The 57,671-nt window shown below is 72.8% G+C and carries 48 protein-coding genes and 2 riboswitches (2 of these 50 running past the window's edge); of the genes, 35 read left to right on the top strand and 13 right to left on the bottom strand.

The annotated features are described in order from the left end of the window. The 3 genes from ABD899_RS10985 to ABD899_RS10975 form a co-directional block, all read right to left on the bottom strand. A protein-coding gene (locus ABD899_RS10985; RefSeq protein WP_345205728.1) for an ATP/GTP-binding protein crosses the window boundary here: on the bottom strand, positions 1–48 show its beginning. It extends 591 nt beyond the left edge of the window; the window shows 48 of its 639 coding nt (coding positions 1–48); the start codon lies at positions 46–48; its stop codon lies off the left edge, out of view. A 311-nt stretch (positions 49–359) separates the two neighbouring features. Further along, positions 360–572 carry a type II toxin-antitoxin system antitoxin gene (locus tag ABD899_RS10980; protein WP_345205726.1) on the bottom strand — a complete coding sequence of 71 codons (213 nt, stop codon included), beginning with the start codon at positions 570–572 and terminating at the stop codon, positions 360–362. 7 nt (positions 573–579) lie between these two features. Then, on the bottom strand, positions 580–1,587 hold the full coding sequence (locus tag ABD899_RS10975; RefSeq protein WP_345205723.1) for an SPFH domain-containing protein: 1,008 nt from the start codon (positions 1,585–1,587) through the stop codon (positions 580–582). Positions 1,588–1,733: 146 nt separating this feature from the next. On the opposite strand from ABD899_RS10975, the gene ABD899_RS10970 reads away from it, so the two are divergent. The 4 genes from ABD899_RS10970 to ABD899_RS10955 are packed head-to-tail and all read left to right on the top strand — an operon-like array spanning position 1,734 to position 10,264. Continuing rightward, positions 1,734–3,398 (top strand): TIGR02677 family protein, encoded by a 1,665-nt coding sequence (locus ABD899_RS10970; protein ID WP_345205721.1) that lies wholly within the window; start codon positions 1,734–1,736, stop codon positions 3,396–3,398. After that, positions 3,395–4,663, top strand: coding sequence for a TIGR02678 family protein (locus ABD899_RS10965; protein ID WP_345205719.1), 1,269 nt, complete (start codon positions 3,395–3,397; stop codon positions 4,661–4,663). Before ABD899_RS10970 ends, ABD899_RS10965 begins: the two co-directional genes overlap by 4 nt. Before the next feature lie 34 nt (positions 4,664–4,697). Then, positions 4,698–8,903, top strand: a complete 4,206-nt coding sequence (locus ABD899_RS10960; protein ID WP_345205716.1) for a TIGR02680 family protein — start codon at positions 4,698–4,700, stop codon at positions 8,901–8,903. Positions 8,904–8,905: 2 nt separating this feature from the next. Further along, positions 8,906–10,264, top strand: a complete 1,359-nt coding sequence (locus ABD899_RS10955) for a TIGR02679 domain-containing protein (protein ID WP_345205713.1) — start codon at positions 8,906–8,908, stop codon at positions 10,262–10,264. 177 nt (positions 10,265–10,441) lie between these two features. Here ABD899_RS10955 and ABD899_RS10950 read toward each other — a convergent pair whose 3' ends face one another. Next, positions 10,442–13,492 carry a S8 family serine peptidase gene (locus tag ABD899_RS10950; RefSeq protein WP_345205711.1) on the bottom strand — a complete coding sequence of 1,017 codons (3,051 nt, stop codon included), beginning with the start codon at positions 13,490–13,492 and terminating at the stop codon, positions 10,442–10,444. Between the two features lie 207 nt (positions 13,493–13,699). On the opposite strand from ABD899_RS10950, the gene ABD899_RS10945 reads away from it, so the two are divergent. Genes ABD899_RS10945 through ABD899_RS10935 form a run of 3 tightly spaced genes read left to right on the top strand, consistent with a single transcriptional unit; the run spans position 13,700 to position 16,113 of the window. Continuing rightward, positions 13,700–14,800 carry an NAD(P)H-binding protein gene (locus ABD899_RS10945; protein ID WP_345205709.1) on the top strand — a complete coding sequence of 367 codons (1,101 nt, stop codon included), beginning with the start codon at positions 13,700–13,702 and terminating at the stop codon, positions 14,798–14,800. 9 nt (positions 14,801–14,809) lie between these two features. Next, positions 14,810–15,079, top strand: coding sequence for a GlsB/YeaQ/YmgE family stress response membrane protein (locus ABD899_RS10940; RefSeq protein ID WP_345205707.1), 270 nt, complete (start codon positions 14,810–14,812; stop codon positions 15,077–15,079). Continuing rightward, the gene (locus tag ABD899_RS10935) at positions 15,037–16,113 is read left to right on the top strand and encodes a hypothetical protein (protein WP_345205705.1); all 1,077 of its coding nucleotides are present in this window, start codon (positions 15,037–15,039) and stop codon (positions 16,111–16,113) included. The genes ABD899_RS10940 and ABD899_RS10935 overlap by 43 nt, the downstream gene beginning before the upstream one ends. 193 nt (positions 16,114–16,306) lie before the next feature. Here ABD899_RS10935 and ABD899_RS10930 read toward each other — a convergent pair whose 3' ends face one another. Further along, a complete protein-coding gene (locus tag ABD899_RS10930) occupies positions 16,307–18,139 on the bottom strand; it encodes a SulP family inorganic anion transporter (RefSeq protein ID WP_345205703.1) in 1,833 nt (610 codons plus the stop codon). 177 nt (positions 18,140–18,316) lie between these two features. On the opposite strand from ABD899_RS10930, the gene ABD899_RS10925 reads away from it, so the two are divergent. The 7 genes from ABD899_RS10925 to rocD all read left to right on the top strand — a co-directional run bounded on the left by ABD899_RS10925 (position 18,317) and on the right by rocD (position 24,609). Further along, complete coding sequence (locus ABD899_RS10925; RefSeq protein WP_345205701.1) at positions 18,317–19,174, top strand: SDR family oxidoreductase; 858 nt, start codon at positions 18,317–18,319, stop codon at positions 19,172–19,174. 190 nt (positions 19,175–19,364) lie between these two features. Further along, the gene (locus ABD899_RS10920) at positions 19,365–19,928 is read left to right on the top strand and encodes a DUF6318 family protein (RefSeq protein WP_345205699.1); all 564 of its coding nucleotides are present in this window, start codon (positions 19,365–19,367) and stop codon (positions 19,926–19,928) included. A 440-nt stretch (positions 19,929–20,368) separates the two neighbouring features. Further along, positions 20,369–20,821, top strand: a complete 453-nt coding sequence (locus tag ABD899_RS10915; protein ID WP_345205697.1) for a hypothetical protein — start codon at positions 20,369–20,371, stop codon at positions 20,819–20,821. Positions 20,822–21,013: 192 nt separating this feature from the next. Beyond that, positions 21,014–21,727 carry a SprT-like domain-containing protein gene (locus ABD899_RS10910; protein WP_345205694.1) on the top strand — a complete coding sequence of 238 codons (714 nt, stop codon included), beginning with the start codon at positions 21,014–21,016 and terminating at the stop codon, positions 21,725–21,727. A 118-nt stretch (positions 21,728–21,845) separates the two neighbouring features. After that, entirely contained in the window at positions 21,846–22,778 is a 933-nt protein-coding gene (locus ABD899_RS10905; protein ID WP_345205692.1) for a patatin-like phospholipase family protein, read from the top strand. A gap of 98 nt (positions 22,779–22,876) precedes the next feature. After that, on the top strand, positions 22,877–23,269 hold the full coding sequence (locus ABD899_RS10900; RefSeq protein WP_345205688.1) for a hypothetical protein: 393 nt from the start codon (positions 22,877–22,879) through the stop codon (positions 23,267–23,269). 95 nt (positions 23,270–23,364) lie between these two features. After that, positions 23,365–24,609, top strand: coding sequence for an ornithine--oxo-acid transaminase (gene rocD / locus ABD899_RS10895; protein ID WP_345205687.1), 1,245 nt, complete (start codon positions 23,365–23,367; stop codon positions 24,607–24,609). An 85-nt stretch (positions 24,610–24,694) separates the two neighbouring features. On the opposite strand, the gene ABD899_RS10890 is transcribed toward rocD, so the two are convergent. Then, positions 24,695–25,723: an alpha/beta fold hydrolase gene (locus ABD899_RS10890; protein ID WP_345205685.1), complete on the bottom strand. Its 1,029-nt coding sequence runs from the start codon at positions 25,721–25,723 to the stop codon at positions 24,695–24,697. Positions 25,724–25,791: 68 nt separating this feature from the next. Here ABD899_RS10890 and ABD899_RS10885 point away from each other — a divergent pair, with 68 nt between their 5' ends. Together ABD899_RS10885 and ABD899_RS10880 are read left to right on the top strand one after the other, a co-directional pair. Beyond that, positions 25,792–26,154 carry a hypothetical protein gene (locus ABD899_RS10885; protein WP_345205683.1) on the top strand — a complete coding sequence of 121 codons (363 nt, stop codon included), beginning with the start codon at positions 25,792–25,794 and terminating at the stop codon, positions 26,152–26,154. Further along, complete coding sequence (locus ABD899_RS10880; protein ID WP_345205682.1) at positions 26,147–26,650, top strand: hypothetical protein; 504 nt, start codon at positions 26,147–26,149, stop codon at positions 26,648–26,650. The genes ABD899_RS10885 and ABD899_RS10880 overlap by 8 nt, the downstream gene beginning before the upstream one ends. A 96-nt stretch (positions 26,651–26,746) precedes the next feature. Here the strand turns inward: ABD899_RS10880 and ABD899_RS10875 are convergent, their stop codons facing one another. Continuing rightward, entirely contained in the window at positions 26,747–27,211 is a 465-nt protein-coding gene (locus tag ABD899_RS10875) for a nitroreductase family deazaflavin-dependent oxidoreductase (RefSeq protein WP_345205680.1), read from the bottom strand. Positions 27,212–27,223: 12 nt separating this feature from the next. Further along, positions 27,224–28,270, bottom strand: coding sequence for an L-glyceraldehyde 3-phosphate reductase (gene mgrA / locus ABD899_RS10870; protein WP_345205678.1), 1,047 nt, complete (start codon positions 28,268–28,270; stop codon positions 27,224–27,226). Positions 28,271–28,459: 189 nt separating this feature from the next. Next, positions 28,460–28,573: riboswitch (SAM riboswitch) on the top strand. A gap of 81 nt (positions 28,574–28,654) precedes the next feature. Between mgrA and ABD899_RS10865 the strand changes: the two genes are divergently transcribed. The 6 genes from ABD899_RS10865 to ABD899_RS10840 all read left to right on the top strand — a co-directional run bounded on the left by ABD899_RS10865 (position 28,655) and on the right by ABD899_RS10840 (position 37,246). Continuing rightward, positions 28,655–30,043: a bifunctional o-acetylhomoserine/o-acetylserine sulfhydrylase gene (locus ABD899_RS10865; RefSeq protein ID WP_345205675.1), complete on the top strand. Its 1,389-nt coding sequence runs from the start codon at positions 28,655–28,657 to the stop codon at positions 30,041–30,043. 172 nt (positions 30,044–30,215) lie between these two features. Then, positions 30,216–30,503: a hypothetical protein gene (locus ABD899_RS10860; protein ID WP_345205672.1), complete on the top strand. Its 288-nt coding sequence runs from the start codon at positions 30,216–30,218 to the stop codon at positions 30,501–30,503. Continuing rightward, the gene (locus ABD899_RS10855) at positions 30,500–31,717 is read left to right on the top strand and encodes a hypothetical protein (protein WP_345205671.1); all 1,218 of its coding nucleotides are present in this window, start codon (positions 30,500–30,502) and stop codon (positions 31,715–31,717) included. Before ABD899_RS10860 ends, ABD899_RS10855 begins: the two co-directional genes overlap by 4 nt. 94 nt (positions 31,718–31,811) lie before the next feature. Then, complete coding sequence (gene hrpA / locus ABD899_RS10850) at positions 31,812–35,654, top strand: ATP-dependent RNA helicase HrpA (RefSeq protein WP_345205669.1); 3,843 nt, start codon at positions 31,812–31,814, stop codon at positions 35,652–35,654. Positions 35,655–35,851: 197 nt separating this feature from the next. Next, on the top strand, positions 35,852–36,772 hold the full coding sequence (locus ABD899_RS10845; RefSeq protein WP_345205667.1) for a proteasome assembly chaperone family protein: 921 nt from the start codon (positions 35,852–35,854) through the stop codon (positions 36,770–36,772). A gap of 120 nt (positions 36,773–36,892) precedes the next feature. Continuing rightward, positions 36,893–37,246, top strand: a complete 354-nt coding sequence (locus ABD899_RS10840) for a hypothetical protein (protein WP_345205665.1) — start codon at positions 36,893–36,895, stop codon at positions 37,244–37,246. Positions 37,247–37,382: 136 nt separating this feature from the next. Here the strand turns inward: ABD899_RS10840 and ABD899_RS10835 are convergent, their stop codons facing one another. Beyond that, positions 37,383–39,083: a DNA polymerase gene (locus ABD899_RS10835; RefSeq protein ID WP_345205664.1), complete on the bottom strand. Its 1,701-nt coding sequence runs from the start codon at positions 39,081–39,083 to the stop codon at positions 37,383–37,385. Positions 39,084–39,198: 115 nt separating this feature from the next. Between ABD899_RS10835 and ABD899_RS10830 the strand changes: the two genes are divergently transcribed. The 6 genes from ABD899_RS10830 (at position 39,199) to ABD899_RS10805 (ending at position 45,774) form a co-directional block, all read left to right on the top strand. Continuing rightward, a complete protein-coding gene (locus ABD899_RS10830; RefSeq protein ID WP_345205662.1) occupies positions 39,199–40,023 on the top strand; it encodes an EcsC family protein in 825 nt (274 codons plus the stop codon). Positions 40,024–40,184: 161 nt separating this feature from the next. Then, on the top strand, positions 40,185–40,682 hold the full coding sequence (locus ABD899_RS10825; RefSeq protein ID WP_345205660.1) for a YkvA family protein: 498 nt from the start codon (positions 40,185–40,187) through the stop codon (positions 40,680–40,682). A gap of 124 nt (positions 40,683–40,806) precedes the next feature. Next, positions 40,807–42,000, top strand: a complete 1,194-nt coding sequence (locus ABD899_RS10820) for a DUF4192 domain-containing protein (protein WP_345205659.1) — start codon at positions 40,807–40,809, stop codon at positions 41,998–42,000. Between the two features lie 66 nt (positions 42,001–42,066). Next, a riboswitch (SAM riboswitch) is annotated at positions 42,067–42,178 on the top strand. A 16-nt stretch (positions 42,179–42,194) separates the two neighbouring features. Continuing rightward, on the top strand, positions 42,195–43,325 hold the full coding sequence (metX, locus tag ABD899_RS10815) for a homoserine O-acetyltransferase MetX (RefSeq protein ID WP_345205657.1): 1,131 nt from the start codon (positions 42,195–42,197) through the stop codon (positions 43,323–43,325). Positions 43,326–43,385: 60 nt separating this feature from the next. Beyond that, the gene (locus ABD899_RS10810) at positions 43,386–43,781 is read left to right on the top strand and encodes a universal stress protein (protein WP_345205655.1); all 396 of its coding nucleotides are present in this window, start codon (positions 43,386–43,388) and stop codon (positions 43,779–43,781) included. 202 nt (positions 43,782–43,983) lie between these two features. Further along, a complete protein-coding gene (locus tag ABD899_RS10805) occupies positions 43,984–45,774 on the top strand; it encodes an RNA polymerase sigma factor (protein ID WP_345205652.1) in 1,791 nt (596 codons plus the stop codon). A gap of 649 nt (positions 45,775–46,423) precedes the next feature. Here the strand turns inward: ABD899_RS10805 and ABD899_RS10800 are convergent. After that, on the bottom strand, positions 46,424–47,623 hold the full coding sequence (locus tag ABD899_RS10800) for a hypothetical protein (RefSeq protein ID WP_345205650.1): 1,200 nt from the start codon (positions 47,621–47,623) through the stop codon (positions 46,424–46,426). A gap of 331 nt (positions 47,624–47,954) precedes the next feature. Between ABD899_RS10800 and ABD899_RS10795 the strand changes: the two genes are divergently transcribed. The 4 genes from ABD899_RS10795 (at position 47,955) to ABD899_RS10780 (ending at position 51,595) form a co-directional block, all read left to right on the top strand. Beyond that, entirely contained in the window at positions 47,955–48,479 is a 525-nt protein-coding gene (locus ABD899_RS10795; protein WP_345205648.1) for a SigE family RNA polymerase sigma factor, read from the top strand. Further along, the gene (locus ABD899_RS10790) at positions 48,476–49,768 is read left to right on the top strand and encodes a hypothetical protein (protein ID WP_345205646.1); all 1,293 of its coding nucleotides are present in this window, start codon (positions 48,476–48,478) and stop codon (positions 49,766–49,768) included. The genes ABD899_RS10795 and ABD899_RS10790 overlap by 4 nt, the downstream gene beginning before the upstream one ends. Before the next feature lie 382 nt (positions 49,769–50,150). Continuing rightward, the gene (locus ABD899_RS10785) at positions 50,151–50,708 is read left to right on the top strand and encodes a SigE family RNA polymerase sigma factor (protein ID WP_345205643.1); all 558 of its coding nucleotides are present in this window, start codon (positions 50,151–50,153) and stop codon (positions 50,706–50,708) included. Further along, positions 50,705–51,595: a hypothetical protein gene (locus ABD899_RS10780; protein WP_345205641.1), complete on the top strand. Its 891-nt coding sequence runs from the start codon at positions 50,705–50,707 to the stop codon at positions 51,593–51,595. Before ABD899_RS10785 ends, ABD899_RS10780 begins: the two co-directional genes overlap by 4 nt. Before the next feature lie 346 nt (positions 51,596–51,941). Here the strand turns inward: ABD899_RS10780 and ABD899_RS10775 are convergent, their stop codons facing one another. After that, complete coding sequence (locus ABD899_RS10775; protein ID WP_345205639.1) at positions 51,942–53,105, bottom strand: hypothetical protein; 1,164 nt, start codon at positions 53,103–53,105, stop codon at positions 51,942–51,944. Positions 53,106–53,251: 146 nt separating this feature from the next. Between ABD899_RS10775 and ABD899_RS18930 the strand changes: the two genes are divergently transcribed. Then, on the top strand, positions 53,252–53,527 hold the full coding sequence (locus ABD899_RS18930) for a helix-turn-helix domain-containing protein (protein WP_425474959.1): 276 nt from the start codon (positions 53,252–53,254) through the stop codon (positions 53,525–53,527). Between the two features lie 790 nt (positions 53,528–54,317). On the opposite strand, the gene ABD899_RS10770 is transcribed toward ABD899_RS18930, so the two are convergent. After that, on the bottom strand, positions 54,318–54,569 hold the full coding sequence (locus tag ABD899_RS10770; RefSeq protein WP_345205636.1) for a hypothetical protein: 252 nt from the start codon (positions 54,567–54,569) through the stop codon (positions 54,318–54,320). 669 nt (positions 54,570–55,238) lie between these two features. Here ABD899_RS10770 and ABD899_RS10765 point away from each other — a divergent pair. After that, positions 55,239–55,661: a hypothetical protein gene (locus ABD899_RS10765; protein WP_345205634.1), complete on the top strand. Its 423-nt coding sequence runs from the start codon at positions 55,239–55,241 to the stop codon at positions 55,659–55,661. 183 nt (positions 55,662–55,844) lie between these two features. Next, positions 55,845–56,237, top strand: coding sequence for a VOC family protein (locus tag ABD899_RS10760; protein ID WP_345205631.1), 393 nt, complete (start codon positions 55,845–55,847; stop codon positions 56,235–56,237). 63 nt (positions 56,238–56,300) lie between these two features. On the opposite strand, the gene ABD899_RS10755 is transcribed toward ABD899_RS10760, so the two are convergent. Beyond that, positions 56,301–57,671, bottom strand: the 3' portion of a protein-coding gene (locus ABD899_RS10755; RefSeq protein ID WP_345205628.1) for a M20/M25/M40 family metallo-hydrolase. It continues 270 nt past the right edge of the window; only the last 1,371 of its 1,641 coding nucleotides appear in the window; its start codon lies off the right edge, out of view; the stop codon is at positions 56,301–56,303.

Raw genomic sequence — 57,671 nt, 5'->3', positions numbered from 1 at the left:
CACGACCCGCTTCTGCTCGTGCTCCGCCGTGCACGTGCACCTGGCCATGGCACTCCTCATGTCCGCTGGGGGTGGCCGCACCACGAAGCGTCCCACACCGCGGCACCTTGGCAGGCTGCTCCGGGAGGGATGCCGGGGGCGCACCTGGGGGCGCGTTCGGCACGCCCCGGGGGGTGGAGAAGAGAGAGGGGATGCCGGGGGCGCACCTGGGCGCGCGTTCGACACGCCCCGGGGGGTGGAGAAGACAGAGGGGATGCCGGGGGCGCGCGTGGCCGCGCACTCGGCCCCCTGCCCGGCAGCCGTGCTCGTCGGACATCCCCGTCCAGCCCCCTGCTCAGGACTCGATGAGCCCGGCCCGGTCACGCATCGCCCGCCGGCTTCGGCGGCCGGCCCCGCCGCGGCGGCGGGCCGGCCCCACGAGGTGCGCGACCGGCATCCGCGAGCGCCCGCCTCAGCACGAGCTCGACCTGGGCGTTGACCGAGCGCAGGTCGTCGGCGGCCCACCGGACCAGGGCGTCGTGCACCGCGGGGTCGAGCCGCAGCAGGACGGCCTTGCGCTCTCGCTCGGGCATGGCGGGCTCAGGTGTAGAGCGAGCCCGTGTTGACGACCGGCGTCACCCGCGAGTCGCTCGTGAGCACGACGAGGAGGTTGCTCACCATCGCCGCCTTGCGCTCCTCGTCGAGCGTGACGACGTCCTCGCTCTCGAGCCGGGTCAGCGCGTTCTGCACCATCGACACCGCGCCCTCGACGATCTTCTCGCGGGCGGCGATGATGGCCGACGCCTGCTGGCGCTGGAGCATCGCCTGGGCGATCTCGGGGGCGTAGGCGAGCGAGGAGATCCGGGTCTCGACGACCTCGAGGCCGGCGATCGCGATGCGCGCGGCGACCTCCTCGGCGAGCTCGTCGGCCACGGCGCCGGTCGACCCGCGCAGGGTCTCCTCGCCGAGCGCGGCGTTGTCGTAAGGGTGCGACCCCGCGACGTGCCGCAGCGCCGACTCGGACTGCACGGCGACGAAGGTGTCGTACTCCTCGACGGCGAACACCGACTTCGCGGTGTCGGCGACCTGCCAGACGACGATCGCGGCGATGTTGACGGGGTTGCCGTCCGCGTCGTTGACCTTGAGCTCGCTCGTCTCGAAGTTGCGGACCTTGACCGACACCTTCTTCTTCGTCGTGAACGGGACGGTCATGAGCAGCCCGGCCTTGCGGATCGTGCCGACGTAGCGGCCGAAGAACTGGATGACCTTGGTGTCGCCCGGGCTGATGACGGTGAGGCTCGAGAACAGCACGGCCGCCGCGGTGACGAGGACGGCGCCGCCGACGCCGGGGGCGACGGGCGAGCCGCTGCCCTCCTCGATGGCGACGCCCATCCGGGCGAGGAGCCAGGCGCCGACGCCGGCGAGCACCAGGGCGACGACGACGGCGAGGAGGCCGTCGACGTACCAGGCCTTGCGCTCGCGGACGTCGACGCGGGCTCCCTCGCGACCCACCGGGCGGCCGGCGGGGGTGCCGCCGACCGACTCCCCGTCCGTGTCGGTGCCGTGGGTGCGGTGGGGCTCGTCGGGGGTCGTGGGGGTGGTGGTCATGGCGGCTCCCTCCGCGAGATGAAATCTGATATCACATTGATATCACACCTCGGATGCCGTGGCGCGGCGGAGTGTGCCGCCTCACCGCTGCGTCGGGGTCGGGACGCCGGCGGCGGGTGTCCGAGCCAGCGCCTACCCTGTTCGCCATGACGGACGGCACGGGCGAGGGCACGGTGGTCGCGGGGGCCGGACCCGTCGACCGCGTGCGCCTCGAGGCGCTGCGCTACGCCGTCAACGACGAGGCGGTGCAGTACATCGGCATCATGCGCCTGTTCACCTCCGGTCTCACCGGCCTGCTGTCCGACCAGTCCGCGGCCGAGGTCAGGGCGCGCCTCGCCGAGACCGGTCTCGACGTGGACGAGGACACCGTGGAGGCGCGGCTGTCCTACCTCGTCGAGCACGGCAACCTGGCGCGCAGCCCCCGCGAGACGGAGGCGCGCAGCCTCGCCGACTACCTGCGCAACCGGGCTCGCTACCAGCTGAGCCAGCGGGGCGAGCTCGTGCACCGCCACGTCGAGGAGCTGCTCGGCCACTCCGATGCGGCTCGTGAGGTGAGCAGCGAGATGCTCGGCGGCATCCTCACCGGCCTGTCCCGGCTCGCCCGCTACGACACCGCGGGGATCGCCGACGCCGACCCTGATGAGCTGGCGCGCGAGATCGGGACCCTCTTCGCGCAGTTCGACCGCCTCGTGCACAGCACCCGCGAGTTCTACGCCTACCTCACCCAGGCCCTGACGCGCTACGACCTCGACCGTGGCGAGTACCAGGCCTTCAAGACCGCGCTCATCGACTACCTGCAGCGCTTCGTCGACGAGGTGCAGCGACACATGCCGCAGATCGCCGACCGGCTCGGCGAGGTCCACCCGCACGTCGTGGCCCTGTGCGAGCGCGCGAACGCCGGCCAGCGCCTGCTCGACCTCGACGGCCGGGTCGCCCGGCGTGCGCCGGGGCTCCAGCCGGAGGACTGGGTGAGCCTGCGCACCTGGTTCTCGGGTGAGCCCGGCCGGGCGAGCGACGCCGACGTCGTGCGCCAGCTCGCGACCGAGGCGATGCGCTCGCTCCTCACCAACCTCCGGCGGATCGCAACGAGTGCCGACCGGGAGCACGGCCGCTATGCGGACCTCGTGCGGCTCGCAGGCTGGTTCGACGCGTCGCCCGACGACGAGGCCCACGCCCTGTGGGCGGCGGCGTTCGGCCTGTACTCGTGTCGACACCTCGGGTTCCTCGCCGACGACCCCGAGCGCCCCGTGCCGCCGACGACCTCGTGGTGGACCGCCCCGTCCGCCGAGGTGCCGATGATGCTGCGTCGCACCGGCACCCGGCACGTCGTCGGGCGCACCTCGCGCACGGTCGACTACTCCGCCGCGAAGGCTGCCCGGCTGGCCGAGCGCGAGGCGGCCGAGCGACGCCGGCGCACCGCCCTCGACGAGCTCGACCGGCACCGTGGCCCGCTCGACCACGTCCGGCTCTCCGACGCTGCCCGCGACGAGCTGCTCGAGGTGTACGCCGGGTCCCTCGGCAGAGCTGCGGTCGAGGGTCCGGGCGGGACGCCCATCCCGCTCACCGGGTGCGTGCTCCTCGTGGAGCACACCCCCGGGGCGAACACGGTGCTCCTCGCGCCGTCCGGCCGGATGACCTTCGTCGACCGCAGGCTGTCTGTCGTGGCGGAGGCCGAGGCGGCGACGGCGAGAACGACAACGACAGCTCCGGCGACGGCTACGGCGACGGCCACGGCCACGGCCACGGCCACGGCCACGGCGACGGCACGGCATCCTGTCGCGCGAGGACCCGCCTCCTGGGAGGCGTCGTGAGCCGGGTGCCGGTCGAGCGGCCCCCGCTGGCCGAGGACCCCCACGACGTCGCCGAGCGGGTCGAGGCCGCGCGACACCTGCTTCGCCACCCGCTCGTGCCGGCGGACGAGCGACACGCCCGCATCCTGCGGCTGGTGCGCCGCCACCAGGGTGAGCTGACCCGAATGTTCGCCGACGGCGCCGGCTACCGCCTGCACGTCGACCCGAGTGGGGCGCGGCTGTTCAAGACCGGACTGGGCCGCGACGCGACCCGGCCGCTGCTCCGCCGGTCGGGCACGCCCTTCACGCCCCGCGCGTATGCCCTGTTCAGCCTGGTCCTGGCGGCCCTGACCCGTTCGCGCACCCAGCTGCTCGTCGACGAGCTCGTCGCCCAGGTGCGCTCGGCGGCGGTCGACGCAGGGGTCGACGTCGACCTCGACGGCATCGTCGACCGGAGGGCCCTGCACGCGGCCCTCCTCGCGCTCGTGGACCTCGGGGTGCTGCGCGAGCGCGACGGCGACCTCGAGCACTGGGTCGACAAGCGCACCCAGTCGCTCCTCGACGTGCGACGCGACCTGCTCGCGATCCTCGTCGCCACACCGTTGTCGTCCGCCCGCTCGCCCGACGAGCTGCTCGACCGGGCGAGCCTGCCGTCAGCCGTCGGCGGCGCGCGGGTCTCGGTGCGCCGTCGGCTGCTCGAGTCGCCGGTGCTCACGGTCACCGACCTCCCGGACGAGCACGCCGAGTGGTGGCGCCGCAACCGCAACCGCGAGAGCGAGTGGTTCCGCGACCGCTTCGGCCTCGTGCTCGAGCTGCGGGCCGAGGGTGCGATCGCCGTCGACCCCGCCGACGCGCTCACCGACGAGGAGTTCCCCGGTCGTGGCGGCACCCGGCACCTCGCGCTGCTCTGCCTCGAGGCCCTTGCCGACGACGCGCGCGACGGCTCCGCGCACGGTCAGGCGTGGCGCGGCATCCCCCTCGACCGCGCGGAGGAGCGGTGCCGGGCGGTGCTCGAGAAGTGGCGCGACGTGCTGCGCCGTGACCAGCGCGAGTCGCCGGCGCAGGCCGTCGACGAGGCCATCGCCGTCCTCGAGTCGATGGGCGTGGCACGGCGTGAGCGCGGTGCCGGCGGTGGGCGCGACCAGCACGGGCCTGACCAGCAGGCGGGGGTGGGCATCCTGTGGGTCCATGCGGCGTCCTCGCGCTACGCTCCGGCGCCGGCCATCGCAGAGCGGGCCGACAGCGGCGAGCTGTCGCTCTTCGCCACGGGTGGGGAGGACGACTGATGGGGGAGGACGAAATGATGGGCGAGGGCCGCTGATGAGCGAGGGGTCGCGGTTCCACCTGGCCCGGTGCGGGGTCCTCAACGTCTGGCAGTACGACCGGCAGGTGTTCGACCTGGCGGACGGCCGGCTGCTCCTGCGGGGGGCGAACGGCGCCGGCAAGTCCAAGACGATGGAGATGCTCCTGCCCTTCGCCATCGACGGCGACAAGGCCCGGCTCACCGCGTCGGGGCGGCACCACACGAGCCTGCTCTGGCTGCTGCTCGACGGCTACGACGGTCAGGCCCGCACGGGCTACGTGTGGGTGGAGTTCTCGCGCACCACCGACGACGGCGATCCCGAGACGGTCACCTGCGGGGTGGGGATGCGGGCCACCCAGTCGGCGCGCACCGCCACGGCGTGGTACTTCACGTCGAACCGCCGGGTGGGCCACGACCTGCACCTGGAGGACGACGCCGGCCCGCTGAGCCGTCAGCAGCTCGAGGCCGAGGTCACGCGAGACGGCACCGGCCAGGTCTTCGACCAGGCCGTGCGCTACCGCGAGCACGTCGGCCAGCTGCTCTTCGGCCTGCCCGGGGACCAGTACGACGACCTGCTCCGGCTCATCTACTGGCTGCGCCAGCCGCAGGTCGGCGAGGACATCGACCCGCAGCGACTCGCTGAGCAGCTCGTCAACGCCCTGCCGCAGGTCGACGATGCCGCCCTGCGCACCGCCGGCGACACCTTCGACGAGCTCGAGGCCTTCGGTGAGCAGATCGAGCGTCGCTCGCGGGCGGCCGAGGCGATCGGGCGGTTCGTCGAGACGTATGCCGGGTACAGCCGGTCGGTCGTGCGCGAACGCGGCACCGCCCTCGTCGAGGCCGACGGGCAGCTGCGCCGTCGCGTTGCGCAGGTGCGAAGCCTCGAGGGTGAGCTCGCCGAGGCGACCATGGAGCGGGACCGTGCCGAGGAGGACCGGCGCCGGTCCCGGAACCTCCAGGAGGAGGCCCAGGCCCGGATCGGGGCGCTGGAGAGCGGTCCCGAGGCCCGGGCCCGCGCGCGACTCGTCGAGATGGCGAAGACCGTGGAGGCCCTCGGTGGCGCCGCCCGGCGCGCCGAGCGCCACCACACGGAGGCGCTCTCGCGGGCGCGGCGGAGCGCCGACGGAGCCGACGCCGAGGCAGACGCCCTCGCCGACGCCATGGCGACCTTCGCGGACGGGGTGGGGGCGGCTGCCCGGGCGCTCGACGACGTGATGGCCCCGGCCGAGGCCGGGGTCCCCGGTCAGGGTGCGGCACTGCTGGGCGTGGCTGCCTTGGCTCGCGCCCGCGACGGGCTCCGCTGGCCCGACGAGGACGCCGCGCTCGACCTCGACCCGGGCCTGTCCGCCGGTCGTGAGTGGTTGGGCGCGGCCTCCACGGCGGTGACGCGGCGCCAGGCAGCCGTCACCGTCGTCAGGGGAGCGCTGGATGCGGCGGCGCTGGCGCGGCGCGAGGCCGACGACGCCACGGCGCGCGAGACCGAGGCGCAGGAACGGGCCGACGCGGGACGTGACCTGCTCGAGGCCGCCCGAGGGTCGACCGGAGCGGCGGAGCAGGCATTCGTCACCGCGCTCGATGCCTGGCTGGTGGCCGCACCCGCCGTGACGGCGTTCGACGTTCCCGACCTCGATCCCGCCGGGCTGCGCGCCCTCGAGGGACTGGCCCGGGCATCGGTCGCGGACGAGGTCGAGCAGCAGACGGCGGCGGCCGGCCGGGCCGAGACCGACGGCGAGGTGGCCGTCGCCCGCCGGGAGGCGCTGCTCGCCGAGCGCGCACGGGTTGAGTCGGAGGTCGACCCACTGCCCCCGGCGCCGCCCTGGCGGCGCGACGCACGGCAGCACCGGGCGGGGGCGCCCTTCTGGCGGCTCGTCGACGTCGCCGACGACCTCTCGCCGGACGAGCGGGCCGGCCTCGAGGCCGCCCTCGAGGGAGCCGGCCTCCTCGACGCGTGGGTCGACCCCGAGGGTCGCGTCGACGGGCACCGGCTGGATGTCGGCCTCGACGCGGCCCTCGAGGAGGGCGACCGCAGTGGCGCTGCCTCGCATACCGGAGGTGGCGCCACGCTCGCCCTGCACCTCCGGGTGGACTCGTCCGCCGACGACCCGGGCGTGCCGCCGACGGTCGTGCAGGCGGTGCTCGACCGGGTCGCGGTCGTCGTCGACGGCGTCGCCCCGGACGGCCCCGGCCTGGCGGTCGGCACCGACGGGTCCTGGCGGGCCGGGCCGCTGCGCGGTCGGACGACCAAGGAGACCGCCCAGTACCTCGGGGCGGGGGCCCGGGTCGCGGAGCGCCGGCGGCGGCTCGCCCTGCTCGACGCGCAGGTCGCCGAGGCGCAGGCCCAGCTCGAGGACGCGAGCCGTCGCGCGGTGGAGGCCCGCGACCGGCTCCGGCGGATCACCGCCTGGCTGGGGTCCCGTCCCCCGCACGACGCGGTGCTGTCAGCGTGGGCCACGCTCGAGGAGCGCGAGACCGCGCTCGAACGTCTCGAGGCCGAGCTGCGAGAGCTCGCAGCACGGGCCCGCGAACGGCGCGCCACGGCATCCGCTCGGCACGCCGAGCTCGTCACGGCCGGCGACACCCACGGCCTGCCCGTGACGGCCGACGCGCTGCGAGCCCGCGAGGAGGCGCTGCGCGCCCTCGTCGCACGCCTCACCGAGCACCTGCGCAGCATCCCCGAGCTCGAGCGAGCGCTGGCCCGGTGGACGGTGCAGGCAGGCCTCGCGCGCGACGAGCAGGCCGCAACGGCGGCGGCCGCCACCGAGCTGGAGGCGGCGGAGGGCGCGTGGCGGGCCCGACAGCAGGAGCACCAGACGCTCGTCGAGGCCGAGGGTGCCTCGGTGGCCGAGCTCGAGGCGCGGCTCTCGGCGCTCCGGCACGGGGTCGAGGAGCACCGGGGGCGAGTCGAGGAGCTGTCGAGGCTCCATGACGCGCTGCTCGCTCGCGTCGGCGGGCTCGAGGCGACGGTGGCGGGGGCCCGCGAGCGGGTCGACCTTGCTCATCCACAGGTCGAGGAGGCGCGTATGCGCCTCGCCGCGCTCGACGACCTCGCCGGCTTCGTGCTCGCCGCCTTCGGCGGCACCACGATCGAGCATGGCCCCTCGGTCGAGGAACCGACCTCCGGCAGCGGTGGCCGTGACCCGGCATCAGATGAAACGACGGATGCCGGCACCGGCGGCTCACCGGCCCCGGGCGGCCAGCGCCACCTCGGCACGATGCCGGTCGCCGCGGTGCGCCGGCTCGTGGCCGCACTCCCCGGCGTCACCACCCCCGAACGGTCACGCAACGCCGTGCTCCAGTCGGTGGCCGCGCTGCTGGCCGGGGACGCAGCCGTCCACGAGCCGCGCCTGAATGAGGACGGTGGCGTGCTCGTCGCGATCGGGCGTGACGAGACGGGCGACCTGCCCGTCGTCGAGCTGCACCAGCGGCTCGCTGCGGGGGTGGCGAGCGACCGCGAGCTGCTCACGGCCCGCGAGCGCAAGCTCTTCGAGGACCACGTGCTCGGGCAGCTCGGCGACGCCCTGCGCAGCGTGCGGCGCAAGGCCGACGAGCTGGTGCACGCGATGAACGAGCAGCTGCGTGACGTGACGACCTCGCAGGGCATCCGGGTGCGTCTGCGCTGGCGGCTGCGCGACGACATCGCGCCCGAGGCACGCCGGGCCGTCGAGCTGCTCCGCCAGCCGCCCGGCGCGCTCCTCCCCGGCGAGCGCACCGAGCTGCGCGAGAGCCTGCACCGGCTCATCGAGGTGTCGCGCGCCGAGGCTCCGGAGGAGTCGTATGCCGTGCACCTGGCCCGGGCGCTGGACTACCGCCGCTGGAACGCCTTCACGGTGCAGTACCACCGGCCGGAGGCGGGGGAGTGGCGAGACCTGCACCGGCGGACCGCGCTGTCGCAGGGTGAGCAGAAGGTGCTCTGCTACCTGCCCCTGTTCGCCGCCGCCGCGGCCCACTTCACGTCGGTGGCCGGGGCGGCTCCGTACGCACCTCGGTTCGTTCTCCTCGACGACGCCTTCCCCAAGATCGACGTGCGCACCCACCCGCTCCTCTTCGGGTTGCTCGTCGACCTCGACCTCGACTTCGTCATCACGAGCGAGCGACTGTGGGGCACCCACGCGACGGTGCCGAGGTTGGCGATCTACGAGGCGTTGCGCAGCCCCGGTGACCGGGGCATCGCCCAGTACGAGCACCGCTGGGACGGCCAGCAGCTCGTGGCGGTCGGCGCCTGACCGTGGGCGACGCAACCGGGGCCCTGCCGCAGTGGTGGTGCGTCCCCGCCCTGCACCGGACCTGGGCGAGGGTCGCGGAACGCCTCGAGCGCAACGGGCTCCGCGCGGAGGGTCGCGTGGTGGTCGACGGCCTCGACCGTGTGGAGCGGAGCGCGGTCACTGACCTCCTCGGTCGTTCCGTGACCGGTCCACGGGCCGTCATCGACCTGAGGGAGCTCGACGCGCGCCTGCGCAGCCGGGCGTCGCTCGGTCTCGTCGAGGCGGCCGAGGCCGTGACCGGCCGCGAGCTCCAGGACCGTCCAGCGCGCTCGGCCCGGGACCAGGCCCGGCGCCTTGCCCCGGTGGAGGCGGCCTCGGGGTGGCTGGCGGAGCACCCCGGGATCGCCTGGCCGTGGGTGGACGAGTGGCTCGAGGGCCTCCGCCGCGACCGGCTCCTCGGACGCGACCACGACCCGGAGACGTTGGTCACCACCGCCTTGGCGGTGCTGTACGCCCGGCGCGAGGCCTTGGCCGCGAGCGTCGCCCGAGGCGCCGGGATGGGGCCGGCGCCGGCATCCGCAGTGGCGCCGGAGCGTCCTGTGTCGCGCACCGACCTGGCCGCGCGCCTGTGCCATGACGCCCACGGGCTCGACGACGACCGTCGGCTCTCGTCCGTGGTGCTGCGGGCCGTGGCTCTCGCCCTCGGTGCCCCACCGCCCGTCGATGCCCGCACCCGTCGCGACCTGTGGGCGGCCGTCGGGGTGCTGACCGACTCGGTGTCGGCGACGTGCCTCGTGTGGGGACTCCGCTTGGACGAGCCCGGCGCGTCCGGGGTGCCCGAGCCATCATCCGGGATCCTCGGCCCGGCATCCGGGGTGCTCGGCCCCGCATCCGGGGTGCTGCGCCGGGCGCCCGTGCACCTCACCTGGTGGCACCTGCGTGCCGGTCTGCGGGTCGAGCCGGCGAGCCGGGTGCTGGTGTGCGAGAACCCTCGGGTACTCGAGGCCGTGGCCCAGGCGGAGCTGCCCGGGCTCGGCGTCGTGTGCACCAGCGGACGACCGAACCTCACGACCCAGGAGGTGCTCGTCGGGCTCGCATCGACCGGTGCCCCCCTGCTCTACCACGGTGACTTCGACTGGCCGGGCATCGCCATGGCCAACGACGCCGTGGCCCGCTTCGGTGCGCGGCCCTTCCGGATGTCCAGCGCCGACTACGAGCGCGCGCCGGCGTCGCTGCCGCTCAAGGGTGCCCACGTCGATCCCGCCTGGGACCGCGAGCTGGGCGCCGCCATGCGCCGCCGCGGGCTCGCCGTCCACGAGGAAGGGGTGCTCGACGACCTGCTGGCCTCGTTGGGCGCGGCCGACGGGTCGGTCAGTCGGTGACGGGCACCGGCCGCGCTCGGGTGCGTCGCGCCGTCGAGGTCCTCACGGATGCCGCACGCCACAGCGGGAGCGGCGTCCCTCACGACAGGGTGGCCTCGTGCGCGTCCGCCTCCCGCTCTCCGCCACGGCGAAGGGCCCGCACGACACTCCGTGAGGGCCCTTCGGCGTTCTCGCGGGCTACGGGACGTCGACCCGAACGATCGTCGGGTTCGGCATCCCGGCCGCGCCGCCGTAGGCGACCGACCCGAGGTACCTCGTCCCGGCATCCAGCCCGGAGAACGACAGCGAGACGGTGCCGCTCTGGCCCGTCGTCGCGGTGGCCGGAGCACTCACCGTCATGTTTCCGGCATCCGCCGTGCCGAGGAGCCAGGTGTGGAGCTTGAACGGCGAGCTGCCGACCACGCCCCAGCCCTGGACGACGACGGTGTAGGTGGCCGCCGCGGGGTTGAGGAGGTTGACCTCCTCGGCCGAGGTGCCCGTCCCGCTGGACCCGACGAGCGTGGTTCCGTTGAACACGCAGAGGTCGAGGTCGGCGCCAGCAGTGACGTCCGCGTCGAAGAGCGAGAACCGAGCGTAGGAGGTGCCGGATGCAACGGTGACCGGGATCTGCTGCGCGTTCGGCGAGGACAGCGAGCATGCGCTGTCGGTCGGGTCGTCCGACACGGTGCGGGCCGTGACCGCGGCCGGGACGAGGCCCCGCGGCGTCGCGCTGAAGGCGCCGTCGTAGCCGAACGTCACCGGGTAGCTCGTGCCGCTCACCTCGGCTGGAGCCGCGAGGGCGACCGGGCGGGCGAGGACGGGGATCCGCACGACGTGTCCGTCGCCACCGTCCTCCTCGGTCCACGTCAGCTGGCCACCGGTGTACGCGTTGAGGGCCGCGGTCGTCCGGGTCAGGGCGACCGTGAAGGACCCGCTCGCACCCGGAGCCAGCGTCAGCGAGGTCGGGCTGACCTCAGCCGCGAAGCCGGACAGGCCCGTCAACGACGCCGTGTACGTCGCCGTGTCGTCCCCGACGTTGGTCACGGTGCGCTCCACGGTCTGCGTGCCGGCGAGGGCGCCGATCGCGATCGAGGGGCTGTTGTAGTCGCTCGGGTCGGTCGGGGTCACCCCGGCGCAGCCGCCACCGGGCTGCGCTCCGCACAGGAAGGCCAGCCAGTCGTCCCAGTCGGCGTCGAAGACGAGGCCGGGATCGGCCGCGCTGTTCGGCCGGACGTGCCCTGCGCCCTGGCGGAAGATGAGGACCGGGTTGGTGTTCGGCGCGGGTGTCCCGCCGTCGAGCACGTCGGACCCCGTCGTCATGAGGGCCGACTTGATCGCCATGGGGGACCACGTCGGGTGGAGGTCCTTCATGAGGGCCCCCAGACCGGCCACGTGCGGGCTCGACATCGACGTCCCGCTGTAGAGGTCGAACAGCCGACCGGCGTTGCCGGGAGGCGCCACGCCCGCGAGGACGTCCTGCCCGGGGGCGATGAGGTCCGGCTTGAGCACGTCACCGGCCCCGGCCAGCAGCGGCCCGCGGGAGGAGAACGTCGCCGTGAACGGCGCCGGTGCGTCGTACACGATCTTCGATGCGTTGATGGTCGCCGTGGCTCCCGCGGTCGCGGCGTAGGCCTTGACGGCGGCGCGGTCGGTGTCCCGCAGGTGCACCGTGGGCACGACGTGCAGGTCGGCGTTGATCGAGTTCGCGCTCGGGTTGACGAGGACCATCCCGACGCCGCCGGCCTCCTGCACCGCGAAGCTCTTGTTCGTACGGTCGGTGACCCCCCGGTCGCAGACGACGATCTTCCCGGCGACCTTCGCGGGGTCGAGAGGGGTGCTCCCGTCGCGCGAGGAGTAGCACAGGCGGAGCTCGTCAGCATTGGCGCCGGCCTTCCCGGCGGCCACTGCGTCGATGAGCGGAGCCGGGCCGACGGGCGTGGCGGTGGAGGCACCGTCGTAGGTGGTTCCGTTGCCCAGGCCGACCGAGCCCTGGCCGTCACGGTTGTGCGTCCCCGCGGCGACCGTCGTCAGCCAGGGGCCGGGGTGCGCGACCGTCGAGGCCGTCGGCCCGTTGTTGCCGGCCGAGGCCGCGACGAAGATGCCTGCGTCGGCCGCGAACAGGAAGGCCACCTCGACCGGGTCGCGGAAGTTGGTCCGCGAGCCGCTGACCGAGAAGTTGATGACGTCGACACCGTCGGCGACGGCCTGGTCGATCGCGGCGACGCTGTCCGAGTTGAAGCACGAGCCGCCCGCGTCGGTCTCCCAGCAGACCTTGTAGGCCGCGACCCGGGCGCGAGGCGCGATGCCGGTCACCGTGCCGAACACGGATGCCGGGCCGGTCGCCGCGACGCCGTGGTTGCCTGCGGCGGTCGTCGCGGTGTGCGTGCCGTGGCCGCCGTAGTCGCGGGGGGAGTTGAACTCGTAGGGCAGCTGTGCGTCGATCCCCGCGTTGCCGCCCCAGCCCGCGTTGTAGAAGCGGGCTCCGATGAGCTTCTGGTTGCAGTTGCTCGCGACGAACTGCTCGCCCGGCACGCAGCGGCCGTTCCAGCCCGGGATCTGCTGGTACACGCGCTTGCCCGCCGCGTCGCGGTCGGAGACGCTCGGGTGCTCGGGCCAGATGCCGCCGTCGATGACGCCGACGATGACGCCCTCACCGGGCCCGTCGGCGGACTTCGACGAGGTCTTCTCGCCGCCGAGCTGGTCCCAGAGCCCTCCGTCCGCCCTGAGCCCGAGGAAGTCGGGCGTCGACGACGTGTCGAGGGTGCGCTTCTCGTCGGCCGTCACGGCGAGCACGCCGTCGACGGTGGACATCGTGGCTGCCGCCTTCGCGGAGAGCTCGGCGGCGAAGCCGCTGAAGGAGTACGTGTAGCCGTACAGCTTCTTGCCACCACCGGCGGCGCGCAGCACGGCATCCTGACGCTTCGTGAGGTAGTCCGCGTAGGCGACCACGTCGGCGGACCGGGGGTCGATCTTCTCGCCCTTGGCCGGCCTGGTGGCCTTGAGCCCCTTGACGCCGCCGCGGTACGCGACCACCGGGGCGTCGGCCAGCTGGACGATGTACGTGCCTGCCTTCGCCGCCTTCGGTGTCTTCCCCGTCGGGTTCTCCGGTGCCGTCACCTCGGCCGCCTTCGGGCTGGGATCGGGCGTCAGGCCTGGGTCGGCGATCGCTCCCGGGCTGAACGCGGCAACCGTCGCGATGGTGACCATGGCCAGGCCGAGCTGGGCTCGCCGGCGGCGGGGACTGTTCATCAGGTCTCCTCAGGGGTAGGAGCCGCGGTGCCATGCCGCAGTGTGCGCACCGTAGCGCCGCCACGGTGGGCGCGCCACCGAAACGGGGTTCCCTGACCCCGGTGCGGCCGCTCGCGCGCGCCCCGAACCTCACCCCCCGCGGAGCGGGGCTGTCGAAGGTTGGGTCAAGGTTGCGAATGTCGCCGCCGGTCAGCCTAGGTTGGTCCCGTGACAGACCAGGACGCCCCGCCGTCGACCACCGCCCGTACGGTCCTCGTCACCGGTGCCACCGGCTACATCGGCAGCCGGCTCATCCCGCGCCTGCTGCGCGACGGGCACACCGTGCGGGCCGCGGTGACCGACCTCGACAAGGTCCGGGGACGCTGGTGGGCCGACCGCGTCGAGCTCGTGCGGATGGACGTCCTCGACGCGGCCACGGTCGAGGAGGCGGTCGATGGCGTCGACGCCGTCTACTACCTCATCCACGGCATGGGCGGCGCCGACTTCGCCCTGAAGGACCGCGCGTCGGCCGAGAACATGGCGTGGGCCGTGGCTGCCGCGGGCGTCGGGACCGTCGTCTACCTGAGCGGCCTCGTCCCCGACGTGCCGGAGGAGCAGCTGTCCGAGCACATCACCTCTCGCCTCGAGGTCGAGCGCATCCTCAGCGGTGCGAGCTCGGGCACGCGCACGCTCACCCTGCGGGCGGCGATCGTGTCGGGCTCGGGCTCGACGAGCTTCGAGATCGTCCGGCAGATCAGCGAGCGGATGCCGGTGCAGGCGGTCCCCGGGTGGATGGACAGCCGGGTGCAGCCCATCGCGGTCGTCGACGTCGTCGAGGCGCTCGCCGGCGCGCTCCACGCGGAGTCGGAGTCGCGCTCGTACGACGTGGGCGGTCCGGAGCGGATGCCCTACACCACCCTCCTCGACCGCTACGCCGAGGCCGCCGGCCTGAGCCGGCCCCAGGTGAGCGTTCCCGGGCTGCCGACCGACCTCGTCGGGGTGCTCGCCGGCGCGATCACCGACGTTCCGGCCTCGACCGTCGAGGCGCTCGTCGAGAGCCTGCACCACGACATGGTCTGCCACGACGTCGACTGGACGTACGACCTGCTCCCGGAGGACTACTCCCTCGTCGGCGTCGACGAGTCGTTCCGCCGCGCGCTCGCCCTCCCCGACGAGAGCGTGCCGGTCGAGGAGCGCGACCCGCTCGGGCCGATGCCGGGCGACCCGGTGTGGGCCGGCGGGCAGGGTGGCGGGCTGGCCTCGGCGGTGGCCGGGGCGCGCGCCGTGGTCACCGGGCTGACGGGAAGGCTGCGCACCTCGCCCCGCTAGGCTCGCGCCATGCTCTTCATCGCAATCATCCTGTTCGGCATGCTCGTCGGGGCAGCGGCCCAGCTGATCCTCGGCCGAGGCGGGTCGGGCATCAACTGGCCCCTGGCCTTCGGCACCGGCATCGCCGGGTCCTTCGTCGGGGGCCTGCTCGCCAGCCTCCTCGCGGGCGACGGCCTCGAGCTGCGGGCGAGCGGCATCATCGGGTCCATCGTCGGCGCCATCATCGTCACCCTCGCGTGGGACTGGCTGCAGGGCCGCAGCGGCGACAAGACCGCCTGAGCGGCCCACGGGCGCTCGTCGCCACGGCCCTCGTCGCGACGACGGGTGCCGTGCTCGCTGCCTGCTCCGGCGGGGCGACGCCCGGCCTGGAGCCCGCGGGCCCCCGTCCCAGCGGCACCTCGGTGCTCGTCACGTCGGGCGTCCGCTACGCCGCCGCCCCGCCCGGGTGGTCCGACCCGACCTTCGACCTCTACCTCCCCGCGGATGCCGGGCAGCCGCCGGTCGCGGTCATCGTCCCCGACGCCGCGACGGGTGCGACGGCGGGTGGTCGCGGGGCGGACGACGTCGCCCTCGCCCGCGACCTCGCCGCCCGCGGGGTCGCGACCGCGGTCGTGCACTGGGGGGTCGAGAGCGCGGAGCTGCGCGCGGTCGTCGGACGGCCTGCGGAGGACGTCGTCGAGCAGACGGCCAGGACGACCGCCGAGGTCTCGTGCGCCGTGGCGGTCGCGGCGGCCCGGACCGGGCCGCGCGTCGGCACGCCCGCCCGGCCGCTGGTCGTCGTCGGGCACGGCACCGGCGCGAACGCCGCTGCGACGGCCGTGCTCCTGGGGGCACCGCCCTTCCCCTCGTGCTTCGAGCCCGGCGCCACCCCGCGCCCGATCGCGGCGGTGCTCTGGGACGGTGACTGGCTCGGCGCGGTGGCGGAGGACGCGCTCGGCGACGGGGCGGCATCCTTCCTCACCGCCTACAGCCCGTGGCCCTCGGTCGACGCCCTCCCGCGACGGGTGCACGTCGAGCTCGGGGTCAACGCGAACCGGCTCGTCGGGCAGGCAGTCGAGGTGGGGCCGACGAGCAGCTACCTCACGACCCGGGACCCCGGTGGCACGCTCACCGACGACCTCGCGCGTGCGGGGGCCTTCGACGACGGGGCCCTCGACCCGGTCGACGTGACCCGGGCCTTCGCCGTCGGGCTGCGCGACGCCGGGCTGCTCGGCCGCGAGCAGGAGGTGCACGGCGAGGCCGACCCGGAGACGATGGGCCCGAGGGTGCGCGCGCTCGTCGCGCAGAGCGTCGTCGAGCTGACCCGTCCGTGACGGGGCACCGGGGGGCTGTCGTAGCCCGGTCACCGTCCGTCGCCTGGCGGCTCGTCGCGCCCGTGCGCGCCCTCATGCGCGCTGGGGCGCTCGTGCCGGCCCGTCGCGCGCTCGGCCGAGCCGGGGCTCGTGCGCTGGGGCGCTCGTGCGCGCTCGAGGCTCGTGCCTGCTCGTGCCGGCTCACCCCGCTGGGTCAGCGCGGGTCGCCGTCGACGCGCCGGGAGGCGATGTGCTCGCCGTCCCCCTCCTCGGGCTCCTCGAGGTCCGGCTCGTCCGGCAGCCCGGTGTCCGTGGTCGCGGCGGCGCCGGCCGTCGGCAGGGGAAGCGTGGCGTCGACCTGCGCCGAACGTGCGGCGCGCGCGGCCTTGACCCCCGCCGCGATCGAGTGCCACACGTGCTCCGGGCCGAGCGCGTCGAGGAAGCCGGACCTCGTGAGCACGTCGCGCACGTTCCCGAACACCCGCACGAGATAGAGGTCGATGCCGTCCGCCCGCAGCCGGGTGAGCAGCTGGTCGAGGCGCTCGGCCGTCGTCGTGTCCATCTGGTTCGTCGCCTCGAGGTCGAGGACGACCGAGTGCAGCGGGTTGCGCCCGCGCGCCGTCGCCTCGATCCGGGTGACGACCGAGCTGGCGTTGGCCCAGAACAGCGGTCCGTCCGGGCGGAGCACGGCGACCCCGTGGTACGTGCGGCGGGACGGGTCGTTGCCGACCGACCCCCACGCCGCCTTCTCGCCCGCGACCCGGCCCATCTCGTCGATCTGGACCTGCATCGAGCGGTAGACGAGGCCGAGCAGCGACTGGGCGACGGCGAGGAGCAGCCCGTTGAGGGGGCCGAGGACGAGCACGCCGAGGAAGGCCACGACGGCGGCGAGGAAGTCGTTGCGTCGCACCGTCGCGTACCGCCGGAACTCCGACACGCTGACCAGGCCCCAGACCGCGTGGATGACGATGGCGGACAGCACCGCTCGGGGGAGGTTCGCGAGCAGGCCGGCCGCGAACGCGACGAAGAGGAGCACGATGACCGCCGCCGCGACACCGCTGATCTGCGTGTACGCACCGGCCCGGGCGTTGGCGGCGGTCTTCGACAGCGACCCGCCGACCCCCATGCCCCCGAAGATCCCGGAGGCGAGGTTGGCGGCCCCGTGCCCGACGAACTCCTGGTTGTCGCTGTCTGGGGCCACGCCCCCCGGGGGTGCGAACGTGCGCACGGCGGCGAGGCCCTCGGCGATGCCGACGGCCGCGATCGCGAGCCCGCCGGTGACGATGCCGCTCCACAGCCCGACGTCGACGAGTGGGATCGAGGGAAGGGGCAGGCCGGTCGGCACCGACCCGACGACGTGCACACCCCGGGCTGCCAGGTCCGTCGCGGTGGACAGGACGATGCCGGCGACGAGAACGAGGAGCGACCACGGCACCTTCGGCGCCAGGCGCGAGCCGCCGAACAGGACGACGAGGGCCCCGACGCCGATGCCGAGCGTGAGCGCGTGGAAGTCGTTGAGGCCCTGCACGGTCTCGGCGATGCGCTCGAAGATGCCGCCCACCGGTGCACTGATCCCCGCGAGGGCCGGGATCTCACCGACGACGATGAGCACGACGAGCCCCGCGACGAACCCGGTGACGATCGGCTCGCTGAGGAACTGCGCGACCCAGCCGAGGCGCAGGAGGCCCACCGCGACGAGCACGACCCCTGCGGTGACGGCGAGGACCGCGGTGAGCTGCACCGCGAGCTGGGGGTCCCCGCCCGAGAGGGCCCGCACGATCGACCCCGAGAGCACGGAGACGGTCGACACCGGCCCGACGAAGAGCAGCCGGGACGACCCGAAGAGGGCGTACGCGAGGAGCGCCGGCGGGAGGGTGTAGAGCCCGACCTGCACCGGCACGCCGGCGACGACGGCGTACCCGAGGGACTGGGGGACGGCGAGGGCTGCGACGAGCAGCCCGGCGAGTGTGTCGGCGGGCAGGTGCCGCCCGGTGTAGTGGCGCAGCAGCCGGAGCCCGATGGGAAGGCCCGGCCTGGCGAGGTGCACGGGGCCAGTCTGCCCCCGACCCGCCCCGAGCGGCAGGTGTGCGTTCCGGGCCGGTGGACGGCGCGAGGTGAGGGGGGCGGATGCCGAGTGCCACGGCATCCTGTCGGTGGTCGGAAGGGCGGGTGTGACGTCGATCCGGTTCCACTGTGGGAGAGGCGGTCTGTCACTAGGGTGGGCGTGGAGCCACGGCTCCTTCCGTGGCTCGACACCGTCGAGAGCCGAGGGACCATGCACCGCACGTACGTCGTCACGGGGAGCGCGTCAGGGATCGGGAGGGCGACGGTCGAGCTGCTGCGGCGCCAGGGCGCCAAGGTCATCGGGGTCGACCTGCGGTCCGCCGACGTCGCTGCCGACCTGTCGACGCCGCAGGGGCGGGCCGACGCGGTCGACGGCATCCTCATCGAGGCCGGCCGCCGGCTCGACGCTGTCATCGCGAACGCCGGGCTGTCGGTGCCCTCGGCGCGGACCGTGGCCGTGAACTACTTCGGTGCGGTCGAGCTGCTCGAGGCGCTGCGACCGGCGCTCGCGGCGGGACGGCATCCCCGTGCGGTCGTGACGTCGTCGATGGCCACGCTGATGCCGGTGCACGACGACCTCGTCGAGGCCTGCCTCGCGGGCGACGAGGACGCGGCGCTCGGCATCGCCCGCGGGCTCGAGGCGGGGGAGGCCCAGGGGGCGATCTACCCGTCGAGCAAGCGCGCCCTGTCGCGGTGGGTGCGGCGCCAGGCCCCGACCCAGCGATGGGCGGGGTGCGGCATCCCGCTCAACGCGGTGGCCCCCGGCATCGTCGACACCCCCATGGTGGCCGACCTGTTCGCGACGCCGGAGTCGGCTGCCGCCGTCGACGAGATGGTCCCGATGCCGCTGGGTGGGCACATGGCGGCCGAGGACGCGGCGCGGCTGCTCGTGTGGATGGCGTCCGAGGAGAACACCCACGTGTGCGGGCAGACGATCTATGTCGACGGCGGGTCGGATGCCGTGCTGCGTGGCGATGACGTGTGGTCGTGGCACGACCCCGTGTCGACGGCCGGGTGATGGTGGGGCTGGTGGGCTGGTGGCGTCCGCTGCCGGCGGTGCCGACGGTGCCGGCTCGGTGAGCAGGCCTGTGGACAACTCGACTGGCGGATTGCCTCGTAGCAGTTAGCGTTTCCGTGCGAGCCGACGAGGGGCGGCCGGGAAGGGATGCATGGGACGACGAACAATGCCGCGTGACGAGGCGCCGGGAGTGCGGTTCGCCGTGGCGTCCGCGCTGGTGGGTGCCCTGGCCCTGGCCGGGTGCCAGTCACCCGAGGAGCCGCCGTCGGCTGCGAGCCCGACGCTGTCCGCGACGAGCGCGTCCCCCAGCCCGACCGCGACGCCCTCGCCGTCGGCGAGCGAGGCGGACGGCGTCCCGGCGGCAGCGAGGGAGAAGACCGAAGAAGGAGCCGAAGCGTTCGTCCGCCACTTCATGGTCGAAGCTTCGAAGGCATGGACGGTGCCGGACCCTGCATTAATCGAGCGCCACGCCACGGACAAGTGTGGGGCGTGCGCGGACCTCGCGTCTGTTGCCCGGGACCTGGAGGCGGACGGTCATCGGTACGACACGGATCCAATTTCTCTTGAGGAACTGACTCTTCTGCGCGAAAGCAGCGACGGGTACGCCTTCGACGCTCAACTTCTGGAGAATGAAGTAGATGTCGTCACGCTCTCAGGCACTGTCGTGGAGTCCTTCCCCGAGCGGGCCATCACTCGTGCCATTGCAGTCAAGTGGGAGGAAGGGCGATGGCGCCTGGACGGTATTGGCGAGTAGGCGTGCTCGCGATTGCGCTCGTCTTCGTGTTTCCCTTTTTCGGTTGGGGAGCCGAGGGGCCCCGGGGCCCTTGGGGTGAAACGGGCAAGGGCGATGGCGTTCGCATCAATGTCTTGGCTGACGACCTGGCCGCACTGAAGCAAGAGTGGCAGCTGAGCCAGCTTTCCGACCAGGGCCCATGGTCTGAGTACGGTGCGACATCCGTGTGTGGCCAGAGACTGCCGGGCTCTCCGAGCGACGACGTCCTCTGTGGACGGTCCTTCATCGCCTGTTCCGAGGACAACCCACAAATCGGACCCGGCCCGGCGATGGATGTACACAAGCGAATGGTCGATCGCCAAGGGAGCCCGGTGTCTGGTGCCGACGGTCAGTGGGTGACGATCGGCACTACGTGTCTGCCAAGCATGGTGCCTGGCGTCGGACCACAACTCACCCTTGCCATGATCCGTGAAGCCTTCCACGACACCGACTTCACGCTCCCAGTCGTCAACATCCAGCCCGAGGGCGACGTCACCCTCGTCAACCTCCCGACGTACTTCGAGGTGCGCTTCCCCGAGGCGGGGTTCGGCCCCGACGAGGTCGACACCCCGGATCCGGCCCGACTGCTCGGCTACCGCATCGAGGTCCGGCCCCGTCTCAAGTCCGTCACGTACCACCTCGGCGAGAGGACGGTCGGACCGACGACCTCGCTCGGTGGCCCACATCCGACGGGGGACGTCACCGCCACCTACACCCGACCGGGAACCCACGAGGTGCGCGCGGACATCGTGTACACCGGGCAGTTCCGGGTCGGCGGCAGCGACTGGTTCGACATCCCCGGTGAGGTCGACCTCGAAGGCACCCCGGTCACCCTCACGGTCCGCGAGGCGAAGGCCCGCCTCTACACGAACTGAGGACGCGCTCGCCCCGACCAGGTGCGCCGATCCGAGCTGACGGGCGCCCGTCCTGACGGCCCGAGCCGTCCACAGCCGGCCCGCTCCGGCCCCGGCATCCACAGGCTCGCGCCACGTGGTGCTGCTGCCGCGATCCTGTCGGTGCAGGCCTCTAGGGTCGTGCAACGAGCAGCCGTCCTGGAGGAGGAGTCGATGGAGGTCACCCGAGCACTCGCCGTCGGGCGCGGGCTCCTGCGCGAGCACGGCCTCGACGACTGGACCATCGTGGCCGACCGCGCCAAGACCCGAGCCGGTGTGTGCCGGTTCGGTCGTCGGCAGATCGGTCTCTCCGCGCCGATCACCCTGCTCCACAGCGAGGCCGAGGTCCTCGACACGATCCTCCACGAGATCGCCCATGCGCTCGTCGGCCCCGTCCACGGCCACGACGCGGTCTGGCGGGCCAAGGCACTCGAGATCGGGTGCAGCGGGGAGCGGTGCGTCCCGGCCGGCTCGCCGCGGGTCCCGGGCCACTGGGTCGGGCGGTGCCCCGCCGGGCACGAGCGCTTCCGCCATCGGGCACCGACCCGGCTGATGTCGTGCGGGGTGTGCTCGCGCCGTTTCGACGCCCGCCACCTGTTCAGCTGGACGTACAAGGGTCGTCCAGCTGCGCTTCCCCCGACCTACGCCGCGCAGCTCGCGGCTCTCGCCGCGACGCGCCGCCCGGGGGAGGGCGGCCGGCCGACCCCCCGGGTCGGCGACCTCGTCGAGGTGACGACCGGTCCGTGGCAGGCCCGGGCCGGGGAGGTCGAGCTCGTCGGCACGGTCCGGTGCCAGGTCCGGATCGGCGACGACCTCGTGAGCCTGCCGCTCGACTCGGTCCGGGTGGTTCCCGCCGCGGCGGCGAGGCAGGCGCGAACGGCCTTTTGAATGGCGCCGCCCCCGATGCTCCCGCCGCGTGGCCCTCCGACCGTCGTGCCGACGCGGGTGAGGACGCTCACGCCGAGGGTGGCTCGGGGCACGGCACGGTGACGGGGAGAATGGGGGGATGAGCGAACACGTCATGCACGTCGAGCCGTCGAGCCGGGACTTCGAGCGTCCCGTCGCGAGCGGGGATGGCTTCAAGGAGTGGCGCCAGCCGACGCAGGACCTCGAGCGCGCGTTCGTCCTCGCCGGTGGGGGAGCGACCGGCATCGCCTGGGAGGCCGGGGTCATCATGGGCCTGCGCGACGGCGGGGTGGACGTCCGCGACGCCGACACGATGATCGGCACCTCCGCCGGGTCGATGGTCGCGGCGCACCTGCGGGTCGGCACCGACGAGGCCGACGCGTTCGCGCGGATCCGCGAGGGGGCCCAGATCGCCGACTTCGGCCGCCTCGGCCCGTCCGACGCGACCCGGTACCTGCGCGCCCAGCTGCACCTCGACAAGCGTCAGGGCCGTGCCCTCGTCGGCCAGGCCGCCCTCACCGCACGGACGACGACCGAGGAGGAGTGGCTCGAGGCGATCGGGCTCGGCCTCGTCGGCAAGGCCTGGCCCGAGAAGCGCCTGTTCGTCACGGCGGTCGACGCCCAGACGGGCACCTCGGTCGTCTTCGACAACACGAGCGGTGTCCCGCTCGAGCGCGCCGTCGCCGCGAGCTGCGCGGTCCCCGGGGTGTTCCCTGCCGTCGAGGTCGGCGGACGGCGCTACGTCGACGGCGGCCTGCGGAGCATCGCCAACGCCGACCTCGCGGCCGGCCACCGGCGCGTGCTCGCCCTGTCCCCGTACCCCGTCGGGTCGCACGTGCGCGACCTGCCCCCGGTCCAGCTGCGCTCGCTGCGCCCACGGGCGAAGACCCACCTCGTCGTCCCGGACGCGAAGGACCTGTGGGCGATGGGCGCCAACCCCCTCGACATGAGCCGCGGCGCGGACACGTTCGAGACCGCCCGGGCCCACGGCAGGCGCATCGCCGACCGCGTCGGCGAGGTCTGGACCGGCTGACCGCAGGGTTCGCGTGGGTGGGGTGTATCACCTGCCGCGTCAGCGCCTCTACACAGTCGGGACCACCGCTGGGTGGCCCCGTCGATCCGGAGGAACCCATGGCCACGCTCGACGTCCTGCCGCTCATCAAGCTTCCGTCGTCCTGGCCGCTTCCGGTCGTCGCGACGCTGTGCATGGCCGCCCTCGCCGGGCTCGACCTGCTCGGGGCCATCGCCGCCAAGGAGTGGGCGGAGCGCAACAACACGGTCGCCCTGGTGCTCGGGGCGCTGTCCTTCGTCGTGCTGTTCTGGGTCTACGCGTCCGCGCTCCAGTACGCCGAGCTCGCCGTCGTCACGATGGGCTGGATCGTCCTGCTCCAGGTGGGCATCGTCCTCGTCGACCGGATCCACTTCGACAACGCACTGCCTGCCGACAAGATCGCGGCCGTCGTCGTCATCCTCGCCGCCCAGGGGTACCTCCTGCTCGCCCCGAGCGGTGGCACGCCAGCCTGATCCGGCCCCACCAACCGCCCGAGGGGACGCTCCCTCGACAGGGGTGGCACGGCATCCAACCCTCATCGCTAGGCTCACCAGCGAGGAGGCGACACATGACGTCCAGCCACAACCACGGCAGCACCGCCCAGACCGCCGCGCACATCGCCCAGGTCGAGCGGTACGCCGCGCACAACTACCACCCCCTCCCGGTCGTGCTCTCGCACGGCGAGGGTGCCTGGGTGACCGACGTCGAGGGGCGCCGCTACCTCGACTGTCTCTCGGGCTACTCGGCCCTGAACTTCGGGCACGGCCACCCGCGGTTGCTCGCCCGGGCCCAGGAGCAGCTGGCTCGCCTCACGCTGACCAGCCGGGCCTTCCACAACGACCAGCTCGGCCCGTTCGCCGAGGCGCTCGCGGCCCTCACCGGCAAGGACATGATCCTGCCGATGAACACCGGCGCCGAGGCCGTCGAGACGGCGCTGAAGGTGAGCCGCCGGTGGGGCTACCGGGTCAAGGGCGTGCCGGAGAACGAGGCGAACATCGTCGTCATGGAGGGCAACTTCCACGGTCGCACGACGACGATCGTCAGCTTCTCCGACGACAAGGTCGCCCGCGACGACTACGGCCCGTACACCCCCGGTTTCCGCACGGTCACCTACGGCGACTCCCAGGCCCTGCGCGAGGCCGTCGACGACTTCACCGTCGCCGTGCTGCTCGAGCCGGTGCAGGGCGAGGGCGGCGTCGTCATCCCCCCCGAGGGCTACCTGCGCGACGTGCGCGCCATCTGTGACGAGGCCGGCGCCCTCATGGTCGCCGACGAGATCCAGTCCGGGCTCGCCCGCACAGGTCGCACCTTCGCCTGCGAGCACGAGGAGGTCGTGCCGGACGTCTACGTGCTCGGCAAGGCGCTCGGCGGTGGCCTGTACCCGGTGTCCGCGATCGCCACGAACCACGAGATCCTCGAGGTGATCACCCCGGGTTCGCACGGGTCGACGTTCGGCGGCAACCCGCTGGCCGCGGCCATCGGGCACGAGGTCGTCACGATGCTTGCCGAGGGCGAGTTCCAGCGCCGCTCCACGCACCTGGGACACCTGCTCACCGAATGCCTCCAGCCGCTCCTCGGCCACGGCGACGGCACGGGCCTGTCCGAGGTCCGGGTGCGCGGGCTGTGGGCCGGTCTCGACATCGAGCCGGGGGGGCCCAGCGGCCGCGTGGTCTCGGAGCGGCTCATGGCGCATGGCGTGCTCGCCAAGGACACGCACGGATCGACGATCCGCATCGCCCCACCGCTCGTCGTCACCGAGGACGAGGTCCGGCTGCTCGTCGACGCCGTCGCCGAGGCCCTGGCCGGCCCCTGACGGCGGGTCCGGTCGAGGTGGGTGACCTGTCGCGCGAGCGCAGGCGGTAGGTCACAGCGCAGGCAGTTGGTCGCGGCGCAGACGGCTATGCCTGCGTGGGCGCCGATGTGCTGCGTGCCGAGGGTGCGGATCCCGAGCCGCTGGGCGACGTGCCAACAGGCTCCGCGACACCGGATGCCGTGTCAACAGGCGCCGTGCCACCGGATGGCGTCCCACCGGATGCCGGGTCGTGGGCCCGCGCCGCGTTGCGGGCGATCTCGTCGACGATCTCGGCACGCCGCGGGCCGGGCAGGTCGTGCGCCATGTCCGGGAACATGACGAGGCGTGCCCCCGGGACCGCGCGGGCGGTGGCGATGCCGCCGCTCGGCAGCACGAGCTGGTCGAGCAGGCCGTGGATGACGAGCGTCGGCACCCGGACCTGCCGCAGCCCGGCCGTCCGGTCCGGGCTGGCCTGGATGGCGAGCAGCTGGCGGAGCGTCCCGAGCGGGTTGACGTTGCGGGCGATCGCGCGCCGCGCGAGGACGCCGATCTCGTCGGCGTCGAAGTGCGGCCCGGCGATGAGCCGCCAGCTCTCGACGGCCAGCCGCTCGGCCTCGACCGGGTCGGTCGGCCGCGGCGTCGTGAGCGACATCGCCATCGTCGGGAGCAGCCGCGGCCCCACGGTGCCGTGCCGGCGGTTGCCGGTGTTCGACATGACCGAGCACAGGCTGAGCACTCGCTCGGGGTGGTCGATCGTCAGCTGCTGGGCGATCATCCCGCCCATCGACACCCCGACGACGTGCACGGCGGGGATGCCGAGGTGGTCGAGCAGGGCTGCGGCGTCGTCGGCCATGTCCGAGAGCAGGTAGTCGGACTGGGCGTACCGACGGTGGGCGAAGGCCTTGAACAGCGCCGCCCGCGTCGGTGCCGGCCCCTCCGTCTTCGTCGACAGGCCGATGTCGCGGTTGTCCATCCGGATCACCCGGAAGCCGCGGTCGGCGAGGCCGTCGACGACGTCCTGCGGCCAGGCGACGAGCTGGGCGCCCAGCCCCATGACGAGCAGCATCGGCTCGCCGTCGTCGGGCCCGTCCACCTCGTACTCGATGCTGACGTCGCCGAGCTGTGCACTGGTCATGCGCGCAGTCTCGCACCCCGGCAAGGGCACTCGTCGACGGCCCGCCCGACCGGGCTAGGGTTGACGTCGTGATCGCGCCACTGACGTACGTCGTCGTGGGCCTCGCGACCGTGCTGTTCGTCGCGGCGGTCTACTACGCCGTCCGCGACAAGCTCATCGACGACAAGGTGCTCGCCATCGCAGCCCTTCTCGAGCTCGGCCTGCTCGTCCAGCTCGTCGTCGGGCTCATCGGGCTCGGGGAGATCGAGAACTCCACGGAGCGGGCGACGTTCGCCGCCTACCTCGTCTCGCTGCCGGTCATCCCCGTCGGCACCGCGCTGCTCACGATCAAGGAGAAGTCGCGCTGGGCGATGGGCTCGCTCGCCGTCGGCGCGTTCGCCGTCGCCGTCATGGCCGCCCGCCTCCAGCAGATCTGGAACACCTATGCCTGACTCCACCCGTCGGGCCCTCGGTGGCCCCGGTGTCGTGCTCGTCGTCGTCTACGGAGTGCTCGCGCTCGCCGCGACGGGACGGTCCGTCCTGCAGATCACGACCGGGTTCGACACCGCGCCGCTCGCCTACACGCTGTCGGCGCTCGCGGCCGCCGTCTACCTCCTCGCGACGTGGTGCCTGGCCCGCGGCGGACGCTGGGTCCGCGTGGGCATCGTCGCGTGCGCCGTCGAGCTCGTCGGCGTCCTCGTCGTCGGCGCGGTGTCCTACCTCGTGCCCGACGCGTTCCCCGACAAGACCGTGTGGTCGCACTTCGGGCAGGGGTACGGCTTCGTCCCGCTCGTGCTCCCCGTGCTCGGCCTGTGGTGGTTCCGCCGGGTCGAGCGCTCGGCGGCCGAGCTCGAGGTGGATGCCGTGCCGCCGGCCACCGCGGGAAACGGCCTCGGCGCCGGGCCGGGGGACCCGGCGAACCCGCCGGCGGGAACCCCCGCCGGCTGACCGGCATCCGCGCTGCTCCCCGCGCGACGAGTGCGGCCGTGGCTGCCGGAGCCGCCACGTCCGCCCTCACGGCGAGGTGGTCGTCGTGGCCGGAGGTCAGCTCTCGATGGGAGCCGGGTCGACCGGCTCGAGGAGCAGCACCGGGATGAGCCGGTCCGTCCTGGTCTGGTACTGCGCGTAGGGCGGGTACGCCGCGACGCACCGCTCCCACCAGGCCGCCCGCTCGTCGCCGGTCAGCTCGCGGGCGACCGCCGACCACGACCGCGTCCCGTCCTGCACGGTGACCTGCGGGTTCGCCCGCAGGTTCGCGTACCACTGGGGGTGCTGCGGTGCGCCACCCTTGCTCGCCACCGCCGCGTAGACGCCGTCGTGCTCGACGCGCATCAACGGCACCTTGCGCACCGCGCCGGTGCGTGCACCGCGCATCGTCAGCATGACGACCGGGCGGTTCATGATGTGCACCGAGCGGGTGTCACCGGTCGCCTCGATGGTCTCCACCTGGCGGCGGACCCACTCGGTCGGGCTCGGGAGGTACTCCGTGGTCTCGCGGTCGTCGCTCATGGCGAGGTCAACTCACTTGTCGCTCGAGGTCTTCCACAGGTTGATGCCGGCGTCGACCGCGTGCTTGTCGATCTTCGCGAGCTCCTCGGCGGTGAACTCGAGGTGGCCCACCGCGTCGAGGCTGTTGTCGAGCTGCTCGACCGACGAGGCGCCGATGAGCACCGACGTCACCCTGGGGTCGCGCAGCGCCCAGGCGAGGGCCATCTGCGCGAGCGACTGGCCGCGGGCCCGCGCCATCCGGTCGAGCGCCCGCACGTGCCTCAGCGCCTCGTCGGTGAGCAGCTCAGGGTCGAGCGACTTCCCCTGCGCGGCACGCGACCCCTCGGGGATCCCCTTGAGGTACTTGTTCGTCAGCATGCCCTGGGCGAGGGGGGAGAACGCGATGCACCCGACGCCCTCGACCCCGAGCACGTCGAGCAGGTCCTCCTCGACCCAGCGGTTGAGCATCGAGTACGACGGCTGGTGGATGAGCAGGGGGGTGCCCATCGCGCGCAGGATCTCGACGGCCTCGCGCGTGCGCTCGCCGGAGTACGACGAGATGCCGACGTAGAGCGCCTTGCCGGCGCGCACGAGCGAGTCGAGCGCACCCATCGTCTCCTCGAGCGGGGTCGTCTCGTCGAACCGGTGGCTGTAGAAGATGTCGACGTAGTCCAGGCCCATCCGCTGGAGGGACTGGTCGCACGAGGCGACGACGTACTTGCGCGACCCGCCACCCTGACCGTAGGGCCCCGGCCACATGTCGTACCCCGCCTTGGAGCTGATGACGAGCTCGTCGCGGTAGGGGCGGAAGTCCCGAGCGAAGATCGTGCCGAAGTTGCGCTCGGCCGAGCCGTAGGGCGGGCCGTAGTTGTTCGCGAGGTCGAAGTGGGTCACCCCGCGGTCGAACGCCCGGCGCAGCGTCGCCTGCTGGCGCTCGAGGGGGACGTCGTCGCCGAAGTTGTGCCACAGGCCCAGGGAGACGGCGGGCAGGTCCAGACCCGAGCGCCCGACCCGGCGGTACGGCATCCCGGCCTCGTAGCGTGCGGGGGCGGCCTGGTACTCGTCAGCGTGGAAGGTCATGCCCCCATCCTGCCCCGCCCCGTCCGGCCCCCACCCTCCGACCTCGTGCGAGTTGCCCGCGGTTCTCCGGTGGATGAGCTGTCAGAACCGCACACAAGTCGCACGGAGTCGGCAGGTGGGGGGACCGGGAGGTGAGACGAACGGGGAGCCGGGGTGACCGGCATCCGCCGGGGACGTATATTCGGCTCAGGTCATGAGCGCCAGCGCCAAGCCCCGGCTCGCTGGCCGGCAACCCTCCAACCGCGGTGGGGTGCCCCGGGTGAGGACCTGGCGTGCGGCACCCGCCGCGCGCAAGCGCGGGCCCTGCTCACGGTGGTCCCGCAGTGCCACGTACGTCGTGCGCCGGGCGGTCGCCCCGGCGCACCCGACCCAGGGAGACCTGCCATGACCGACCCCTCGCAGTGGGGCTTCGAGACCGCCCAGATCCACGCCGGCCAGGTGCCCGACAGCGCCACCGGCGCCCGGGCCCTACCCATCTACCAGACGACGTCCTACGTCTTCAACGACACCGCCCACGCGGCGAACCTGTTCGCGCTCAGGGAGTTCGGGAACATCTACACCCGGATCATGAACCCCACCCAGGATGCCGTGGAGCAGCGGATCGCGGCCCTCGAGGGCGGCGTCGGCGCGCTCCTCGTCGCGTCGGGGCAGGCCGCGACGACGATCGGGCTGCTGAACGTCGCCGAGGCCGGAGACCACGTCGTCTCGAGCGCCGCGCTCTACGGCGGCACCGTCAACCTGCTCAAGTACACCTTCCGCAAGCTCGGCGTCGACGTCACCTTCGTCGAGGACCAGGACGACCTCGACGAGTGGCGCGCCGCCGTGCGGCCGAACACCAAGGCGTTCTTCGCCGAGACGATCGCCAACCCCAAGGCCATCGTGCTCGACATCGCCGGGGTCGCGGGCGTGGCCCACGAGGTCGGGGTGCCGCTCGTCGTCGACAACACGATCGCGACGCCCTACCTCATCCGCCCGCTCGAGCACGGCGCCGACGTCGTCATCCACTCGGCGACGAAGTACCTCGGGGGGCACGGCACGTCGATCGCCGGCGTCATCGTCGACGGCGGCACCTTCGACTTCGGTCGCGACCCCGAGCGGTTCCCCAACTACAACACCCCGGAGGAGAGCTACCACGGGCTCGTCTTCGCCCGTGACCTCGGCGTCGGCGGCGCCCTCGGCGCCAACCTCGCGTACATCCTCAAGGCACGCGTGCAGCTGCTGCGCGACATCGGCGCGGCCATCTCGCCGTTCAACGCGTTCCTCATCGCCCAGGGCGTCGAGACGCTCAGCCTGCGCGTCGAGCGGCACGTCGAGAACGCCCGGAAGGTCGCGGAGTACCTCGAGGCGCACCCGCAGGTCGAGTCGGTGCGCTGGGCCTCCCTCGACTCGAGCCCGAGCAAGGCGCTCGCCGACCGGTACGCCCCGAAGGGCGCCGGCGCGGTGCTCGCGTTCGAGATCGCGGGCGGGCTCGAGGCGGGTCAGCGCTTCGTCGAGGGCCTCAGCCTGCACAGCCACGTCGCGAACATCGGCGACGTGCGCTCGCTCGCCATCCACCCGGCATCCACGACGCACAGCCAGGGCGGCGACGAGGACCGGTTCGCGGCCGGTGTCACGCCGGGCCTCGTGCGGCTCGCGGTCGGCCTCGAGTCGATCCAGGACATCCTCGCCGACCTCGACGCGGGCTTCGCCGCAGCGCAGGATGGCCCGGCAGCCGCCGGCGGCGACCTCGGGGCCGAGCAGCCGGCCGACCTGGCCGGGGCCACGGTCGGCTGAGGCCGCGGTTGTCCCGGGGGTGCGGGGACCGACGTCCTCGCGCCCCCGGGACCGCCTCGTCGGCACGGACGAGACCGGATGCCGGGCGCTCAGGGTGTCGCGGGCTCGCCGGTGACCATGGCCTGTGGACAACTCGGCGAGGCGGTCGGCGGGTGCTTCTAGCGTGGGAGGCATGACGACGGTCCGGGTCGACGCCACGGAGGTGGCCGAGCTGGGGGTTGCCCTCGCGGAGACGGGTGCCGACCTCCTGCTCATGGGCGACCCGGCGGCGGATCGCTGGGCCCTCGGCCCCGGCGACACGGGGCCCGCGGTCGAGGAGCTGCTCGGCGGGTGGCGGCGGGTCCGGCTGGCGCTGGGGTCGGCGCTGTGCGACCTCGGCGAGGCCGCCGTCGGTGCGGGGGCGCTCTACGTCGACACCGACGCCGGGGTGTCCCGGTCGCTCGGCGGTGGGTCGTGGTGACCCGACTTCCCCCGCTCCCGGGTGACCCCGGGGCCGTCCGGCTCCTCGCCGACCGGCTCGCGACGACCGGCGGAAGGCTCTCGGCGCTCGCTGCCGTGCTCGGCCGGTTGCGCGACGGTGCCACGTGGGACGGTCCGGCCGGCGAGGCCTTCGGGGCCCGGCTGCGCGAGCTGCCCCCGGTGCTGGATGCCGTGTCCGCGCGCCTCGGCGGCGCGGCATCCCCGCTGCGTGCGCTCGCCGCGGCCATGGAGCAGGCCCAGGCCGTCGTCTCGACGGCGGTGCGCGACGACGACGACGCGCAGCACGCGTACGCGGCGCTCGAGGACCGCGCGTACGCGCTCGTGTGCGCGGGCTCGTCGGAGGACTCGCCGGACGTCCTCGTCGTGCGCCACCTCCAGCGCGAGCAGGTCGAGCAGCAGGCCGCCGCCCGCGCTCGGCACGCCGCGGCGGCCGAGGGCTTCCGGGAGGCTGACCGCCGGTGCGCCCTCGCGCTGCGGGCGCTCGCGGTCGACGATGTCGCCGACTCCCTCGCGTACCGCGTCGTCGCCGGGGCGAGCCGCGCGGCCCACGACGTCGCGACCCTCGGCGCGGTGGGCGTGGCCGTGCCCGAGCTGCGTCCGGTCGCCGCCGTGGCCGATGCGGCGGCGGTGGCAGCCGACACCACGCTGCTCGTCGCCTATGGCGAGGGCTCCTGGTCGGACCTCTCCGCGGGCGCGGGACTCGCCGCGACCGGGGTCCTCGGTGGCGTCCTGCGGTCGGGTGCCACCGCCGGGGCGCGGCGCACCGCGACCGGCGCGACCGTGACCCGGCGGCTCACGGCAGCGCAGCGCCTCGCGATCGGGACCGCACGGGAGGTCCGCGCCCGGCGCGACGAGGTCCGCGCCCGCTTCGACGTGCCTCCGGCGCGAGGGACCCCGAGCGCCCTCACCGGCGGGCCGACGCCCCGGGCGGCGCGCGAGCCGCTGTGGCGCCTCACCCCGGCCGAGGCGGCGCAGCGGGTGCGGCGCGCGGCCGGGACCTCGGCGGCCCGGGCCCGCACGGCGGCACGCAGCCAGGCCGACCGTGCCTTCCTCGACGACTGGCGCCTCGCCACCGCGAACGGGCCGCAGGCACAGCGGATGTACGTCGCCGGGGCCACCCTCGAGGTGACGGCCACGGGCGCGTCCAAGGCCCGTGACGCTCGCGACGCGCGGCCTGGCGCGACCCGCCCCTGACCGCTGACGCAGAGGTCCCGACGGCACGGTCCCTCATCGCGGCGGGCGGGCCGCCACCCGAGGCGACCGCTCGGGCCGACCTATCCTTGGCGCCATGCGTGCCCAGCCCGTCGACGCGGTCGACCCCGCCCGGCTGAGGTACCCCGAGCACCTGCCGGTCGTCGAGCGCCGCGACGACATCCTCGCCGCGATCCGCGACCACCAGGTCGTCGTCGTCGCGGGGGAGACCGGCTCGGGCAAGACGACCCAGCTGCCCAAGATGTGCCTCGAGCTCGGGCTCGGGACGAGCGGCCAGGTCGGGCACACCCAGCCGCGCCGGATCGCCGCCCGCTCGGTCGCCGAGCGCATCGCCGAGGAGATGGAGGTCGAGCTCGGTGACCTCGTCGGCTACCAGGTGCGCTTCACCGACCACAGCAGCGACGCGACGCGGGTCAAGGTCATGACCGACGGCATCCTGCTCGCCGAGATGCAGCGCGACCGCGACCTGCGCCGCTACGACACGATCATCATCGACGAGGCGCACGAGCGCAGCCTCAACATCGACTTCATCCTCGGCTACCTCAAGCAGCTGCTCCCGCGGCGGCCCGACCTCAAGGTGCTCGTCACCTCGGCCACGATCGACCCGGTCCGGTTCGCGACGCACTTCGCGACCGACGAGCACGGCGAGGTCGTCCGCGAGGTGCCGGTCATCGAGGTGTCCGGCCGCACCTACCCCGTCGAGGTGCGCTACCGCCCCCTCGTCGAGCTGCACCCCGAGGGCCGCCACGTCGTCGCGGAGCGGGACCAGGTGACCGGCGTCGTCGAGGCCGTCGAGGAGCTGTGGACCGAGGACCCACCGAGCCCCGAGGCGACCGACATCCTCGTCTTCTTCTCCGGGGAGCGCGAGATCCGGGATGCCGCCGAGGCCCTCACCGCGCTCCGCCTCCCCGACACCGAGGTGCTGCCGCTCTTCGCGCGGCTGTCGGCCGCCGAGCAGCACCGGGTCTTCCACCGTGGGCGAGGGCGCCGGATCATCCTCGCGACGAACGTCGCGGAGACCTCCCTCACCGTGCCCGGCATCGGCTACGTCGTCGACACCGGCACCGCCCGGATCTCGCGCTACAGCCAGCGCACCAAGGTCCAGCGCCTGCCCATCGAGCCGGTGAGCCGGGCCAGCGCCGCCCAGCGGGCCGGCCGCTGCGGCCGGGTCGCCCCCGGGGTGTGCATCCGGCTCTACTCCGAGGAGGACCTCCAGGCTCGGCCGGAGTTCACCGAGCCGGAGATCCAGCGGACCTCGCTCGCCGCGGTCATCCTCCAGATGACCTCCCTCGGCCTCGGCGACGTCGCGCGCTTCCCCTTCGTCGACCCGCCCGACGCGCGCCAGGTCGCGGACGGCGTCCGCCTGCTCGAGGAGCTCGGGGCGTTCTCCACGGGTGACGACCGACGCGGTCGGTACCGGGGGCGCGGACGCCGGCTCACGGCATCCGGCCGCACCCTCGCCCGGCTGCCGCTCGACCCCCGGTTGGGGCGGATGGTCATCGAGGCCGGCCGGCTCGGGTGCACGCGCGAGGTGCTCGTCATCGTCGCGGCGCTGTCGATCCAGGACCCACGCGAGCGCCCCGTCGACAAGGAGGCCCAGGCCGACCAGGCGCATGCGCGCTTCAAGGACGAGCGCTCCGACTTCGCGAGCCTGCACACGCTGTGGCGGTACCTCAAGGACCAGCAGAAGGCGTTGTCGCACAGCGCGTTCCGACGCATGTGCAAGAACGAGTACCTCCACTACCTGCGGATCCGCGAATGGCAGGACCTGCACTCCCAGCTCCGCGCTGCCTGCCGGTCCGCCCGCATCGACCCCGACGTCGCGACGTCGGCCCCCGACGCCGAACCGGCCTGGGACACCGTGCACCGGGCCCTGCTCTCCGGCCTGCTGTCGCACATCGGGGCCCGCGACCAGGCCAGGCGCGAGTACGTCGGGGCACGGGGCGCGCGCTTCGGCATCAGCCCGGGGTCCGGCCTGTTCCGGCGCCAGCCCGACTTCGTGATGGCGGCCGAGCTCGTCGAGACGACCCGGCTCTGGGCCCGGGTCAACGCCCGGATCGAGCCGGAGTGGGCCGAGGATGCCGGCGCCCACGTCGTCGCGCGGACCGTGAGCGAGCCGCGGTGGAGCCGCCGGGCCGGGGCGGCGGTCGCGACCGAGCGGGTCACGCTCTACGGGGTCCCGCTCGTCACCGACCGCACCATCCAGTACGCGCGGATCGACCCCGAGGCGGCGCGCGACATCTTCATCCGGTCGGCGCTCGTCGAGGGGGACTGGGAGCCCCACCACGACTTCTGGGCCCACAACCTGCGCACCCTCGAACGGGTCGCCGAGCTCGAGGAGCGGGCCCGGCGCCGGGACATCGTGGTCGACGACGAGGTCGTCCACGCGTTCTACGACGCGCGCATCCCGCCCGATGTCGTCAGTGAGCGGCACTTCGACCGGTGGTGGCGCGGCGAGCGGCGCCGTCGGCCGGACCTGCTCACGCTCACCGAGGAGCTGCTCACCTCCGCCGCCGGGGAGGAGGTCTCGGCGAGTGACTACCCCCGCACCTGGCGGCAGGGCGACCTCGAGCTCGACGTCACCTACCAGTTCGCCCCGGGCGAGGCCGCCGACGGCGTCACGGTCCACGTCCCCGTCGCCGTGCTCAACCGGGTCACGGCCGAGGGCTTCGACTGGCAGGTGCCCGGGCTGCGCGACGACCTGGCCGTCGCCCTACTCAAGTCCCTGCCCAAGGCCACCCGTCGCCACTTCGTGCCCACGCCCGACCACGCCGCGGCCGCCCTCGCCGAGGCCGATCCCACCCGCGGGCCCCTGACCGGCGAGCTGGCCCGGGTGCTCTGGCACCGGACCGGCATCCGGATCCCGGCGCAGGAGTGGGACGTCGAGCGGGTGCCCGACCACCTGCGGATCACCTTCAGCGTCGAGGGGCCCGGTGGCCGGGTCGTCGCCCGGGGCAAGGACCTCGACGCGCTCAGGGACCGGGCCGGGGGCGCGGTGCGTGCCGGCATGGCCCGGGCCGGGGCCTCCCTCGAGCGCGAGGGCCTCACGACCTGGACCGTCGGGACCGTGCCGGAGACCTTCGAGGGGCGGTCCGGCGGTCAGGTCGTCGTCGGGTACCCGGCGCTCGTCGACGAGGGCGGCACCTTGGCCCTGCGGGTGCTCCCGGACCGGGCCGCCGCCCGGGCCGCCCACCGGCGCGGGGTGCGCCGGCTGCTCATCCTCGGCACGAGCGCTCCATGGAAGCGGGTCCTCGCGCGCCTGTCGAACGCCCAGAAGCTCGCGCTCGCGGACAACCCGCACGGGTCGGTGCCCGCGCTGCTGCAGGACTGCCTCGACGCCGCCGTCGACGACATCGTCGCCGAGCACGTCCCCGGGGAGGTGCGCACCGAGGACGCGTACGCCGCGGCGCTCGCCGCCGTGCGGACGCACGCCGCCGCCCGGGTGCTCGTCGTCGTCGAAGCGGTCGAACCGGTGCTCGCCCTCGCCGCGCAGGTGCGCCGGACGCTCGAGTCGCTCGACCGAGGGGCCGCCTCGGCCCGCACGGCCGCGACCCGGGCCGACGTGAGGGCCCAGCTCGACAGCCTCGTGCGCCCCGGCTTCGTCGCGGCGACCGGCCTGGCCAGGCTGCGCGACGTCCAGCGCTACCTGCGGGCGGCCCAGCACCGGCTGGAGCGGGCAGCCACCAACCCGCGCGAACCGGTGCTCCAGGAGCAGGTCGACGCGGTCGAGACCGCCTACGCCGACCTCCTCGAGACCCTGCCACCGGTGCGGCGCGCCGCGGCGGACGTCACCGACATCGGCTGGATGGTCGAGGAGCTGCGGGTCAGCCTCTTCGCGCAGTCGCTCGGCACGGCTGGCCCGGTCTCCGAGAAGCGGGTGCGGGCGGCCATCGCCGCCGTCGCCTCGGCCTCCACCTGACCGCCACGGACTCAGCGCGACCACGCCACGGCCTTCACCGGACCACGCCACGGCCTCCACCTGGCCACGCCACGGCCTCCACCTGGCCACGCCACGGCATCCCCCTCAACCGCCGCGGGAGGCGGCGCCGGGGGGAATCCGGTGGGGGCCCCCGGACGTTGAGGACAGGGACGAGCTCCACCCGCGAAAGGCCTGACGTGCTCAACCCCTCCGCGCTCTACCGCTTCGAGACCGATGCCGACCTCACCGTGCCACGGCCCGGTGTGCTCGTCGTCGCCCTCGGCGCCTTCGTCGACGCCGGGCAGGTCCAGTCCGTGCTCGCCGCTCACCTCCTCGAGACCGGCGACCCTGAGGTCGTCGCGTCGTTCGACGTCGACCAGCTCCTCGACTACCGGGGGCGCCGCCCCGCGATGGTGTTCGACACCAACCGGTGGGTCGAGTACGAGGACCCGACGATGCTCCTGCACCGGCTCACCGACCGTGACGGACAGACCTACTACGTCCTCACCGGCCCCGAGCCCGACTACCAGTGGGAGCGGGTCATCGAGGCGGTTCGCGAGCTCGTCGTGCGGCTCGGCATCAGCCTCGTCGTCCACGCGCACGGCATCCCGATGGCGGTGCCGCACAGCCGGCCCGTCGGGATGACGGCGCACGCGACCGACCCCACACTCATCGGCGACGCCACCTCCCCCTTCGGGCGGGTCCAGGTGCCGGGGTCGATCGGTGCGCTCCTCGAGCTGCGCCTCGGCGAGGCAGGGCACCGGGCGGTCGGCTTCGCCGTGCACGTGCCGCACTACCTCGCCGGGTCCGAGTGGGCCGAGGGCGCGCTCGCCGCGCTCAACGCCGTGGTCGACGTCACGGGCCTCAACCTGCCCAACGACGACCTCGTCACCCGCGCGCGCACCAACCAGCGGGCGATCGCCGCCGAGGTCGAGACGAACGACGAGGCGCGGGCGGTCGTCGCGGCGCTCGAGCAGCAGTACGACGCCTTCGTCGAGGGGCGCCAGCGGCCGAGCCTGCTCGCGACGGAAGCCTCGCAGATCCCGTCGGCCGACGAGCTCGGTGCCGACTTCGAGAACTTCCTGCGCACGGTCTCGGACGACGACGAGCGGCCCTGACGGGGCTGAGAGGGGGATGCCCCCCTCAACCGGCCCTTCCCGCCGATGCCGGGCAGGCCCACACTGGGAGGAGGCCGGGGCGGCCACCGTGGCCGAGCCCCGGGCCATCCGAGGAGGGTCATGAAGGTCGACGAGCTGCTCATGAAGGTCAAGGACGCCGTCACCGTCGGTCGCGTCTACGGCGAGCCCTACGAGAAGAACGGGCTCACCGTCATCCCCGCTGCCTTCGTCATGGGCGGCGGAGGTGGTGGGTCGGGACAGGACCAGACCGGCGGCGAGGGTGAGGGAGGCGGGTTCGGCATGAGCGGGCGCCCTGCCGGGGCGTTCCTCATCCGGGGCCAGGAGGTCACCTGGCGCCCCGCGGTCGACCCGAACCGGATCATGACGGTCGTCGGGATCGTGGCGGTCGTCTGGCTGGTCACCCGGCCGGCCAGGCACCGGGCCCGGGCCGCCCTGCGCGCCGCCGCCCACTGAGCGGCGGCAGCAGCCCGCTCACCGGCTGGCAGCCGCCGGCCGATCGGCTGGCAGCAGCCCACTGAGCGGGGTGGCAGCAGCCACGGAGCGGCGGCAGCAGCCCACTGAGCGGCGCGGTGCCCGTCTGCTCCGGGGGTCAGTCCTTGGCGTCGGACCAGCGGGCGATGACCGACGTGTCCGAGACGAACTGCACCGGTGCACCGCCGGCCCAGCGCCGCGCGGCATCCTGCAGCGCCCGGTCGACCCCGGACGCGACCTCGGCCGCGTGCTCCTCGGGGGTGTGCACGAGGAGCTCGTCGTGCAGGCACAGCACGACCTGTGCCCCGAGGTCGCGGGTCGTCGCCCGCACGGTCGCGGCCCACGCCTTGAAGAGCTCGGCTGCGGCGCCCTGGATGATCGCGTTGCGCGCGAAGCGCCCCCGGGCCGCGTCGAGCGCGGGGTCGGTGCCGACCGGGCTGCCGGCGAGGAACCGGCCGGTCGGGACGAGACGGCCCCCGTACGTGCGCAGCGGCTCGCCCCGTCGCCCGGCGTCGTAGGCACGGTCGAGCAGGGCCATCGCCACCGGGTAGGCCCGTTCGAGGCCCGCGAGGGCCTCGCCGGCCGCACCGCTGCGCTGGCCGTACATCGCCGCGAGCACGGCGACCTTCGCGACCGGCCGCTCGACGCCCAGGCGCTGCGCCACCGGCGCGTAGAGGTCGTCGGCGCGGGTGGCCGACGCGAACGCGGCGTCGCCCGACACGACGGCGAGCACCCGCGGCTCGATCTGCCCGAGGTCGGCCCGCACGAGGACGTGGCCCGGATGGGCCGCGACGCCCGGGCGCAGGGAGGCGGGCAGGTTGTGCAGGCCGTTCTCGGCCGTCATCCGCCCGGCCGCGCCGTCGCACGCGGTCCAGCGCCCGCGGAGCCGGTCGTCGGGGCCGACGTTCGCGTCGAGCCACCGGTAGCCGTAGGTCGTCGCGATGCGCTCGTCTCGCCGCCAGGCGAGGAGCGCGTCGACGACGGGGTGCACCCGCCGGTAGGGCTCAAGGACCCACTTGCGCGTGTTGGGGACGTCCACGCCCACGGCGAGGAGGAGCTCGCGCACCTGGGCGGGGTTGCGCAGGTCGGTGCCCTCGCGACCCGGCACGTGCCGCAGCACCGTCGCGTCGCGGGCACGGCGGGATGCCGCCTCGTCGGCCTCGGTGGCCGGGCGCGGACCGGCGGCGTCCGCGACGAGCTGCTCGGTGCGGGCGCGGTCGAGGGGCAGGCCGTCACGGCGCAGCTCGAGGCACAGCACGGCCGCGGCGGACTCCGAGTGCACGGTGCCGACGAGGCGCACCGACGTCGCGGATGCCGTGTCGTGCTGGAGGTGGGCGGTCTCGAGCGCGGCCCGGGCCCACGCCTCGAGGTGCGCGGGGTCGCCGAGCCACCGGGCGTGGTCGCCCCGCACGTGTCCGGCGCCGTCGAGGAGGGCGTCGGGGTCGGCCGAGCCGCGGTCGGCCGCGAACTCGAAGAGGTCCTCACTGGGTGGGTCCGGGACCTCCTCCACCGGGATGCCGTGCGCGGCCGCCCAGCACTGCCCGGCGGTCGCGCTCCAGCCGCCGTGGAGGAGGCGGTGGGCCTCGGCGACGTCCCAGGCGCGGGCCACGGCCACGCCGTCGTCGACGAGCGGGCCCGCGCCGGCATCCGCGGACCACCACACCCACCGCGGTGAGCGCTCCGCCTCGAGCGCCCGTGCCGCCGCGACGACCTCCGCGAGGGGGGCGGTGAGGCAGCCCCCGTCGTGCACGAGCGCCGCGTGCCGTAGGGCCCCTCCGGGCGGCCCCACGGCCAGCGCCGCGACCTCACCGGGGATCATGCGCACGAGCCTAGGTGCGGGGTGCGACAGCGCCGCGCGCCGGCATCCTGCGCCGCGGGCGCCGTCGTGGCTCGGCGTGCGGCGCGGGCCGAGGACACCCCCGTGGCGTGGCAGGATGACGGCCGACGGAGCGGCCGCACGGGCCCCTCCGGCATGGCTCGAGGAGGACGACGTGGGATTTCCCGGCATCGGTGGGGGGCGCACGAGCGCGGCGGTCAAGGACGTGAAGACAGCGCTCGAGCAGGCCCAGGACGGCACGGCCGACGAAGGCGTCCTCGGGCGCGAGTCGACCCGGCTCGTCCAGAACATCCTGGACCTCGGGCTCGACGGCAAGGGCTGGTTCGACTCCGCGGACCACGTCGCCGACGAGGCGCTGCGCACCCACGGCGACGCCGAGGCGGCGGTCGACGCCCTCGTGCGCAGCCACGTCGTCAAGGGCGGGGCGGCGGGCTTCGTCACGAGCCTCGGCGGCTTCTTCACCATGCCCGTGGCCCTGCCCGTCAACCTGCTCGGCTTCTACCTCCTCGCGACGCGGATGACGGCGTCGGTGGCCCGCGTGCGCGGGTACGACCTCTCGTCCGAGCACATCCGCACCGCTGTCCTGCTCACCCTCGTCGGCGCCGACGCCGACGACCTGCTGCGCAAGGCCAACGTCGCCGTCCCGGGTGGGACCCTGTCCAACCTCGCCGTGCAGCGGCTGCCCGGCCCGGCGCTCATGGTCGTCCAGAAGGGCATCGGCTTCCGCCTGCTCGCCCAGGTCGGCACGCACACCTTCGCCCGCCTGGGCCGGCTCGTGCCGTTCATCGGCGGGGCCATCGGTGCTGGGCTGGACGCATACATGCTCCGACGCTTCGCCGCGAACGCCAAGCGGCAGTTCCCACCGGTGGCACGCGCCGGCGCGACGGCCATCGAGGCGGACGCTGCATCCACGACCGCCTGACGGCCTGCCCTCGTGGGCAACCGTGGTCGGTGGGCCGCCGGCCGGCCGGCTGGGCCGGCGGAATGTGGTCCGGGCCGCGCGTGGAACGGGAATCGCCCGACACCCGTCGTTCGTTGAGCACAATGGCCCACGAGCGGCCAACTCTCGCCACAGGAGGACGCATGGCATCGGTGAAGAAGTTCGCGGCGGTCGCCGCCGTCGTGAAGGCGGTGCGTCTCGCGGCCCGACCGGGTGGCCCGACGCTCGGTGAGCGCGCTGGGGCCATGCCCCGGCTCGTGCGCGCGACATTGAGCGGCGCGTACCCCGGCATCACGAAGGGCCGGCTCGCGCTGATGCTGGCCGCGACGGGCTACATCGTCTCGCCGATCGACCTCCTCCCCGACGTCCTGGGGCTCGTCGGCCTCGCCGACGACGCCGTCGTCATGGGCTGGCTCGCGACCCGGTTCGTCGAGGAGACCGAGGCGTTCCTCGAGTGGGAGCGTGCCGGGGTCCGGCCCACCGGCCCGGCCACCACGCCGCCCGGCGCGTCCTCGGCCTTCGGGGCGTCGTCGGCCAACGGTGCGTCGTCCACCCCCCCGAGCGGCCACGGACCGACGCCCACGCCCAACGGCACGTCGCCCGCGAGCGCGCAGACGGTGCGCGGGAACGTCGTCGGCTGACCGGCGCGGCACCACGCCGCGCCGCTGCCGCCCCGGTCGTCCACAGGTGACCGGGGCGGCGTCGTCGATCCACAGCTCCCGGGTCGTCGTTCCGTAGGGGCCGGGTACCCGGGAGCGTGTCCGCATGACAGCAGACATCACGCTCCGCGGACCCGGCGACGTCGTCGCGGTCCTTCCGTACCAGCTCGGCTACCAGCCCCACGACAGCGTCGTGGCCGTCTCGATGCGGGGACGCCGGGTCGGGCTCGTCGCCCGCGCCGACCTCCCGCCCGACGAGCACGCCGAGGCGGTCGCCGCCACGCTCGTCGGCCCGGTGGTCCGCGACGGCGCGACCTCGGTTCTCGTCGTCGGGTTCGAGGACGTCCCCGACGCGAGCCTGCCGCTCGGCACGGCCCTCGTCGAGCAGCTCGAGCGCGCCGGCGTCGAGGTCCTCGACGTGGCCGTCGTCCGCGACGGCCGGCGCTACTCGGCCATCTGCTCCGACCCGTGCTGCCCGCCCGAGGGCGTGCCCCTGCCCGAGCCCGCCGACGTCCCCGGGATCGCCGAGCTCGTCGCGATGGGGCGCTCGCCGCTGCCGTCGCGTGCGGCCGTCGACCGCGTCGTCGAGCCCGACCTGCCGTCGTGTGCCGGTGTCGCCGACGCCGTTCTGGCTCGATCGGAGGTGTCGGCCCGTCGCCGCCGCCGCCGTGCGGTGGCGGCGTGGCGCGTCGTCCTTCGCGACCCTTCGGGGGAGTGGCGCCGAGCAGGGGCCAGTGGTCCCGGCGCGTTGCGCGCCCGCACCGACGCGGTGGGGCCACGTGCCGACCCCGTCGTCGTCGCCGACCTCGCCCTCGGCCTGCACGACGTCGCGTGGCGCGACGGTCTCATCGCCTGGCTGGCCCCCGGCGTCCTGCCGGTCGAACGGCTCGATGCCGACGTCGTCCAGCTGCTGCGCTCCTCCCTGCCGGCGTGGGGCGGGATGGGCTTCCACGCTCCCCCGGGGGCCGCCGAGGTCGCCGGCTCCACCGACGGTGACGCCACGCGACGGGCCGTCCTCGCCGTGATGCACGCGGACCTCGGCCAACGCCTGCTCGCGGTGTGCCGTTCGGTGCCCGACGAGTGCCCGGACGAGGCCGCCGCGGTGTGCACCGTGGCCGCCCACGTGGCCTGGGCGCAGGGCGACGGGGCCCTGGCCCGGGCAGCGGTCGAGCGGGCCCTGCGCCTGCGGCCCGACTACCGGCTGGCCGTCCTGCTCGAGCAGCTCATCGAGGGCGGGGTGCGCCTGCCCGTCCGGTCCCGACCCCCGCGAGAACCCGGTGCGCTCGGCTGGGCGGGGTGAGCAAGCGGTTGACCGGCCCTCGGGACGGGGAACGCCCGGGACGCGCGCGTGGTTACCATGGATGCCGGTCATGAGTCCCAGTGCCAAACCCCGGTTTGCTGGGCGGCAACCCTCCTCGCGGTGGGGTGCCCCGGGTGATGACCCGGTTGCACCCACCCCGGTGCGGCAAGCGCGATGTCCGAGGAGCACCTGTCATGACGGCCACCCCCACGCGGTCCACCGCGGCGGTCTGGCGCCCCGGGGACCCTGAGGGTGACCGACGGTTCGCGGCGATCGGCGACCTGCACCTCGAGCGCGGCGGGGTCCTCCCCGACGTCGTCGTCGCCTACGAGACGTGGGGCACCCTGTCGCCGTCCCGCGACAACGCGGTCCTCGTCGAGCACGCGCTCACCGGTGACAGCCACGTCGTCGGTGAGGCGGGTCCGGGCCACGCCTCGCCCGGCTGGTGGCCGGGGCTCATCGGGCCGGGCGCCCCCCTCGACACGGACCACCTGTTCGTCGTGGCCAGCAACGTGCTCGGCGGCTGCCAGGGCACGACCGGCCCGGCATCCCTCGACCCCTCCGGTCGGCCGTGGGGTGGCCGGTTCCCCTTCATCACGATCCGTGACCAGGTCGCGGCCGAGGTGGCCCTCACCGACGCGCTCGGCATCGAGCGGTGGCACGGAGTCCTCGGCGGCTCGATGGGTGGCATGCGCGCCCTCGAGTGGGCCACCGGTCATCCGCACCGTGTCGAACGCACCCTCGTCCTCGCGTCGACGGCCTATGCGACCGCCGACCAGGTCGCGTGGTGCCTGCCGCAGCTCCTGGCGATCCGCACCGACCCGGCCTACCGGGCGGGCGACTACTACGGCTCGCCGGAGTGGCCCGTCACGGGAATGGGGATCGCGCGACGCATCGCCCACACGACGTACCGCCACGAGGCCGAGCTCGCCTCGCGTTTCGGACGCGAGCCGCGCGACGGCGAGGACCCGCTCGGGGGCGGCGGTCGCTACGACGTCGAGAGCTACCTCGACCACCATGCGACCAAGCTGTCGCGGCGCTTCGACCCGAACAGCTACGTGGTCCTCACCGAGGCCATGAACAGCCACGACATCGGCCGCGGACGAGGCGGCGTCGCCGGTGCGCTGGCGTCCTACCGTGGCGAGCTCCACGTGGCCGGTGTGACGACCGACCGGCTCTACCCGCTGCGCCTGTCCCGCGAGATCGCCGCGGCCCGCGAGGGCACGAGGCTGTCCGTCATCGAGTCGCGCCACGGTCACGACGGCTTCCTCGTCGAGACCGGTCAGGTCGGCACGGTGATCACGGACGCCCTGCGCGCGGGCTGAGTGGTGCGTCTGCGGTAACGTCGCCCTCGGAGACACCGTCAGTCGCCCCAGGAGGAGATCGTGACCATCGTCGTCGGGTTCGTTCCCACCAAGGAGGGGCGGGCCGCCCTCACCCGAGCGGTGGAGGAAGCGAGGACGCGCCGGTCGCGCCTCGTCGTCATCAACTCCAACCGGGGTGGTCGTGACTACGACGACGAGTCGAGCCAGGCCGCCGAGGCCGAGCTGCAGCGGGTCACCGACGAGCTGACCGGGGACGGGCTCGAGCTCGAGGTCCGCCAGCTCGTTCGGGGCAACGAACCCGCCGAGGACCTCATCGCCGTCGCCAACGAGACCGATGCCGACCTCATCGTCATCGGCCTGCGCCGCAGAACCCCGGTCGGCAAGCTCATCCTCGGGTCCAACGCCCAGCGCATCCTGCTCGACGCGCCCTGCGCGGTCCTGGCCGTCAAGGGCTGAGCGACGACCCACCCGTCCGGGTGATGTGCCGGATTCCGGCCCGCCGTTTTATAATGGCTGAGCGCACCTGGTCGCGACACCGGCCCCAGCACGACCGGCCGGACGACACGGTGTCGCCCAGGACCCTCCCCGCCGCACCCGGAGCCTGCCTCGCGCGCACCGGAGCCCGGCCATCCGCGACGAAAGGTAGTCGGTGTCGCCTGTGTCCACCAGTTCCTCGGAGCCGAGCGCGCTTCCCCCTGAGTTCTCCCACCAAGCCCTGCAGTCCCTCGTCCGCACCGGGACGGCGAACGGGTCGGTGACGGGGGAGCAGGTCGCGGAGGCCATGCGCGCGGCCGACGTGAGGCCCAAGCGGGGCCGCGTCGTCCTGCGTGCCCTCGGCGAGCAGGGCATCCACGTCGCCATGGAGGCCGGCCCGACCCGCGTCGCCGCCGCCACGACACGCACGACGAAGAAGGCGTCGGCGACGAGCCGGGCCGCCAGTGCCACGACGTCCAAGCCCGCGAAGGCGACGGCGACGAAGGCCACCGCCGCGCCCGCGAAGGCTGCCTCCAAGAGCACGGCCGCGAAGCCCGCGGCCAGGACGACGGCCTCGACGACGAAGTCCGCGGCCAAGACGGCCCCCGCGACGACGTCCGAGGCGGGGGCGACGAAGTCCACCGCGAAGACGGCCTCCCCGGCGACGAAGGCGACGGCGAAGGCCGCACCCAGGGCGAAGGCCGCGGGGACGAGGGCGACGCGGACGGCATCCACCGCGGTCGCCGACGACGCGCCGGCCACCGGCTCGACCCGCACCGCCAAGGCCGCGACGACCCGACAGGCCGCCTCCGTCGCGGCGTCAGTCGACGGTGCCGAGACCCCGGCGCCCCGCACGTCGGCGAGCCGCCGGGCCGCGGCCAAGGCCGCCGCCGCGGCTCCGGCCCCCGTCGAGGACCTCGAGGACGTCGTCGTCGAGGACGACGAGGAGCTCGAGGGCGCCGAGGGCGCGGTCGCGACCACGGAGGGTGAGAGCGAGTCGGGCGGCTTCGTGCTGCGCGACGACGACGAGGACGACGCCCCGGTCCAGCAGGTCGTCACGGCCGGCGCCACCGCCGACCCGGTCAAGGACTACCTCAAGCAGATCGGCAAGGTGGCCCTCCTCAACGCCGAGCAGGAGGTCGAGCTCGCCAAGCGCATCGAGGCCGGCCTGTTCGCCGAGGAGAAGCTGAACTCCGGCGAGAAGATCGAGATGAAGCTCAAACGCGAGCTGTGGTGGATCGCCCAGGACGGCAAGAAGGCGAAGAACCACCTGCTCGAAGCCAACCTGCGCCTCGTCGTCTCGCTCGCCAAGCGCTACACTGGTCGCGGCATGCTCTTCCTCGACCTCATCCAGGAGGGCAACCTCGGCCTCATCAGGGCCGTCGAGAAGTTCGACTACACCAAGGGCTACAAGTTCTCGACGTACGCGACGTGGTGGATCCGCCAGGCGATCACCCGGGCCATGGCCGACCAGGCGCGCACGATCCGCATCCCGGTGCACATGGTCGAGGTCATCAACAAGCTCGCCCGCGTCCAGCGCCAGATGCTGCAGGACCTCGGGCGCGAGCCCACCCCGGAGGAGCTCGCCAAGGAGCTCGACATGACCCCCGAGAAGGTCGTCGAGGTCCAGAAGTACGGTCGCGAGCCCATCTCGCTGCACACCCCGCTCGGCGAGGACGGCGACAGCGAGTTCGGCGACCTCATCGAGGACTCCGAGGCCGTCGTGCCCGCCGACGCGGTCAGCTTCACGCTCCTGCAGGAGCAGCTGCACTCGGTGCTCGACACCCTGTCCGAGCGCGAGGCCGGCGTCGTCTCGATGCGTTTCGGGCTCACCGACGGCCAGCCGAAGACCCTCGATGAGATCGGCAAGGTCTACGGCGTGACCCGCGAGCGGATCCGCCAGATCGAGTCGAAGACGATGAGCAAGCTGCGCCACCCGAGCCGGAGCCAGGCGTTGCGCGACTACCTGGACTGACGGGCACGGCCCGTCTGCGCCGTCGTTGCAGGTCAGCACTGCTTTCCGCGGTTGATAGGGGCCGTTTGCGCGGTGCACAGCGCTACCTGCCTCAACGGCGCATGGTCAAGCCGCGAGCTCGCGGCGTCACCAGCCCCTCGAGCACCCCCTTCCACTTCGTGGTTGTTGGCCAGATCGTTGGTGGGAGGACGCCGCTGACCCCGCTCACACAGTCCCGTGCCTTGGTGCCGCGCTACCCCCGGCCGGCCCGGACCACCCCTGGCCGGACGGGGTCTCATCGAGCCGGTTCGGTGCGTCCCCGCGAGGCAAACCGATGCTGGTGGCGGGCGACTTCAACATCTTGTGCGACTACGGAGAAGACGGCAACGAGTACTGGAGGCGGCGACCTAACGACCATTGCCGCCTGGCTGTCAGCGTCGACTGCTGACGGGGCGCATGACTCGTGCCCGGCGGAAGGCAGCGGCGAACCCACTATCGACTGCTCCGCCGTCCACCTCGTCGAAGCAAATTCCCTGAGGTCAAGGTGTTCCTCCCGCTCATGCCGGCATTGAGGTAGTTCCAGTCTCATGCCCGGGCGCGCATCGGCCTGCCACTCGACCTCGCGGCAGGTTCGCGCCCGCTGCACGGTCGGTGTCCGTTGCGCGCCGCTCTACCTCGATACCGGGGCGCGGGCGAATGCCCAGTTGCGCATCCAGTCGTAGAAGGACGGGTACGAGTCCTTGGAAGCGATGTCGCTACTCCCGAGGTCGGCGACGCGCTCGCAGGCTGCGCCGGTGGCCGAGCAGCGCAGCAGGTAGGTGTAGAGGTCGGCATCGACGGTGATCAGCACCGACTCGTCGGATTCCCACCACGTCCAGTACCCCTCCTCCCCTTCACCCAAGAAGTAGCGCTCTGCGAGTTCGGGCTCGGAGGGCGGCAGTGTGATGACGTCCTGTGGGTCGAGCGACTCGTCCGGCCCGACCGGTCGCACCCGCAGCTGGTGGATGCAGCAGTCAGACGGCGAGTCCGACGGGATGGAGGCGGTGAACATCTCTTTGGTGCCGTCGGGGGAGCGGTATTGCTCGCCCGGGTGCATCCACGGCATGACCAAGTCGAACGTCTCCGGCCCTTCCATCATGTCGTAGGCCAGCTCAGTCGGATGGAGGGTGCCGGCGCGGATATCCCAACGGGTGAGATAGGGGTCAGCCAGGGAGGCCTTCCAGTAACCGTTCCCGGCGGCGTCGATCCCCAACAGCTCGCGCCCGTCCCAGTTCTCCTTGTTGCGCTGGAGGGTATACGTGGCCAGCGCCGTGTTCGCCTCGGTGTCCCAGGTGAAGAACTCCACCCGATCCGGGTTCTCTTGGTGATTCACCCAATAGGCGATGCGGCCGTCCACGCTCAAGCCCGGCGGGTGAGCACCATCCGGCACCGGGAGCGGTTGAAGCCGGTCGCCCCGAACGAGCGCCCACGCCGTTGGCGCGTCCCCATCCTGGGGTTCGCTCTGGTCGCCGCCCACCAGGACCGTATCGCCGCTGACCCTGAGGTCCACCGCGACGAACGGGGCGGGGATCTGCTCACCGTTGATGTACAGGACCCCGTCGTGCCAGTACGGCGTGGCCGGCGGCGCGCCTGCCGGGAGGGCGTCGATCCACTGGTGCAACTCGGAGGGGAACGCCATGCTCGCCGCCGGGGTCGGGGTCGGGGTCGGGATCGAGTTGGCCGGCACCGGCTCCAGGGCACGACCACTGCGGCCCGCCCACTCGAACGAGAGCCCCGCTAGTACCAGGACCAGCACGGCGGCGGCGGTCAGGCCGGCGACCACAACCGCCCGGCGCCTCACCCGGCCGGGCGAGACCAGCTGCTCCAGCATCGAGCCTCCTGATAATGCCCTAGGCCACACCACCGGTGCCAGGCCCTCTACATGAAGGACGCATTGAGAGTGCGCTGTGGTTCAGTCCGGCTGGGAAGCCCATGGGACGGGCTTGGTCACGCCTGAGGGAGTGAGGTCCTCGTCAGTCAGTCTCGCAAGTCCCACTCTCGCCCAAGTGGCGGACATGAGACCACTCGCCCGGGGGCGCCTGGCGTGGATCCGATTCCCACCTCTGGCAACTGGGCTGCCCGTCGACTGAACCAGGGTCCTCCGTCGTGGCGTTCAGTGGGTAGGCGACCTTCTTGGGCCCGCCTGCGACGAAGGAGGCGAGATGCGACGCAGCGACGAGGAGGCGTTCTCCGCGTTCGTCGCCGAGCACAGCGCCACCTTGTTCCGCACCGCCTACCTGATCACCGGTGACTACCAGCGCGCCGAGGACCTTCTCCAGGACTCGCTGGTGCGGGTCTACCAGCGCTGGGCCCTGGTCGAGGCGATGGACCACCCGGTCGCTTACACCCGCAAGATCCTGGTCAACCAAGCCACGTCGTGGTGGCGCCGCCGCTCCTCGCACGAGTCGCCTGTGCTCGTGCGCGACGACCGCACGTGGGACGGCCGGCTCGAGAACGTCGGCGAACACGAGCGGGTCTGGGCGGCCGTGCTGGCCCTGCCCCCCAGGCAACGCGCGGTGGTGGTGTTGAAGCACTACGAGGACCTCAGCGAGGCCGAGATCGCCGCCGCCCTGGACATGGCGCCGGGCACCGTCAAGAGCCACGCCCACGCCGCCGCGCGGCGGCTGGCCGTTCTGCTCGCCGAGCCGGGCGCCGCGCCGGCACCAGCTCGGGAGGCAACGCCATGAACCTGGATCAGCAGCTGTCCCAGACCCTCCGCCACCTGGCCGAGCAGGTCGACCCACCAGAGGTCACCCTCGACGGCATCCGCTCCCTGGCCCACGCCAACCGGCGGCGCACCGTCGCCGCCACCGCAGCCGCCGGGATCTTCGCTCTCGCCCTGGCGGGCATCCCTCTGCTCACTGCCAGCCGTGACACCACGGCACCGCCAGTGGCACCGGAGCCAACCGGTGAGCTTTTCCGAGCCGACCTGAGGGATCCCTCCCGCTGCGTGGACAAGGGGATCGACGGGGAGCGGCCGCAGGAACCTGGCTTCCCGGCCGGGCCCGGACTGCAGGCGTGGATGGACGACCTTCCGGTCGGGGAGCCGCCGCTGTCCCCGTACTGGCACGACGGCGTGCTGCACGTGCGCGGAGTACAGGTCCCGGCGCCTTACGCCTCCGTGACGCTCGAGGCCGCCGGTGAGACCGTCCTGGTTGCAGGCGAAACCAGGTTCGAGGAGGGCGGAGCGTCACCGCAGTGGATGTTGGTGCGTGGCGACCAGCTCACGCCCCTTCCCGTCCCGGAGGGCTACAGCCCACAGCTGAGCGTCGACGGCCGGGTCGCGTTCTGGGAGGCCCACCCCACCGCTGAGATCACGCAGTTCGTCACCTGGGACACCGAGACGAACGCGCCTCTGGCTTCCCGAACCGTGCCGGGGAACATGTGGCTGGAGGGCTCCGTGTGTCGCATCAACCTGCTCGGTATCGACGCTGCAGGGAATGGCCACGTGCTGGACCAAGCGAGCGAGTCCCCGGTCGCCCGCTGGGACGTACGCGCCGACACCGTCGCACCGACCGAGCTGACCTACGACCCCACCAAGACGCTCAACCAGTTCGACGCGTTCAAAGGTCTCGAGGACGCGTTCGTCTCCCCGGACGGCACCCGGGAGGTCTTCACCGAAGCCGCCCCGGGAGACTCCCCAGCCGGCTGCTGCGCCACTCAGCTGAGGGTGCGCCCAGCACAGTCGGGCCAGCCCGGCGACATCGTCACCTTGCAGCTCCCCCAGGGCATCCCCTCGATGCGGCTGTGGGACGCCGCCACCGACCGCGGGACGTGGATGGTGTGGTGGGAGACGAACCAGACCGTGCTTCTGGACGCCCCCGTCGCCAACCACAGCTACCTTGTGCGCTGCTCGACCAGCAACGGGGCCTGCGAGCGGGTGTTCGACCTCGGCCGCAACAGCAACGAAGGAGCCCAGTACGTCCCCCACTGGGATGCGGACTGGGCCTTCGCCCGCGCCCCGGCTGCGGAGTAGCCCCACGGCCAGTCGGGGTGACTCAACCGCGAGTAGGTCCCCCACCTCGCCGCCTATGCCCTGGGCGTGCTCGGGCAGGGTAACGACCCGGGTCGGAGGTCCTTGCCCCGCTACCGCTCGTACGCTCCCGACGTGATCACCAACCGGCAAGGGGCCGCCTGCGAGACCGCAGCACAGTGGCCCCGCAGTGACCAGTCGTGGACATGGTGTCTGCCATCGAGCGTGGTTGCGCCCGGTCCAGACATGGCCTTGGGCCGCGCCAGGGTGCATCCTGACTTCGATGACGCGAAGCCGATACGTAGGCGACTGAACCCCGGGCCACCCTCGCGGCGTTGAGTAAGTGAGGCGACCACCCGGTCGACCCTTCTTCAAGGAGGCGAGAGTGCGGCAGAGCGACGACGACCGCTTCACGGCCTTCGTCGCCGCCAACACCGCGACCCTGTTCCGCACCGCCTACCTGATGACCGGTGACTCCCAGCGAGCCGAGGACCTGCTGCAGACCACGTTGGTGCGGGTCTACCAGCACTGGACTCGGATCGAGGCGATGGACCGCCCCGTCGCCTACGCCCGCAAGGTGCTGGTCAACCAGTCCACCTCGTGGTGGCGCCGCCGCTCCGCACACGAGTCCCCCGTACTCGTGCGCGACGACCGGTCCTGGGACGGCCACGTCGACGACATCGCAGAACACGAGCGCGTCTGGGCCGCCGTCCTGAGTCTCCCCCCGAGGCAGCGAGCGGTGACCGTGCTGAAGTACTACGAGGACCTGAGCGAAGCCGAGATCGCCGTGACCCTGGACATGGCGCCAGGCACCGTCAAGAGCCACGGCCACGCAGCCGCCCGCCGGCTGGCCCGGCTGCTCGCCGAACCCTCCGACCCGCCCGCCGAACCCTCCGACCTGCCCGCCAGACCCCCAGGACCGGCCCAAGGGGTCACGCCATGAACCTCGAGCAGAGACTGACCGACGCGGCCCTCCACGTCGCCGAGCACGTCGAACCACCTGTGGTCGACCTCGACGCCGTCCGTTCGCAGGCCCACGCGAAGCGGCGGATGACCGTCGCCCTTGCCGTGGCCGCCGCCATCATCGCGGTGGGCCTGGCCGGCATCCCGCTGGTTGCCATGGGCCGTGACACGACCGCGCCCCAGCCAGCGGTGACCCCGAGGAGCACCATCATCTTCACCCTGCCCGACTCGGACTGCGCCGCGGGCCGGTGCCTCAAGCCGAGGAGCTACAGCATCCCCCTGGGGCTGGACGACTCCGGACGCCGGCTCCGCGCACGGATGACCGTCCTGGCGGGCGGCTGGGAAGCCGTTGGAGACCATCACCGGATCACCCGGGAGGACCCCGCCGGTGCCGTGGTCCTGAGCGTCTACCAGCCGCACGAGTTCGCAGGCACGGAGCCGTGTCAGGAGGACGGAGCCACCAGGAAGGTCGCGCCGGACGCCACGGTGGACGACGTGGTGCGTCTCCTCACCACCCTTCCGCAGTTCGCGGTGGTGGAGGGGCCGCGCGCGCTCCCGGCCTTCGGCCGTGACACCAGCAACCTCAAGGTGCGGGCGAACCGGGTCAGCTGCTCGGCGGTTGCCGGTGCGCGGTACAACCTCGCGCACATCTACGGGAGCGAGGGCTACGGCGAGGGCTACGAAACCGACCCCAGTTTCGAATCCAACATCTACCCCGGCCGGCAGGTCCTCATCGAGTTCTGGGTCCTGACACTCGAAGGCAAACCCGTTGTCATCGAGGCACGTCAGGAAGGGAGCCCGGGGGACGCGATCATCCAGGAGCTCGACAAGGTCCGCGAGTCGCTCACGTTCGGGATCCGGCAGTAGACCAAGCTGTTCGCCGCATGGGCTCGGAACTCCACATACCTGGCGACCGCTTCGTTGTCATCAACCCCGGAGGCTCGAGAAGTCCCCTCTCATCGGCCGATGACCGCAGAGATCTGGCCTCGCAGCTGCGTGACTACGACGTGCAGGCAGTCTCCATCGGCCCCTTCAGCGTGGCCTTCACCGGCTCGGATACCAACAGGCCCTCAAGGGTGGGCATGGCTGGCATCCACGGAGGAATGGGCGCGCTCCTAGGTTGGCGCCGAGAAAATTGTGCTCACGGCACACGCCGGCTGACCGGGGCGCGGCCCAACGCCAAGCCGCACCGTCGGTGGACGTGCGGGCCGCTCTACCTCGATACAGGGGCGCGGCCGAACGCCCAGCCGCCACTGAGCCAGTAGGGGTCGTGCTGCGAGTCCTGCTGGTGGTTCGCATCAGTCCAGGGGCCGAGGTCCAGGACGCGCTGGCAGGTTCCGCCAGTGGCGGGGCAGCGCACGAGGTAGCTGCGGAGGTCGCCGTCGACGGCTATCAGCACGGACTCGTTGGACTCCCACCACACCCAGTGCTCCGGCTCGTTCAAGTCGAACAGCGGGTAGGGGACCGCATCGGAAAGGGACAGTGTGCTGACGTCCTTGGGGTCGAGCTGGTCGTCGGGCGCGACCGGGCGCACCCGCAGTTGGTTGATGCAGCAGTCAGACGGCGAGTCCGACGGGGCGGAACCGGTGAAGGCCCTCTTGGTCCCGTCAGGAGAGCGGTACGGGTCCTCCGAGGGCATCCACGGGACGAACCCGTCGACCCACTCGGGCGGGTCCCACGGCTCGTAGGTCAGGTCGGTCGCCGTAATCGTGTCGGCGCGGACATCCCACCGGCTGTACAGGTCGCTGGTGATGTAGTCGGGCTGCCAGTAGGCGTTTCCGGCGGCGTCGACCCCCCTCAGCTCGGCATTGTTACCCGGCACGGTTCTTGAGGCCAGGGCGGTGTTGGTCTCGGTGTCCCAGGTGAAGAACCGCGTGGTGCCGTTGTCCTGGCGAGCCATCCAGTACGCGATCCGGCCGTCGACGCTCAGCCACACGTCGTACGTGCCCGCCGGCACGGGCAGCGGTTCGAGCCGGTCGCCTCGAACGAGCCCCCACATCAACGGCCCAACGTCCTTGGTATCTCCCTGGTAGCCCCCCACCAGGACGGTGTCACCCGCGGCCTCGATGTCCACCCTGCCGTACGGGGCCGGGATGCGTTCACCGTTGACGTACAGGGTCCCGTCGTGCCAGTACGGCGTCGCCGGAGGCGCGCCGGCCGGGAGGGCGTCGACCCACCGCTGCATGGGCGACGCGATGCCCGAGCCGATTGACGCGCTGGTGCTTGGGTTGGCCGGCACCGGCTCCAGGGCCTGGTCGTTGTGGCCGGCCCAGGCGAACGAGAGCCCGGCCAGGGCGAGGACGGCCGCGGCGGTCAGGCCGGCGATCGTCGCCGCCCGGCGCCTCACGCGGCCAGTCGCGACCGGCTGCTCCAGCATCGAGCCTCCTGATGGCTCCTGGGCCACACCACCGGTGCCAGGCCCTCTACCTGAAGGACGCATTGAGAGTGCCCTTTGGTTTACCCCGGCTGCGACCTTCGTTGGGACGGGCCTGGTCACGCCGGAGGGAGTGAGGTGCTCAGGCAATCTCACCCCTGATTTGTCGGCTGCGCTCCAGGCACTGCAGCGGCAGACACCAGAACAAGGCGCTCGCCGCTTCCCGCCGGACCCGGGCCGTTGAGCTGCGCAGCGAGGGTTGGACCTATGACGCGATCGCGGACGAGCTCGGCTACGCGCACCGTGCCACGGTGTACACGATCGTCCACAGAAAGTCGACAGCGAGGCCCGGAGGTCCTCGAGACGCCGTCGCTCTTGAGCACGGAGAACATGCGGGAGAACCGCATCCGAGAACTGTGGCGTAGCTACTTCATCGACCGCCAAGTCAACGAGGTCCTGCACGGTCTCTTCAACGGAGGCGAGCCGCCGGACGAACTGGTCGCCCTGGTCACCCGGCGTGCCCCACAACGCCGCCTCCCATCCGAAGACGTCCAGTCGTCCTTGTTGCGCGTGCGCGAGCTTCGACTGGCCGCAGCCGGGGATAGCACGCCCAACAGCGGCGGGCCTACCTCGGGGCTGGCGTTGGAGCCGCCGACGGCAGTATGTAAACCGCGCCGGACAGAAGCGCAACTGCGACTGGTCAACGAAGGTCAGCGGCCAGGCCCAAGGGGACCGCGGCCGAAGGTGCGGTCGGCGTACCGGAGCTCCTTGAGTCAGGGCGCCTTCTACCCTGTGGAATCCACGCCCATTACGACGGCACCGATTGGCCGGCGACCCTGACAGCACAGGGCAGATCACCATCAACGGCCGCTCATACACGTCCCTGTCCGCCGCCGGGCAGGCGGTGAGGATCGCCTCCCGCGGGCCCGACGTTTCGCAGACCACCTTGGCAACAGACGGCTGGTCGTTCTGGCGAGCACAGGACCAACATGTGGGTGATCTCGTGACCCTCAAGGAGCTCCGGCGAAGGCACGTCATGCAGGGTCGCCCATGACGGCGCCCGACTCATCTCAGTCCAGGACATTTCACTGCAGCGCTCCTGACCTGCACGTTCACGACGCACAGATGCACAGCGCTCAGCCGTTCCTACTGCGCGACTACCTAGACTGACGCGCCTCGTCGTTACGCGGCATCTGTTCAGGTCAGCGGCCTTATTCAGATTGTCACGACACTCTCAGCGAGTCGCACTGCGCTCTTGGTCCAGATGTCTTCTACGGTCCGCTCTCGCAGGTACCCGGTGACTGAGCCGCCGGTCACAACGGTGCCTGCCGGTCGGTCGAACTCTGGGTCGTACTCCGGAAGGGTGAACGTATCGGCGAACGTGCACGCGAGGGTCTCCCTCGGATTGTGGTTCGCCACGTTGCCGCCGCCCTTGAGGTCCGCGTCTTCCAGCGACTGCTCGATCACTGATCCGTCGGGCAAGCGGGGAACATGAAATCACCGAACTCGATTGGAACCAACACGCCGTGGTCACCGACGATCCGACCCGGTGTGAAGGAGCCTGCGCCGCTGACCAGAACATCGAATGACTCGCCGTTGTCGCAGACGAGCGTGATGGTCTCCCGCTCGGGTGGAGCCGCAAGGGCCGGCCCGGCGCTCGCAGCGAAGGGCCCAAGCAGCAAGGAAGTCACAGCCCGGTGCTGACCCGGCGCCGCTGCGCGGGCATCCGTCCCTGCTCCGCTCCCGTCTCTGCTCCGCGGCGGCAGGGCGACCACAGCCATCGGTCATGGCTGGGCTCAGTAGCGCTAGAAGCCTCATGTCCTGCGGCGTGTCCGCCGACCCGACTGAGTCGCTCAGCAGAAGAGGGAGGGCACGTTACGCCCGTTGTCCACGAGCACGACCAGCCGGGTCGACCGCTGCACGTGGACGGCAAGAGGTACAGCAACAAATTCCACGGCGGCGGGTGATCTGCAGCCGGGCCAAGCGGGAGGTGCTCCGGACGCCGGACGGTGGCTCGGATTTCGTGGTTTCTCCGGACTCGGTCCGCCGTCTCGGGAATACTGCCCTGCCAGGAGTCCTGCCGGGAGGAGGCGACGCTCCGTCGCCACGGTGGTGCTCCGGAAGGGGAATAGCACCATGCATCGTTTCGCCTCGCGCCTCGGCCAGTCCATCGCCGTCGCAGCCGCTCTCGGTCTTGCCACGGCGACCACCGCAGCCGCCCACGAGTGCTACAACGCCAGCCGGTCCGAACAGGGCAACCTCAAGGCTGGAACACAGTCCAACACATGGTTCACCCTCGTGGTGGCCGACATCATCGCCGAGGAGGTCGAGGAAGGGTTGTACGACGCAGAGACCGGTGAGTGCATCCTCGACGCGTACGAGGGGGCCGGTGGTCAGGCATCCTTCACGGTCAAGGTCGTGGGCGGCAAGGACGGCCTCATCGCCGGGGGTGTCACGAACCAGGAGATCCTCTCCAACGGCAAGGGCATCGACCACATCTTCCCGGCGTACGGGGAGGCCATCTTCGGCGCCTATGGCGGGTGCGGCGTCGAGTTCTGACCCGAGCGCGGACGGGTGACCGGGAGGTTGTTGTGATGAGTATCGTCCCGGTCCTCCTCAGACCGTTCGGACGGTGCCCCCTCCGCAGTCAGGACTGCGGAGGGGGCATCCGTGTCAAGCGGCCTGGGCCCGCACGAGCCCGATCCAGCACCTCCCAGAGGCGTGCCAGTCAAGGATGTTTCATTGCACAGCGCTCTTGACCTGCGCGTTCGCCACGCACGGAAGCACAGCGCTCAGCCGTTCCTACTGCGCGACTTCGCCGAGTGGCCGGCGTTCCTCGCCGCGAACGGCGTGCCCGAGGAGCGGTGGAACGACGCCTCGGCCATCGAGGCCGAGGGACAGCCCTGCATCTTCGTCCAGAGGGTGCCTGAGCCCAAGACCGTCCAGAACCGGGTGCACATCGGCCTGCTCGCCGGTGGAGGGCCGTCCGTGCCGCTCGACGTCCAGCGCGAACGGGTTGCCGCCGAGGTGGCTCGGCTCGTGGCGCTCGGTGCGTCTCAGGTGGGCGAACACGCCGGCCTCGGGGTGCACTGGTGCGTCAAGCGCGACCTCGAGGGCAACGAGTTCTGCGTCTGACCCGAGAGGTCCCCACCCCGGTCTCGTCGGGACGAGACCGGGGTGGGACCAGGGGCGGTGCCGTCAGCGCCGGAAGTGGGCGCCGATCCGGTCTCCGGCCGCCATCGCCGCCCGGTCGGACGCCTTGCCCGTGCCGCTGACCGAGCTCGTCGACATCGCGTAGAGCAGGATCGCGTGGGCCGCCGCGTCGGACATCTCCTCGAGGGCCTGCGTGTTGACGTTGCTGATGGTGCCGTTGTACTCGAGCGCACCGTCGTAGGCGTCGTTCAGGGCCTCGTACAGGCCCGCGTCGGCGCCGTCACCGATGGGGTCGAGGCTGTCGCACGCCTCGTGGTAGCACGGGTCGTACGACACGGGCTCACCCTCGTAGGTCGCGAGGCCGCCGTAGATCGCCGCCTGCTCGTCGGTCTTGGCGCCCTCGGCCCCGGTGAACAGCCCGCCAGCCGGGATGCCCGCCGTGATGAAGGCGTCGTAGTCGGAACGTCCGCTGAACTCCGTCGGCTCCGACTCCAGGCCCACCGACGCGAAGTAGTCCTCGAAGACGCCCTCGATCGACCCGCTGCCCGTTGGGCCCTTGATCCCGAACGCCGAGCCGTCGCCGTCGTAGACGAAGCGCACGTAGTTGGGGGAGCCGATCATGTCGAAGTTGAGGTAGAGCTCGATGTCCTTGGCGTCCGACTTGCTGAGGCTGTCGACGTAGTACTGCGAGCCGATGAGTCCGGCCTCCTCGGCACCCCACCACGCGAAGCGGATGGTGTTGCGCGGCTCGATGTCGAGCTCCGCGATCTGGAGGGCGATCTCGAGCAGCGCCGCCGATCCGCTTCCGTTGTCGTTGATGCCGGGTCCGGCGCTCACCGAGTCGAGGTGGGCACCCGCCATGATGACGCGGTCGTCGCGACCGGTCGGCGTCTCGGCGATGAGGTTCTGCGTCGGGACGTCGAGCTGGATCAGGGTGTCGGTCTTGATGTGGACGATGACCTCGCCCTGCTCGACCAGCGACGCGAGCTCGTTGCCGATCTCGAAGGAGGTGCCGACGACCGGGATGGGGTCGGAGAAGGCGTCACCGAGCGTCGCGGACAACGGCTCCGTGCGGCCATCCTGGCCCTCGTTGAAGATGATGACGCCGACCGCACCGGCGTCGTAGGCGTTCGCCGCCTTGACGGCGAAGTCGCACGAGCCGCGCTGCACGAGGGCGATGTTGCCGTCGACGAAGTCGATGAAGTCCTCCGCCTCGCACCCGCTGGTCGACGTGTTGGCGTCTGCGCCGGGCGGCAGTACCAGGTCGACCGCCTGCACCGGCGCCTGGACGTCACCGCTGCCGGAGTACTCAGCGGTGAAGAAGTCCTCGTTGGCCGTGTAGGTGACCGGGTCGGGGGAGACCCGCTCGAACACGGGGTCGGAGAGCTCCTCGAAGGAGTTGAACGTGAAGTTCTG

It is taken from the genome of Fodinibacter luteus, from assembly GCF_039541575.1.
Taxonomy (GTDB): Bacteria; Actinomycetota; Actinomycetes; order Actinomycetales; family Dermatophilaceae; genus Fodinibacter; species Fodinibacter luteus.
Note: the sequence above shows the minus strand (reverse complement) of the source record. Positions and strands in the feature narration are given on the sequence as shown.

Excerpts from the sequence above, each read along its gene's own strand:
- ABD899_RS10980 (WP_345205726.1), bottom strand. The coding sequence starts at position 572 with ATGCCCGAGCGAGAGCGCAAGGCCGTCCTGCTGCGGCTCGACCCCGCG.
- ABD899_RS10975 (WP_345205723.1), bottom strand. The coding sequence starts at position 1,587 with ATGACCACCACCCCCACGACCCCCGACGAGCCCCACCGCACCCACGGC.
- ABD899_RS10970 (WP_345205721.1), top strand. The coding sequence starts at position 1,734 with ATGACGGACGGCACGGGCGAGGGCACGGTGGTCGCGGGGGCCGGACCC.
- ABD899_RS10960 (WP_345205716.1), top strand. The coding sequence starts at position 4,698 with ATGAGCGAGGGGTCGCGGTTCCACCTGGCCCGGTGCGGGGTCCTCAAC.
- ABD899_RS10950 (WP_345205711.1), bottom strand. The coding sequence starts at position 13,492 with ATGAACAGTCCCCGCCGCCGGCGAGCCCAGCTCGGCCTGGCCATGGTC.
- ABD899_RS10940 (WP_345205707.1), top strand. The coding sequence starts at position 14,810 with ATGCTCTTCATCGCAATCATCCTGTTCGGCATGCTCGTCGGGGCAGCG.
- ABD899_RS10915 (WP_345205697.1), top strand. The coding sequence starts at position 20,369 with ATGATCCGTGAAGCCTTCCACGACACCGACTTCACGCTCCCAGTCGTC.
- ABD899_RS10910 (WP_345205694.1), top strand. The coding sequence starts at position 21,014 with ATGGAGGTCACCCGAGCACTCGCCGTCGGGCGCGGGCTCCTGCGCGAG.
- ABD899_RS10905 (WP_345205692.1), top strand. The coding sequence starts at position 21,846 with ATGAGCGAACACGTCATGCACGTCGAGCCGTCGAGCCGGGACTTCGAG.
- ABD899_RS10900 (WP_345205688.1), top strand. The coding sequence starts at position 22,877 with ATGGCCACGCTCGACGTCCTGCCGCTCATCAAGCTTCCGTCGTCCTGG.
- rocD (WP_345205687.1), top strand. The coding sequence starts at position 23,365 with ATGACGTCCAGCCACAACCACGGCAGCACCGCCCAGACCGCCGCGCAC.
- ABD899_RS10890 (WP_345205685.1), bottom strand. The coding sequence starts at position 25,723 with ATGACCAGTGCACAGCTCGGCGACGTCAGCATCGAGTACGAGGTGGAC.
- ABD899_RS10880 (WP_345205682.1), top strand. The coding sequence starts at position 26,147 with ATGCCTGACTCCACCCGTCGGGCCCTCGGTGGCCCCGGTGTCGTGCTC.
- ABD899_RS10875 (WP_345205680.1), bottom strand. The coding sequence starts at position 27,211 with ATGAGCGACGACCGCGAGACCACGGAGTACCTCCCGAGCCCGACCGAG.
- mgrA (WP_345205678.1), bottom strand. The coding sequence starts at position 28,270 with ATGACCTTCCACGCTGACGAGTACCAGGCCGCCCCCGCACGCTACGAG.
- ABD899_RS10865 (WP_345205675.1), top strand. The coding sequence starts at position 28,655 with ATGACCGACCCCTCGCAGTGGGGCTTCGAGACCGCCCAGATCCACGCC.
- ABD899_RS10860 (WP_345205672.1), top strand. The coding sequence starts at position 30,216 with ATGACGACGGTCCGGGTCGACGCCACGGAGGTGGCCGAGCTGGGGGTT.
- hrpA (WP_345205669.1), top strand. The coding sequence starts at position 31,812 with ATGCGTGCCCAGCCCGTCGACGCGGTCGACCCCGCCCGGCTGAGGTAC.
- ABD899_RS10840 (WP_345205665.1), top strand. The coding sequence starts at position 36,893 with ATGAAGGTCGACGAGCTGCTCATGAAGGTCAAGGACGCCGTCACCGTC.
- ABD899_RS10835 (WP_345205664.1), bottom strand. The coding sequence starts at position 39,083 with ATGATCCCCGGTGAGGTCGCGGCGCTGGCCGTGGGGCCGCCCGGAGGG.
- ABD899_RS10830 (WP_345205662.1), top strand. The coding sequence starts at position 39,199 with ATGACGGCCGACGGAGCGGCCGCACGGGCCCCTCCGGCATGGCTCGAG.
- ABD899_RS10825 (WP_345205660.1), top strand. The coding sequence starts at position 40,185 with ATGGCATCGGTGAAGAAGTTCGCGGCGGTCGCCGCCGTCGTGAAGGCG.
- ABD899_RS10820 (WP_345205659.1), top strand. The coding sequence starts at position 40,807 with ATGACAGCAGACATCACGCTCCGCGGACCCGGCGACGTCGTCGCGGTC.
- metX (WP_345205657.1), top strand. The coding sequence starts at position 42,195 with ATGACGGCCACCCCCACGCGGTCCACCGCGGCGGTCTGGCGCCCCGGG.
- ABD899_RS10800 (WP_345205650.1), bottom strand. The coding sequence starts at position 47,623 with ATGCTGGAGCAGCTGGTCTCGCCCGGCCGGGTGAGGCGCCGGGCGGTT.
- ABD899_RS10795 (WP_345205648.1), top strand. The coding sequence starts at position 47,955 with ATGCGACGCAGCGACGAGGAGGCGTTCTCCGCGTTCGTCGCCGAGCAC.
- ABD899_RS10790 (WP_345205646.1), top strand. The coding sequence starts at position 48,476 with ATGAACCTGGATCAGCAGCTGTCCCAGACCCTCCGCCACCTGGCCGAG.
- ABD899_RS10780 (WP_345205641.1), top strand. The coding sequence starts at position 50,705 with ATGAACCTCGAGCAGAGACTGACCGACGCGGCCCTCCACGTCGCCGAG.
- ABD899_RS10775 (WP_345205639.1), bottom strand. The coding sequence starts at position 53,105 with ATGCTGGAGCAGCCGGTCGCGACTGGCCGCGTGAGGCGCCGGGCGGCG.
- ABD899_RS10765 (WP_345205634.1), top strand. The coding sequence starts at position 55,239 with ATGCATCGTTTCGCCTCGCGCCTCGGCCAGTCCATCGCCGTCGCAGCC.